Source organism: Motilimonas sp. 1_MG-2023 (assembly GCF_030547455.1).
Lineage (GTDB): Bacteria > Pseudomonadota > Gammaproteobacteria > Enterobacterales > CBDFNC01 > Motilimonas.
On record NZ_JAUOPX010000013.1, the window covers coordinates 57,672 to 115,342 of the forward strand.

At 44.1% G+C, this 57,671-nt stretch carries 51 protein-coding genes (1 of these 51 only partly in view); 21 read left to right on the forward strand and 30 right to left on the reverse strand.

From position 1 onward, the window contains the following. Positions 1 to 553: 553 nt before the first annotated feature. Both Q4519_RS09090 and Q4519_RS09095 read right to left on the reverse strand, forming a co-directional pair. A complete protein-coding gene (locus Q4519_RS09090) occupies positions 554 to 1,399 on the reverse strand; it encodes a PA4780 family RIO1-like protein kinase (protein ID WP_232800546.1) in 846 nt (281 codons plus the stop codon). Next, positions 1,396 to 2,532, reverse strand: a complete 1,137-nt coding sequence (locus tag Q4519_RS09095; protein ID WP_232800545.1) for a peptidase M42 — start codon at positions 2,530 to 2,532, stop codon at positions 1,396 to 1,398. Before Q4519_RS09095 ends, Q4519_RS09090 begins: the two co-directional genes overlap by 4 nt. A gap of 465 nt (positions 2,533 to 2,997) precedes the next feature. Here Q4519_RS09095 and Q4519_RS09100 point away from each other — a divergent pair, with 465 nt between their 5' ends. The 7 genes from Q4519_RS09100 (at position 2,998) to Q4519_RS09130 (ending at position 11,886) form a co-directional block, all read left to right on the forward strand. Continuing rightward, a complete protein-coding gene (locus tag Q4519_RS09100; protein WP_336623444.1) occupies positions 2,998 to 4,722 on the forward strand; it encodes an ABC transporter ATP-binding protein in 1,725 nt (574 codons plus the stop codon). 95 nt (positions 4,723 to 4,817) lie between these two features. Continuing rightward, positions 4,818 to 6,374: an ABC transporter substrate-binding protein gene (locus Q4519_RS09105; RefSeq protein WP_303511719.1), complete on the forward strand. Its 1,557-nt coding sequence runs from the start codon at positions 4,818 to 4,820 to the stop codon at positions 6,372 to 6,374. Between the two features lie 108 nt (positions 6,375 to 6,482). Next, complete coding sequence (locus Q4519_RS09110) at positions 6,483 to 7,457, forward strand: ABC transporter permease (RefSeq protein WP_232800542.1); 975 nt, start codon at positions 6,483 to 6,485, stop codon at positions 7,455 to 7,457. A gap of 3 nt (positions 7,458 to 7,460) precedes the next feature. Further along, complete coding sequence (locus tag Q4519_RS09115; RefSeq protein WP_232800541.1) at positions 7,461 to 8,405, forward strand: ABC transporter permease; 945 nt, start codon at positions 7,461 to 7,463, stop codon at positions 8,403 to 8,405. Between the two features lie 192 nt (positions 8,406 to 8,597). Next, positions 8,598 to 10,226 carry a methyl-accepting chemotaxis protein gene (locus tag Q4519_RS09120; protein WP_232800540.1) on the forward strand — a complete coding sequence of 543 codons (1,629 nt, stop codon included), beginning with the start codon at positions 8,598 to 8,600 and terminating at the stop codon, positions 10,224 to 10,226. A 165-nt stretch (positions 10,227 to 10,391) separates the two neighbouring features. Beyond that, entirely contained in the window at positions 10,392 to 11,153 is a 762-nt protein-coding gene (locus Q4519_RS09125) for a hypothetical protein (protein ID WP_303511723.1), read from the forward strand. A gap of 256 nt (positions 11,154 to 11,409) precedes the next feature. Beyond that, positions 11,410 to 11,886, forward strand: coding sequence for a hypothetical protein (locus Q4519_RS09130; RefSeq protein ID WP_232800538.1), 477 nt, complete (start codon positions 11,410 to 11,412; stop codon positions 11,884 to 11,886). A gap of 26 nt (positions 11,887 to 11,912) precedes the next feature. On the opposite strand, the gene Q4519_RS09135 is transcribed toward Q4519_RS09130, so the two are convergent. The 4 genes from Q4519_RS09135 to prmB all read right to left on the reverse strand — a co-directional run bounded on the left by Q4519_RS09135 (position 11,913) and on the right by prmB (position 17,657). Beyond that, the gene (locus Q4519_RS09135) at positions 11,913 to 12,344 is read right to left on the reverse strand and encodes a hotdog fold thioesterase (RefSeq protein WP_232800537.1); all 432 of its coding nucleotides are present in this window, start codon (positions 12,342 to 12,344) and stop codon (positions 11,913 to 11,915) included. Positions 12,345 to 12,416: 72 nt separating this feature from the next. Beyond that, entirely contained in the window at positions 12,417 to 15,467 is a 3,051-nt protein-coding gene (locus Q4519_RS09140; RefSeq protein ID WP_303511725.1) for an FAD-binding and (Fe-S)-binding domain-containing protein, read from the reverse strand. Positions 15,468 to 15,629: 162 nt separating this feature from the next. After that, positions 15,630 to 16,715: a chorismate synthase gene (gene aroC, locus Q4519_RS09145; protein ID WP_232800535.1), complete on the reverse strand. Its 1,086-nt coding sequence runs from the start codon at positions 16,713 to 16,715 to the stop codon at positions 15,630 to 15,632. Positions 16,716 to 16,733: 18 nt separating this feature from the next. Beyond that, positions 16,734 to 17,657 carry a 50S ribosomal protein L3 N(5)-glutamine methyltransferase gene (gene prmB / locus Q4519_RS09150; protein ID WP_282561091.1) on the reverse strand — a complete coding sequence of 308 codons (924 nt, stop codon included), beginning with the start codon at positions 17,655 to 17,657 and terminating at the stop codon, positions 16,734 to 16,736. A gap of 68 nt (positions 17,658 to 17,725) precedes the next feature. Here prmB and smrB point away from each other — a divergent pair, with 68 nt between their 5' ends. Beyond that, positions 17,726 to 18,271 carry an endonuclease SmrB gene (smrB, locus tag Q4519_RS09155; protein ID WP_303511727.1) on the forward strand — a complete coding sequence of 182 codons (546 nt, stop codon included), beginning with the start codon at positions 17,726 to 17,728 and terminating at the stop codon, positions 18,269 to 18,271. A 14-nt stretch (positions 18,272 to 18,285) separates the two neighbouring features. On the opposite strand, the gene Q4519_RS09160 is transcribed toward smrB, so the two are convergent. Together Q4519_RS09160 and sixA are read right to left on the reverse strand one after the other, a co-directional pair. Further along, positions 18,286 to 18,495 carry a DUF1107 family protein gene (locus Q4519_RS09160; protein WP_232800533.1) on the reverse strand — a complete coding sequence of 70 codons (210 nt, stop codon included), beginning with the start codon at positions 18,493 to 18,495 and terminating at the stop codon, positions 18,286 to 18,288. A gap of 225 nt (positions 18,496 to 18,720) precedes the next feature. Further along, positions 18,721 to 19,197, reverse strand: a complete 477-nt coding sequence (gene sixA / locus Q4519_RS09165) for a phosphohistidine phosphatase SixA (protein ID WP_232800532.1) — start codon at positions 19,195 to 19,197, stop codon at positions 18,721 to 18,723. A 213-nt stretch (positions 19,198 to 19,410) separates the two neighbouring features. Between sixA and Q4519_RS09170 the strand changes: the two genes are divergently transcribed. Then, positions 19,411 to 22,182 carry an insulinase family protein gene (locus Q4519_RS09170; protein WP_303511730.1) on the forward strand — a complete coding sequence of 924 codons (2,772 nt, stop codon included), beginning with the start codon at positions 19,411 to 19,413 and terminating at the stop codon, positions 22,180 to 22,182. A gap of 181 nt (positions 22,183 to 22,363) precedes the next feature. Here the strand turns inward: Q4519_RS09170 and Q4519_RS09175 are convergent, their stop codons facing one another. The 10 genes from Q4519_RS09175 to dusC all read right to left on the reverse strand — a co-directional run bounded on the left by Q4519_RS09175 (position 22,364) and on the right by dusC (position 30,327). Further along, the gene (locus Q4519_RS09175) at positions 22,364 to 22,744 is read right to left on the reverse strand and encodes a VOC family protein (RefSeq protein ID WP_232800530.1); all 381 of its coding nucleotides are present in this window, start codon (positions 22,742 to 22,744) and stop codon (positions 22,364 to 22,366) included. Between the two features lie 88 nt (positions 22,745 to 22,832). Beyond that, complete coding sequence (locus Q4519_RS09180; RefSeq protein WP_303511732.1) at positions 22,833 to 23,027, reverse strand: hypothetical protein; 195 nt, start codon at positions 23,025 to 23,027, stop codon at positions 22,833 to 22,835. Positions 23,028 to 23,390: 363 nt separating this feature from the next. Beyond that, positions 23,391 to 23,813, reverse strand: coding sequence for a VOC family protein (locus Q4519_RS09185; RefSeq protein WP_303511733.1), 423 nt, complete (start codon positions 23,811 to 23,813; stop codon positions 23,391 to 23,393). Positions 23,814 to 23,953: 140 nt separating this feature from the next. Beyond that, positions 23,954 to 24,463 carry a peptide deformylase gene (gene def, locus Q4519_RS09190; protein WP_232800527.1) on the reverse strand — a complete coding sequence of 170 codons (510 nt, stop codon included), beginning with the start codon at positions 24,461 to 24,463 and terminating at the stop codon, positions 23,954 to 23,956. A gap of 146 nt (positions 24,464 to 24,609) precedes the next feature. After that, entirely contained in the window at positions 24,610 to 25,005 is a 396-nt protein-coding gene (locus tag Q4519_RS09195) for an ACT domain-containing protein (RefSeq protein WP_303511735.1), read from the reverse strand. A 336-nt stretch (positions 25,006 to 25,341) separates the two neighbouring features. Beyond that, positions 25,342 to 25,671: a YbaB/EbfC family nucleoid-associated protein gene (locus tag Q4519_RS09200; protein ID WP_232800525.1), complete on the reverse strand. Its 330-nt coding sequence runs from the start codon at positions 25,669 to 25,671 to the stop codon at positions 25,342 to 25,344. 63 nt (positions 25,672 to 25,734) lie between these two features. Then, positions 25,735 to 28,221 carry a DNA polymerase III subunit gamma/tau gene (dnaX, locus tag Q4519_RS09205; protein ID WP_303511737.1) on the reverse strand — a complete coding sequence of 829 codons (2,487 nt, stop codon included), beginning with the start codon at positions 28,219 to 28,221 and terminating at the stop codon, positions 25,735 to 25,737. An 8-nt stretch (positions 28,222 to 28,229) separates the two neighbouring features. Beyond that, positions 28,230 to 28,775 (reverse strand): adenine phosphoribosyltransferase, encoded by a 546-nt coding sequence (gene apt, locus Q4519_RS09210; protein ID WP_303511739.1) that lies wholly within the window; start codon positions 28,773 to 28,775, stop codon positions 28,230 to 28,232. 90 nt (positions 28,776 to 28,865) lie between these two features. Beyond that, positions 28,866 to 29,225 carry a YbaN family protein gene (locus Q4519_RS09215; RefSeq protein WP_232800522.1) on the reverse strand — a complete coding sequence of 120 codons (360 nt, stop codon included), beginning with the start codon at positions 29,223 to 29,225 and terminating at the stop codon, positions 28,866 to 28,868. A gap of 154 nt (positions 29,226 to 29,379) precedes the next feature. Beyond that, positions 29,380 to 30,327: a tRNA dihydrouridine(16) synthase DusC gene (gene dusC / locus Q4519_RS09220; protein WP_303511742.1), complete on the reverse strand. Its 948-nt coding sequence runs from the start codon at positions 30,325 to 30,327 to the stop codon at positions 29,380 to 29,382. A 304-nt stretch (positions 30,328 to 30,631) separates the two neighbouring features. Here dusC and Q4519_RS09225 point away from each other — a divergent pair, with 304 nt between their 5' ends. Then, positions 30,632 to 31,021, forward strand: a complete 390-nt coding sequence (locus Q4519_RS09225; protein WP_232800520.1) for a TraR/DksA C4-type zinc finger protein — start codon at positions 30,632 to 30,634, stop codon at positions 31,019 to 31,021. A 173-nt stretch (positions 31,022 to 31,194) separates the two neighbouring features. On the opposite strand, the gene Q4519_RS09230 is transcribed toward Q4519_RS09225, so the two are convergent. Both Q4519_RS09230 and Q4519_RS09235 read right to left on the reverse strand, forming a co-directional pair. Further along, positions 31,195 to 31,890 carry a DUF2057 domain-containing protein gene (locus Q4519_RS09230; protein ID WP_303511745.1) on the reverse strand — a complete coding sequence of 232 codons (696 nt, stop codon included), beginning with the start codon at positions 31,888 to 31,890 and terminating at the stop codon, positions 31,195 to 31,197. A gap of 83 nt (positions 31,891 to 31,973) precedes the next feature. Then, on the reverse strand, positions 31,974 to 33,035 hold the full coding sequence (locus tag Q4519_RS09235) for a porin (protein WP_232800518.1): 1,062 nt from the start codon (positions 33,033 to 33,035) through the stop codon (positions 31,974 to 31,976). Between the two features lie 565 nt (positions 33,036 to 33,600). Here Q4519_RS09235 and dinG point away from each other — a divergent pair. The 6 genes from dinG (at position 33,601) to Q4519_RS09265 (ending at position 38,780) form a co-directional block, all read left to right on the forward strand. Next, a complete protein-coding gene (dinG, locus tag Q4519_RS09240; RefSeq protein ID WP_303511746.1) occupies positions 33,601 to 35,667 on the forward strand; it encodes an ATP-dependent DNA helicase DinG in 2,067 nt (688 codons plus the stop codon). Continuing rightward, a complete protein-coding gene (locus tag Q4519_RS09245) occupies positions 35,667 to 36,452 on the forward strand; it encodes a TSUP family transporter (protein ID WP_232800516.1) in 786 nt (261 codons plus the stop codon). Before dinG ends, Q4519_RS09245 begins: the two co-directional genes overlap by 1 nt. Beyond that, a complete protein-coding gene (priC, locus tag Q4519_RS09250; protein ID WP_232800515.1) occupies positions 36,446 to 37,012 on the forward strand; it encodes a primosomal replication protein PriC in 567 nt (188 codons plus the stop codon). The genes Q4519_RS09245 and priC overlap by 7 nt, the downstream gene beginning before the upstream one ends. A 3-nt stretch (positions 37,013 to 37,015) precedes the next feature. Continuing rightward, positions 37,016 to 37,603 carry a DUF2057 family protein gene (locus Q4519_RS09255; protein ID WP_232800514.1) on the forward strand — a complete coding sequence of 196 codons (588 nt, stop codon included), beginning with the start codon at positions 37,016 to 37,018 and terminating at the stop codon, positions 37,601 to 37,603. Next, on the forward strand, positions 37,600 to 37,758 hold the full coding sequence (locus Q4519_RS09260) for a YbaM family protein (RefSeq protein ID WP_232800513.1): 159 nt from the start codon (positions 37,600 to 37,602) through the stop codon (positions 37,756 to 37,758). Before Q4519_RS09255 ends, Q4519_RS09260 begins: the two co-directional genes overlap by 4 nt. 203 nt (positions 37,759 to 37,961) lie before the next feature. Continuing rightward, a complete protein-coding gene (locus Q4519_RS09265) occupies positions 37,962 to 38,780 on the forward strand; it encodes an arylamine N-acetyltransferase (protein WP_303511750.1) in 819 nt (272 codons plus the stop codon). Between the two features lie 101 nt (positions 38,781 to 38,881). Here Q4519_RS09265 and rluF read toward each other — a convergent pair whose 3' ends face one another. From rluF to Q4519_RS09285, 4 genes are all read right to left on the reverse strand, one after another. Next, positions 38,882 to 39,865: a 23S rRNA pseudouridine(2604) synthase RluF gene (rluF, locus tag Q4519_RS09270; RefSeq protein WP_303511752.1), complete on the reverse strand. Its 984-nt coding sequence runs from the start codon at positions 39,863 to 39,865 to the stop codon at positions 38,882 to 38,884. Positions 39,866 to 39,949: 84 nt separating this feature from the next. Continuing rightward, positions 39,950 to 40,861 (reverse strand): pyridoxal-phosphate dependent enzyme, encoded by a 912-nt coding sequence (locus Q4519_RS09275; protein ID WP_303511754.1) that lies wholly within the window; start codon positions 40,859 to 40,861, stop codon positions 39,950 to 39,952. An 11-nt stretch (positions 40,862 to 40,872) separates the two neighbouring features. Then, a complete protein-coding gene (locus Q4519_RS09280; protein ID WP_303511778.1) occupies positions 40,873 to 41,172 on the reverse strand; it encodes a BolA family transcriptional regulator in 300 nt (99 codons plus the stop codon). Positions 41,173 to 41,218: 46 nt separating this feature from the next. Then, complete coding sequence (locus tag Q4519_RS09285; RefSeq protein ID WP_232800509.1) at positions 41,219 to 41,677, reverse strand: isoprenylcysteine carboxylmethyltransferase family protein; 459 nt, start codon at positions 41,675 to 41,677, stop codon at positions 41,219 to 41,221. Between the two features lie 321 nt (positions 41,678 to 41,998). Between Q4519_RS09285 and purE the strand changes: the two genes are divergently transcribed. From purE to pyk, 4 genes are all read left to right on the forward strand, one after another. Then, the gene (purE, locus tag Q4519_RS09290; protein ID WP_232800508.1) at positions 41,999 to 42,484 is read left to right on the forward strand and encodes a 5-(carboxyamino)imidazole ribonucleotide mutase; all 486 of its coding nucleotides are present in this window, start codon (positions 41,999 to 42,001) and stop codon (positions 42,482 to 42,484) included. Between the two features lies 1 nt (position 42,485). Continuing rightward, complete coding sequence (locus Q4519_RS09295; protein WP_303511757.1) at positions 42,486 to 43,625, forward strand: 5-(carboxyamino)imidazole ribonucleotide synthase; 1,140 nt, start codon at positions 42,486 to 42,488, stop codon at positions 43,623 to 43,625. A gap of 455 nt (positions 43,626 to 44,080) precedes the next feature. Continuing rightward, entirely contained in the window at positions 44,081 to 44,935 is an 855-nt protein-coding gene (locus tag Q4519_RS09300) for a MurR/RpiR family transcriptional regulator (protein WP_232800506.1), read from the forward strand. A gap of 91 nt (positions 44,936 to 45,026) precedes the next feature. Then, positions 45,027 to 46,463, forward strand: coding sequence for a pyruvate kinase (pyk, locus tag Q4519_RS09305; RefSeq protein ID WP_232800505.1), 1,437 nt, complete (start codon positions 45,027 to 45,029; stop codon positions 46,461 to 46,463). Between the two features lie 95 nt (positions 46,464 to 46,558). Here pyk and Q4519_RS09310 read toward each other — a convergent pair whose 3' ends face one another. The 4 genes from Q4519_RS09310 to topA form a co-directional block, all read right to left on the reverse strand. Further along, positions 46,559 to 48,832, reverse strand: coding sequence for an acyl-CoA dehydrogenase (locus Q4519_RS09310; protein ID WP_303511760.1), 2,274 nt, complete (start codon positions 48,830 to 48,832; stop codon positions 46,559 to 46,561). Between the two features lie 238 nt (positions 48,833 to 49,070). Beyond that, the gene (gene glgC / locus Q4519_RS09315) at positions 49,071 to 50,390 is read right to left on the reverse strand and encodes a glucose-1-phosphate adenylyltransferase (protein ID WP_232800503.1); all 1,320 of its coding nucleotides are present in this window, start codon (positions 50,388 to 50,390) and stop codon (positions 49,071 to 49,073) included. A gap of 383 nt (positions 50,391 to 50,773) precedes the next feature. Next, entirely contained in the window at positions 50,774 to 51,277 is a 504-nt protein-coding gene (locus Q4519_RS09320; RefSeq protein ID WP_232800502.1) for a hypothetical protein, read from the reverse strand. A gap of 183 nt (positions 51,278 to 51,460) precedes the next feature. Beyond that, positions 51,461 to 54,106 (reverse strand): type I DNA topoisomerase, encoded by a 2,646-nt coding sequence (gene topA, locus Q4519_RS09325; RefSeq protein ID WP_303511762.1) that lies wholly within the window; start codon positions 54,104 to 54,106, stop codon positions 51,461 to 51,463. A 301-nt stretch (positions 54,107 to 54,407) separates the two neighbouring features. On the opposite strand from topA, the gene astB reads away from it, so the two are divergent. Further along, on the forward strand, positions 54,408 to 55,733 hold the full coding sequence (gene astB, locus Q4519_RS09330) for an N-succinylarginine dihydrolase (protein ID WP_303511764.1): 1,326 nt from the start codon (positions 54,408 to 54,410) through the stop codon (positions 55,731 to 55,733). A gap of 7 nt (positions 55,734 to 55,740) precedes the next feature. Here the strand turns inward: astB and Q4519_RS09335 are convergent, their stop codons facing one another. After that, positions 55,741 to 56,922, reverse strand: coding sequence for a methyltransferase (locus Q4519_RS09335; protein ID WP_303511766.1), 1,182 nt, complete (start codon positions 56,920 to 56,922; stop codon positions 55,741 to 55,743). A gap of 90 nt (positions 56,923 to 57,012) precedes the next feature. Next, a protein-coding gene (pfkA, locus tag Q4519_RS09340; RefSeq protein WP_232800498.1) for a 6-phosphofructokinase crosses the window boundary here: on the reverse strand, positions 57,013 to 57,671 show its 3' portion. It continues 304 nt past the right edge of the window; only the last 659 of its 963 coding nucleotides appear in the window; the start codon falls outside the window, past its right edge; the stop codon is at positions 57,013 to 57,015.

A 57,671-nucleotide genomic window follows, 5' to 3' on the forward strand; every position in this document is an offset into this window, starting at 1 on the left:
TGATCTGAAAACCGCGCCAATAACTAACCTAAAATGAAGCAATATGACGCAGCCTGAGGCTTTCTGCTTTAGCGGTGAGTGATGAAATAATGCAGGGCTGGAATCGCAATATAAATGCAGAGGGCTAAAGGAAATTTAGGAATCAGAAATATTAACGGTGCCAAGATTTGGCTGGTGCTATCAAAGTTTGCTTCAGCCCCTTAAATCAACAGGGATTAGACGACTTTTAACGAAAAAAGGTAAGTAACCTCAGTTTTGCTTAAGCCAATTACAAGCGGATACAATATATTTTACTGCAAAATTTCGTTTTCAAGGATGAAAATGCAAAGCGTATAGGAATATTTTTACCGCGTTTTTGTAGGAAAAACATGTTGTTTACTTATCCAGAACTCGGGTTAAGTCATTAGGAAGAAAAAGCCGCCAGCATGCGGCAATTAAGTAATTGAAAGTAATAATAAATAGCTTTAGGTATTTAGTGCAAAAATGATAGCGATTGGTTTGTTACTGAGCAAAACACCAGTTGCTGAATCACAAAAAGGCTGCAGCTATGCAGCTAATTGTCTTCTATACTGAGTTGTTTTTCTTCTGCCTCAAGCTGAGCAGCATAAATCTCGTCTAAAATCGACTCTACATTAGCCGCATGCTCAGGTGCGACAAACTCACCAGTTAACTCCGTATCGGGTGATAAATCGCCCACTTCATACAACGCCCACATTTCTTTAGCGTATTGAGTAGTCAACAGCTCAGGAGCATACTGGCCGTAATAAGCGCGCATATTATTAACATCACGCTCAAACATCCATTTCGCATTGTTATTAGCAGCAGCATTCACGGCTTGGGGTAAATCAATGATCACCGGGCCGTAGTCATCCACCAACACGTTAAACTCCGACAAGTCGCCGTGCACTATGCCAATACACAGCATTCGTTGAATATAGTTAATCATCACTTGGTGGTCTTCAATTGCCTGCTCAGCTGACATACTGACATCATTAAGCCTTGAAGCCACAGTGCCATCTTCTTCTGTCACTAGCTCCATAATAAGCACACCATCAAAACAACCGTAAGGCTGCGGTACACGCACGCCTGCCCGCTCTAACGCGTATAAGGCATCGACTTCGGCATTTTGCCAAATTTTTTCTTGTTCATTACGACCAAAATTCGAACCTTTTTCCATCGCGCGAGCTCGACGACTATTGCGAACTTTGCGCCCTTCTCGGTATTGTACCGCTTGTTTAAAGCTCCGCTTCGCTGCCTCTTTGTAAACCTTAGCGCAGCGAATTTCATCACCGCAACGAACGACGTAAACGGCCGCTTCTTTGCCACTCATCAATTGGCTTATCACCTCGTCAACAATGCCGTCTTCTACTAAAGACAAAATTTGCGCAGGTACCTTCATATAACGTTTTGACCCTCGGTTGTGATCCCTGATAATTCTAATAAAAGAGATAAAAATGCGTCACTTGAGCCCAATAATGCCGACTCTTCCATAGTGTGATAGCCCATTGTTGGGACTTGTAAAGTAGTGCCTTGAACGAAACCATTTGATGCCGCCGTGATCCGACCTAATTCAGTGCTGCCTAATGACGCAGGCTCCCTTCCCTCGGCCAAAGCAATTTTGTTTTGCGCTTCAATATAGGCATCTTTATAAGCATAGGTTATGCCGTTATTGAGACACATTTGCTCTAATTGATTCGTTAACGCTTCATTAAAGCTTGCATTAGCATCGCGGCGACGCAATACCACTTGCTGCGCTTCTAAACTTGCACGATCAGGAAACGGGCTGGTATCCACTACGATTAGCTTATCCGTCGCCCCATTAAAGCGGCGAAACCATTCTAATAAATAGCGCCAACTGCTGCCCGATTCTTCTTCCGCGGTAAAAAAGGCTGTGCCTTGGAAACCTAAACCAAATAAATGCACTAATGCCGCTGCTGTCATCACATTATCTAGTTGCCCCGTGAGTAAGCCATCTTGCATTTTTAAGCTATCGGTAAACGCCACTGGCGTGCCTGCCACTAAATGCTCTAACCCTTCCACTTCAAAAATAAGGTTATTGCGAAATTCACAAATGTAAGCATTTTTGATCATGCCTGCACCACGATATGAACCAGACCAAGGCTCATAAGCGGTTAACGGTACGTTACGAAATCGATCCACTATCTTGGTCATTAACTTTTCAGAGACTGAATTACCGAGCAAGTCAGAACGGTGACCAGTGACGAATGCCGCGTATTGAAACTCATTTGGACCCGTGCAAATTAAGCCATGACGGTCAATATGCGCCGAAAACATGGCGCTATCTGGCTGGTTACCTTGGGCGACCAGCAGGCCTTCATACCAAGTCACTTTGGCGCCACGCTCTTCCAACTCACGCTGAAGCACTCGGAAAAATGAATGTTCAGCACCAACAACACTTGGTTGGCGGATCAAAACGCGCAATAAATCGATAAAATTTTGGTGTTTATTCAATGTTAGCTTCCAAGCTTGGCTCTCATCATTTGGGCACAATAAATCCATTTTATCTTTCATGCCATGCATATTTAGTAAATCAGGTGAATAATTTAGCGCAGACTAACAAATAATCATTCATTAACTAGAACGTTACAAGTCATGTCCTTAGTTGAAAAAACCAAATAAGTAGGATTATTCAGATAGCGAGATTCAAATGAGATATACAGTTGGTTGAAAATTAAATTATAGACTTAACAACTACCCACCAAATAAAAACAAGAATATAAAACCAAAAACATAGAATAATAATTGGTTTAAATTCACTCTTCCACATGCATATAAATGTTGTTAAATTGAAAAAAACTCAAAAATACCGCTTTCTTATACACATATATTAGATTTTTATGTCGCAAATATGTGATCAAACAGCTTTACATATTATTCAGTAAGCTCTAATTTAGCCCACCATAATGCTAAATTAATTCACTATAGTTATAGCCTATATTAAAAACAAAGGACTTAGGATTGAGTCAGAGTAAGCATATGTCACTACTTGAAGTGCAGCACCTTCAAATCGAATATCCCTCACGTCATGGCGTGATGGTAGCGGTCAAAGACCTTTCTTTATCCGTTGAAGCAGGAGAAATTGTTGGCATTGTTGGCGAGTCTGGTGCGGGCAAGTCAACCATCGGCAACGCGGTGATCGATCTGCTTAGCCCACCAGGTGTCATTGCCAACGGCGATGTTTTTCTCAATGGTGAAAAAATTTCCGGTCTCACTCGCGAGCAAATGCGCGCGGTACGAGGCTCAAAAATCGGTTTTATTTTTCAAGATCCGATGACCTCGCTGAATACCTTGTTCACTATTGAACAACAAATGATCGAAACAGTGTTAGCCAATGAAAAAGTAACCCGTGAAGAAGCTTATCAGCGTTCGATTGACATGCTTAATGCCGTTGGCATTCCCAAGCCTGAACTGCGCATTAAGCAATATCCGCATCAATTTTCCGGCGGTATGCGCCAACGTGTGGTGATCGCCATTGCCTTAATTTGTAATCCACAATTAATCATTGCCGATGAGCCAACCACGGCGCTGGATGTTTCGATTCAAGATCAAATCCTGCAATTGATTAAAACCCTGTGTAAAGAGCGTCAAGTCGGCTGCATGCTAGTCACACATGATATGGGCGTAGTATCGAGTGTGACAGATAAAGTGGCCGTGATGTATCGCGGTGAGCTAGTCGAAATGGGCACCACTAGCCAAGTATTAGGCGCGCCTGAGCATGAATACACTAAAAGCCTAATTTCTGCAGTGCCGCGCAGTGATATCAAATTGGTTCGCTTTCCATTGGTTAATTACATCGAAGAAGCAGAAGAATTGCACCAGCTCGATATAGCGAATCATTGGTTGGGGCAATCTCAAGACCAAAAAGAATATCAGGGCCCTCTGCTCAAAGTGGAAAACGTCAACTTACGCTTTACCACCAAAGACTCCATTTTTGCCAGTCGCCGTGAATATGTGCAAGCCTCCAACAATGTGTCATTTGAAATTTTTGAGGGAGAAACGTTCGGCTTAGTGGGTGAAAGTGGCAGTGGTAAATCGACTATCGCGCGCGCCATCGCCGGTTTATATGCGCCGCAAAGTGGCAAAATAACTTTTGAAGGCGTTGATCTTACCGCACTAAAAAATGAGCAAGCGCGCCGACCAATTCGCCGTCAAATGCAAATGGTGTTTCAAAACCCATACACCTCCATGAACCCAAGAATGAAGGTAGCTGACATTATTGCTGAGCCGATTCGCTTTCACAAACTGGCCGAAAATAATCAACAAGTCGAGCAAATCGTGGCCGACCTACTCGATCATGTTGGATTGGGCCGTAAAGCAGGCATTAAATACCCACATGAATTTTCCGGTGGTCAGCGCCAGCGTATTTCCATCGCCAGAGCCCTAGCCACAAGACCACGATTCTTAATTTGTGATGAGCCCACGTCAGCGTTAGATGTGTCAGTGCAAGCGCAAATATTAAATTTATTGAAAGACTTACAAGATGAATTAAACCTCACTATGCTGTTTATTAGTCACGATTTACCGGTGATCAGACAAATGTGCGATCGCGTGGGTGTGATGCGACACGGCTGCTTAGTTGAGGTGGGTGACAGCGAACAAATTTTTACTTCACCACAAGATGAATACAGTAAAAACTTAATTTCGCTAATGCCATCGTTTGAGAACTTGAGTAAAGCACACTTACAAATTGCATCATCTTAACTAGACCATTAAGTAGCACAACCAAGTCGCAACATAGCGATAGAACAACAATAAACCTAAATTTAAATGCAAAACAACAACATTGGAGCGTATAAATGAAATACGGATTGACAAAAATTGCAGGAGCCCTGCTTGCGGCCGGTTTCGCTTTAAATGCACAAGCTGCAGACATCACCATTGCTTACGCATCAGACCCTATCTCAATGGATATTCATGAACAACTATCTGGGGGCATGATGCAATTCTCGCACATGAGTTTTGACCCTCTGGTACGCTGGACTCAAGATCTGCAATTTGAATCTCGCTTAGCCGAAAAATGGGAGCGTATTGACCCATTAACCATGCGCTTCCATCTGCGCAAAGGCGTTAAATTTCACTCTGGTAACGACTTCACCGCCAAAGATATTGCGTGGACCTTAGACCGCCTTAAAAGCAGTACCGACTACAAAGGCCTATTTGAAGTATTTGGTTCAGCGAAAATTGTCGATGACTACACCATCGACTTAGTCACCACTAAGCCCTACCCGCTACTGCTTCCGATGGCGACTTATATTTTTGCCATGGATTCAAAATTTTATACCGGCGTTGACGAAAACAATAAAGACAAAGCCGCGGTAATAAAATTTGGTAACACTTTCGCCTCTGGCCATTTATCTGGCACCGGACCATTTGTGGTAAAAAGCCGAGAGCAAGGCATCAAGTGGGAGTTTGAGCGCTTTGACGGCTATTGGGATAAGCAATCACCAGGCAACGTAGACAAGCTAACATTAGTGGCGATTAAAGAAGATGCGACTCGCGTAGCAGCCCTGCTATCGGGTGATGTCGACATGATTTCACCAGTGGCGCCAAACGATCACCAGCGCGTCAAAGACGCTAAAAACCTTGAGCTGGTTACCCTACCAGGTACCCGTATCATCACGTTTCAGATGAACCAAAAAAGTAACCCTGCGTTGCAAGATGTGCGAGTACGCCAGGCTATCGTCCATGCCATTAACAATAAAGGCATCGCGAAAAAAATCATGAAAGACTTTGCGACTGTCGCATCACAGCAAAGTCCTGCCGGCTACTTAGGGCATGTACCTGAGCTTGAAGTGCGCTACGACTTAAAACGCGCTAAAGCACTAATGAAAGAAGCAGGCTATGAGAAAGGCTTTAAACTCTCAATGATCGCGCCAAGTGATCGTTACATCAACGATGCCAAAATTGCTCAAGCGGCGGCGTCTATGCTAGCAAAAATCGGTATTAAGGTTGACTTGAAGACAATGCCAAAAGCGCAATATTGGCCAGAGTTTGATAAATGTGCCGCTGACATGCTAATGATAGGCTGGCACGCAGATACCGAAGACAGCGCTAACTTCACCGAGTTTTTAACCATGACCCGCGATGAAAAAACCGGCATGGGTCAATACAACTGTGGTTACTACTCAAACCCAGCTGTTGACAAACTGGTGAACGATGCCAACGTAGAAACCGACACAGAAAAACGTGCTGCCATGCTTAAGCAAGTTGAAACCACCTTGTATAACGACGCTGCGTTTGTACCCTTACATTGGCAAAACCTATCATGGGGCGCGAACAAAAAGCTCGATATGAAGCCGGTAATTAACGTGATGGAGTTTCCTTACTTAGGTGACCTTGTGGTCGCAGAATAAGCCAGCTGTGCGCTGAGTAAATTTTTCACTCGTGCCGACATTAAAACTCAAGAGGGGGCGCTGCCTCCTCTTTTCTCTTTTCCTTCTTTAGAGCTGTTAGGAAGTAATATGTTTACCTTTTTACTGAAAAGGTTAGTGCAAGCGACCATAGTGATGCTCGTCATCAGTCTAGTGGCCTTTGCTGTCAAAGATAACCTAGGCGATCCATTACGAGAGCTGACCGGGCAATCGGTTTCAGAAGCCGAGCGCCAAGCAATGCGCACCGAAATGGGCTTGAACGACCCGTTTGCGGTGCAATACAAACGTTTTTTGATTAACGCGGTACAAGGCGATTTTGGTACCTCTTATACCTTTAACCGCCCAGCCCTAGAGGTCATATTAGACCGGTTAGTGGCCACGTTGGAGCTGGTGTTTGCCGCTACCTTAATTATTATCTGCCTCTCCATTCCCCTTGGCATATATTGCGCGATTAATCCAAAAAACTGGTTTAGTAAGTTAATTATGGCCGTTTCGAGTATCGGTATTTCCATCCCAGTGTTTTTGACCGCAATTTTACTGATGTATGTATTTTCTATTGAGCTCGGCTGGTTACCCGCTTATGGTCGCGGAGAAACGGCTAATTGGCTCGGTTGGGAGTCTGGCTTTTTTACCTTAGACGGTTTATCCCATCTTATTTTACCGGCCTTTGCTTTGGCTTCTATTATGCTGCCATTGTTTATTCGCTTAGTGCGCAGTGAAATGATTGAGCAATTAAGCTCAGAATACGTCAAATTTGCCTACGCTAAAGGCTTGCCGCAGCGCCGTGTTTGGTATGTGCATGCGCTAAAAAATACCCTATTACCCCTACTCACCGTGGGCGGCGTACAAATTGGTACTATGGTGGCCTATACCATCTTAACGGAAAAAGTATTCCAATGGCCGGGCACAGGGTTCTTGTTTTTAGACTCAATTCAACGCACCGATACCCCAGTGATCACCGCTTACGTGATTGTGGTCGGGCTTATTTTTGTTATCACCAATACCATTGTTGATTTGCTTTACGGCTTGATCAACCCAACGGTTAACTTAACGGCTAAGGGATAAATTATGACAACTGCTGTCACCGCTAGCCTAAGCCGCTGGCAAAAAATCAAACAATCTGATTTTGTGTATTACTTTTTACGCGACAAAGTCGCGATGCTCAGTTTCGCCGTATTTTTAACCTGTGTGATTGTGGCACTGACTTCTCCTTGGATCGCCCCTCATGATCCCTATGCTCTTGAAAGCATCGATATCATGGACTCAGAGCTACCGCCGGTGTTATTTAGCGATGAAGGTGATGAGCGATTCTTCCTCGGCACAGATAACCAAGGCCGCGATATTCTCAGCACCATTATGTATGGGATGCGCGTTTCTCTTACCATAGGTATTTTAGCAGTTGGTTTACAACTCTTCTTAGGTATTGTTATAGGCCTGTCTGCTGGTTACTTTGGCGGCAAGATTGATAGCCTATTGATGCGCATTGCGGATGTGCAACTGTCCTTTTCCACCATGATGGTCGCGATTATCGTATCGGCGATATTTCAAGGTGCCATGGGCTCGGAAATGTACAGCCAATATGCCATTTTAATGTTGGTATTAATTATCGGCATTGCCGAATGGCCGCAATATGCCCGAACTATTCGCGCCTCGGTACTCGCAGAAAAGAAAAAAGAATATGTCGAAGCGTCTTTGATCATGGGACTTAAAGCACCGCGAATCATGTTTCGCCATATTTTGCCAAACTGTTTATCGCCCATTTTGGTTATTTCAACGGTACAAATTGCTAACGCTATTATGAGTGAAGCGGCATTATCGTTTCTCGGTTTAGGCATGCCAGTGACACAGCCGTCTTTAGGCTCGTTGATCAGCATCGGCTTTGAGTATATTTTCTCAGGCTCATGGTGGATAACAGTATTCCCGGGTATCGTCTTAGTTAGCTTGATCTTAGTCATCAATTTACTTGGTGATTGGCTAAGAGACTTCTTCAACCCTAAAGTTTATAAAGACTAAGGTGAAGCGAGCAGCCAGCTAATGGCTGCTCTTATTTATCTAAAAACACCTACCCTGTTAGTTTTTTTGCCTGCCAAATCAAACTTTCGCCAGATATTACACAATTTGCCTTTAGTAATTTAACAAACACCCGATACAACATAGATTATTGCCTATATTGTTAGTTATATATATCGAGTATCGGGGAACACTATGAATCTAAAAGTCTCACAATCGCTTTATCTTGCCTTTGGCGCCATCTTATTAATGATGGTGGGCATGAGTGTTATCGCATGGAATAAGGTCGACCATGCAACTAAGATTGCTGATAATATCGCCACCGATGATGTGCCAGGAGCAATGATTGGCTTACGCATGCTCAATTTGCTTAGTCAAATGGAGCTTACGGCATTTGAATACTTAAGTGGTGAGGCAGAAGAAGCCGCTGTCTACACGTCGTTACGTAATGAGTTTGACCCTTTGTTTGAACAACTTTCTCAACTGGAGTCAGATACCGAAGCTAACCGAACTAAAATGGCTAACATGGGTGAAATCATTAAGGATTACGAACAGGCCCTTGAGCAAGAAATCTTTGCTACTTATCAACCGAATCAAGCTTCCCCTGAACAATTAGTAGCGGCTTACACCACGTTAAATAAAATAGAAAATGAGCTGTATGAAGTATTACAAGCCTTACTTAAAACCATGGCAGAAGAGGAAGTAAAAGACGTCAATTCAGGCATGGCTGTGCAAGTGGGTACATTAGGTGATATGCAAACCGGCCAAATCATCATTACCACGATTGCGGTATTACTCGGATTAACTATTGCCTTCATACTCTCTCGCTCTATTACTACGCGTTTAGAAACCTTAGTCCAAGCCGCTGACGATATCGCCCAAGGCAATTTAGCCACCCCTTTGAAAACCAGTAATAAAAAAGATGAAATCAGCGCTTTAAACAACTCCGTATGTCAAATGCAACTCTCGCTACGTGAACTGATTACTGCGATTAGCGGTGTTTCAAGCCAAGTAAAAACCGCTAGCGATGAATTAGAGCAAAGCAGCTTACAAGTTCAATCCGCTAGTGAAGAACAAGCTAATAAAGCCGATTTAATTGCCACGGCAGCCGAAGAAATGAGTGTCACCGTTGAAGAAGTAGCCCAACAAAGCGCAGTGGCTAGCCAAGAAGCTAAGGCCGCTGGTGATCAAGCGCTTGCTGGAAGCAAAGTGATGGATGAAATGGTCAATAGTGCTCACACGACTGCAAGCCGTATTGAGAACATGTCTGACGGTATCGTAAAATTAGGCCAACGCAGTGATGAGATAGGCTCTGTCATCAAAGTAATTACCGATATTGCCGATCAAACTAATCTCTTAGCCCTAAATGCCGCCATTGAAGCCGCCCGAGCAGGCGAACTTGGCCGGGGTTTTTCTGTGGTGGCAGACGAAGTACGACATTTAGCCGAGCGCACCAGTAACGCCACCAAGGAAGTCGCTGAGATTATAAACGCCATTCAAAGTGAAACCAAAGCCGCAGTGAAAAACTCTCAAGAAAGCTGTGAGCTGGTACAACAAGGCGCGACTATCAGTGAAAGTTCTCGCCGCGCGTTAGAAGAAATCGTTAGCAAAGCCACTCAAGTGGAAGCCATGATCATGTCTATTGCTACCGCAACAGAACAACAAACCGCAGTAACCAGAGAAATTGCTAGCGATATTACCCATGTCAGTGATGGAGCCAGTAACAGTGTTCAGCTTTCTGCACGCAGTGCCCAGCAAAGCCGTCAACTAGCCGAAAATGTCCTTGAACTGGACAAAATGTTAAGTCGATTCAGCCTATCTTAATGCCTGCCATCATTAACAAGGCGTCAAGGTCATCAGACTTTGGCGTCTATCTTTAGATAGTGCTACAACACGCAGCTAGTGCACCAAATCTTGCTGCTCTTCGTTCTAAATTCTCAGTCACGACTATACTCGTAACTTGGCATTCCTTACATAGGAACTCAATGAATGAGATTGTTTTGTCGTTTCTGTTTTGTGCTCATCATGCTTTGCTTAGACCTTTCTAGCGCTTGGTCAGAGGACCTACTTGTAGGTAAATCCTGCCCTATCAGCTTTCAAGGTCAGCCTCTTGGTATCTTAGTGTTTTCCAAGGAGTGGTATCATGATGGCCGTGAACGGGCCTCCTATACGCCTTATGACAATGCCACAGGAGTCGGCATTGAAATCCACTTTTTAAGTAATCAAACTGGTGGACTCAAGCAACAAAATATCGCTCGCTGCGATCGTTATCGTTTGCTGCAAATTCGTCGTTCAAACTTGCAGTTATCAGATGATGAGCAAGAGATACAAATTGATGTCCCTCCTCAGTTTGAAGAGCCTTTTTATGATCACTCTCCGTTAGAGCATGGCTACGGTACTCATGCCAGCCCAGACGATCTTAACGATAAGCCTTGGCCAACAAGGCCGATGCGCGCTTCAACCGTGGCGATCTATGATACCCCTTATGCTTCAGATCATTATGGTAAAGAAGGCGAGCCCATTAAGGTAATGTTTGAAACCTGCGTTGTCTGTCAGCGCGATCAACAATATGATAGCTTATTGGCCTGTGGCAGTTGGGGCTATCAACGTGATTACATGGGGGGGTATGTTGGCTGGTCTGAGCCAGAATTTATTGGTCCTCAATGCCTTAACCAACCTAGCTACCACTTTAAAAGAACGCTAGATCAGCAAAAATTGATGGATTATCGCTACTGGTTGGACTGGCGCTAAGCTCTATAATGGCTTGTTTATATTTTTATAAGTTATATAAATCGATATTATCAACATGCTGCATCAATTATTTCTAACTTATGTCGATATTGGCTGAGCCTAACTTGAAAATATGCCATTACAGACACAAAATATAACTCAAACACCAGCGCTACTCCTGTGTTTGTCGATATTAAGCTTTCGCTGGACCAACACGTTACCCATTAAAAGCGCGTTAAATTTTTGGTAACCCTATTTCGTAAAGATAAAGAGTCCTATGTCCATTGTTCTTAGAGAATTAGAAGGCAGAAGTTACATCCACGTCCGTCGTAAAGTAAATAAGGTGCAAAAGCAGCGCTTTATTAACATTGATGGCTTGAGCCGAGAAGAAATAGCCCTTAAAAAGCATGAAGCCAAAAAGCTCGATGAGCAATGGCGTGATGAGCAAGGAGAGCTTCATCAAGAAAGTTTTATCAAACATTTCTACGAAGACGGCCACTTTAAACACATTAAAGTAAAAGCACCCGATCACAAAAATGGTTGGCGTATAGGCTTTATCGTCAATCCTAAAAATGAAAAAGCCACTACTTGCTCTCGCAGCATTGAACGTAATGGCTTTGATGAAGCGTTCAAACAAGTTTACGAGTGTTTATTGGCCTACTACCGTTTTTCACCAAAAAGTATGCATGCTCGCATTCTCGGTGACATTTGGCGACAAGATCTCAAACGTGAATATGCCGCTATGCAACATTGAGCGATAGCAAAATAAAAAGCTAAATATTACGCTTTCGGCTCCGCGAGAACTGCCAAGGTAAGTCGAGAGCAACAAATTAGCCTTGATTTGTCATCACTGATATTGATATTCCAAACCTGACTGCGGCCACCAATATAAACCGCAGTCGCTTGGCCAACTACAAAGCCTGAACGCACACTGCGTAAATGGTTAGCATTAATTTCTTGACCGACGCACACTCTACCGGTTGGCGCAGCTAAATTCCCAGCAACGCTGCCAAGAGTTTCGGCCAACACCACCGATGCCCCGCCATGTAATAAGCCAAAAGGTTGGTGAGTAAAACTGGTAACAGGCATGGTCGCGACGAGGTAGTCATCCCCCAACTCGGTATATTGGATCTGCAAATGCGATACTAGGGTATGCTCACTTAATGCATTTAGCCTTGCTAAATCAGTCGGTTTTTGCCAAATTTTAGCCATATGACACTCCTGCAAAAACGGCAGTAAAACCCAGTTTTACTGCCGCCTCAATTGACTGTTTTCAAGAAAAAATTAAATCAAAGACAATAGCGCTTGCACTGGGTGCTTCAACTTCTCACCTTCAAATCGTTTAACTTGACTGCGGCATGAATAGCCCGTTGCCAAACATTGGCTATGCTCGTGTTTCGCCAACTCTTGCTGCCAACTTAAGCTATAAATGCCCTTTGAATTCTCGTACTGCTTAGCATCATGACCATAAGTGCCCGCCATGCCACAACAACCAACACTGACTTCTTTTAGTTCTGCGCCAAATGCTTTGAAAACCTTTTGCCAATCACTGGTTGAATTAGGTAAGTTGGTCTTTTCAGTACAATGACCAAATAAGTAGTATGACATCTTATTTTTCGTCATCGGTTTGATATCACCTAATCTAGGCGTTAACCATTCTTGGAATAACTCTACCTTGAAGTTACCGCGTTCATCACCTAAAGCTTTGTTGTATTCATCGCGATAACAGAGCACCAATGCAGGGTCGGTGCCTATCATAGGGATGTTAAGTTGTGCTATTTGATTTAAGAATTCTGCGGCTGTTTTTGCCGTTTTGGCAAAGTCGCGTAAGAAACCTTTTATATGTTGTGGCTTGCCATTAGGTTTAAACGGTAAAATCACCGGATTAAAGCCCAGCTTTTCGGCCAATAACACCAAGTCACGCACTACATCAGCATCGTAATAACTGGTAAACGGGTCTTGTACAATCAACACCGTTTTATCGCGCTCTGCCGTCGACAACGCCGCTAACTTGTCCATATTAAATGCCATGGCACTATGGCCAGATAGCGAACGGGCGAGTGTCGGCTGACTTAATACCGGAATGTCCACCATTCCCGTGGTCTTAGTGGCTATGTTTTGTACCCAATCTTGCTTTAAGAACACATTAAACAAGCCCGGCGCTTTTGCCATCAAAGGCGTGTAAAGCTCCGAGTAGCCCACCAAATAGTCTTTTAATGAGCGTTGATAGCGACTGTAATATAAAAACATAAAACGCGATCTAAACGTTGGCACATCCACTTTAATCGGACATTGGCTCGAGCAGGCTTTACAGGCCAAGCAGCCTTCCATCGCTTCCATCACTTCGCCAGAGAAATCGTATTGACCGCGCTTTTTTGACCAAGTGTTTGCAAAACGCTTCACCAAACTGACATCGTTTTTGCCCGCAAGTAACTCTTTCTCAAGTTGGATAATATCCACATTGTTATTCACTAGCTGACGTAACCATTCGCGCATTAAGCCAGCACGGCCTTTTGGCGAATGACGACGGTCTTGCGTAATTTTACTCGATGGACACATAGGTGATGAGGCATCGTAGTTAAAACAAAGACCGTTACCGTTACAGTCTACTACTTCAGTAAAGCTATCACGTACTTGCACTGGAATTTGGCGATCGTAAAAACCGCGTTTAACGGCATCTACGCTAACCAGCGTCTCATCCGACTCATAAGGGGTACAAATTTTACCGGGGTTAACGCGGTTATCGGGATCAAAGGCCGACTTAATCTTACGCAGCTCATTGAATAAGGTATTACCAAAAAACGCCGGACCGTATTCCGAGCGAAACCCCTTACCGTGCTCGCCCCACATTAAGCCTTTGTATTTCGCAGTCAGCGCCACCACTTTATCGGAAACATCGCGCATTAATATTTCTTGTAGCGGATCGCACATATCCAGCGCAGGACGCACGTGCAATACACCAGCATCAACATGGCCGAACATGCCGTAGTTTAAGCCTTTTCCGTCAAGTAGGGCGCGAAACTCCATAATAAAATCTGCAAGGTTTTCTGGTGGCACACAAGTGTCTTCGGCAAACGCAACCGGCTTAGCACGGCCTTTAGCAGCGCCTAATAAACCTACTGCTTTTTTACGCATACCATAAATACGATTTAAACCCGCTAAATCATCGCATACTTGGTAACCAATAATACCATCTTCCTCATTCGCTATTTTGCTATCGAGTAATTGGCAAAGAGCAGCGATTTTTTCAGCTTGCTTATCTTTATCATGCTCGGCGTACTCCACCATGTTCAAGCCGTCCATTTCTTTATCAGGCACGTCTTGAATCAAATCAGATACGCTGTGCCAAACAATGTCTTGCTTGGCTAAATTCAATACCTTAGAGTCAACGGTTTCAACGCTCAAGGCGTTGGCTTTGACCAAAAATGGCGCGTTACGCAATGCTGACTCAAAGCTGTTGTACTTTACGTTGATAAGAGCACGATATTTAGGGATGGGCGTAATATTCAGTTTGGCTTCGGTAATAAAAGCCAATGATCCTTCAGAGCCACATAAAATTCGGCTTAAATCCACCGCGCCCGTTTCAGCGTCATAAACGTGCTTTAAGTCGTAACCGGTTAAAAAGCGGTTCAGCTTAGGAAAACGTTGTTCAATTTCTTGCTGCATGGTTTCACAAGTACTGAGCACTTGGCGGTATATTTTACCCACGCTGCCCTGCAGCTCAGCCAATTGCTTGGCTTGCTCGTTACTCACAGGGGCTGAATCTAATACCGTGCCATCGACTAATACCGAGGTAAGCGCCAATACATGATCACTGGTTTTACCGTATTTCAGCGAGCCTTGACCCGACGCATCGGTATTGATCATACCGCCAATAGTGGCGCGATTACTGGTTGATAAGTCTGGCGAGAAAAAGAAGCCATGTGGGCGCAATGCGTCGTTGAGCTGATCTTTAATCACTCCCGACTGAACACGTACCCAACCCTCAGCCACATTGACTTCTAACACCTTGTTCATGTGACGAGATAAGTCCACCACAATGTCTTGAGTCAGTGATTGGCCATTGGTGCCGGTGCCACCGCCACGAGGTGAAAAACGTACTTGCTGATATTCAGGCTGACTGGCCAATTGCGTTAAAATAACCAGATCTTGCTGGTGCTTTGGCAATACCACGGCCTGTGGCAAACTTTGATACACAGAGTTATCGGTGGCAACCGCTAAACGACTGGCATAAGACTTTTCAATATCACCAGCAAAAGCTGTTGCGGCTAATGCATCTAAAAAAGATAAGGCGTTTGAATCAATGTTTTCTTGATGACTTAAAATGGGGATCATTTGCTCACAGGTCCCTGTAATACACGCATAATAATAGTGAGCCGATTATACCAAAATACGCTTAAAAATCCTGTCTATCTCACAGTTTTAAATTGCTTAAAAACAAAAAATGCTGCTTTCGTTAAAAAGCAGCATTTCGTTTCAACTAGTAAAGCTATAACCCTATATTTTAGGGGTTTGCGTCACTACATCGTTATTTTGTGCACGGTGGCGCAGGTAATGATCCATTAAGGTAATGGCCATCATGGCTTCAGCAATCGGCACAGCGCGAATGCCCACACAAGGATCGTGACGTCCCTTGGTAATCATTTCCGTCGGCTCACCATCCACCGTAATAGTTTTACCCGGAATAGTGATACTGGACGTCGGCTTAAGGGCAATGTGCGCAACAATGTCCTGACCCGTTGAAATGCCGCCTAACACACCACCAGAGTGATTTGATGTGAAACCTTCTGGGGTTAATTCATCGCGGTGCTGGGTGCCTTTTTGATTGACCACGTCAAAGCCATCACCAATTTCAACACCCTTCACGGCATTGATGCTCATTAGCGCATGGGCCAAGTCGGCATCAAGGCGATCAAATACCGGTTCACCTAATCCTACAGGCACTTTTTGTGCAACCACAGTGATCTTAGCGCCAATTGAATCGCCCTCTTTTTTCAAGTCGCGCATGTATTGGTCAAGCTGCTCTAACTTACTGGCATCAGGGAAAAAGAACGGGTTTTGCTCAATTTGGTCCCAATCAATGGTCTCGGCTTTAATATCAGCCATTTGGCTCATATAGGCACGCACGGTAATGCCATGCTTTTCAAATAGGTATTTTTTCGCGATTGAGCCAGCCGCCACCCGCATTGCGGTTTCACGCGCACTGGAACGACCGCCGCCGCGATAATCGCGATGACCAAATTTCTGATGGTAAGTGTAATCAGCGTGACCGGGACGAAATAGTCCTGAAATAGCCGAGTAATCTTGCGAACGTTGGTCGGTATTTTCAATCAATAAGCCTATGCTACAACCCGTGGTTTTACCTTCAAATACACCCGATAAAATGCGCACTTGGTCTGGCTCACGGCGCTGCGTGGTGTAACGCGATGTACCCGGCTTACGTCGGTCTAAATCTGCCTGTAAATCGGCTTCTGAGATTGCTAAGCCCGGTGGTACGCCATCAACGACACAACCCAAAGCCACACCATGGCTTTCACCAAAAGTAGAAATTCTAAATAACTGTCCGAAACTGTTCCCTGCCATGCCTTTACTTCCTAAAAATTAAACGGAAAACACCTGTTGATGCTGCTTTAATTGTGCTTGTGTCAACATAAACACCCCGTGGCCACCTTGCTCAAATTCAAGCCAAGTAAACGGCACATCTGGGTATGCTTGTTCGAGGTGGATTTGTGAATTCCCGACTTCTACAAATAATACGCCATTTTCAGTTAGCATATCTGCTGCTTGCGCCAGCATACGGCGCACTAAATCTAATCCGTCAAAGCCTGCCGCTAAGCCTAGTTCAGGCTCATGGTGAAACTCATCGGGTAAACTGTCCATGTCTTCTTGGTCCACATAAGGTGGATTAGATACGATCAAGTCGTACTTGTGGCCTTTCAACTCATCAAATAAATCTGACTGCATCGGGAAAACTTGTTGCTCTAAACCGTGATCGCAAATATTGATTTGCGCCACATCAAGGGCGTCAATGGAAATATCTACCGCATCCACTTCGGCCTCAGGAAAAGCATGAGCACAAGCGATCGCAATGCACGCACTACCGGTACATAAATCTAATACTCGCGTAGGCTGCTCTGACACCCAAGGGGTAAAACCTTGTAAAATTAACTCAGCGAACGGTGAACGCGGCACTAATACCCGTTCATCAACGTAAAATTCTAGCCCTGCAAACCAAGCGCGGTTAATCAGATAGGCGGTTGGAATGCGTTTAACAATACGCTTTACCACTAAAGCCACCAGCGCTTCACGCTCACTTTTTGTCAGTTTAGCTTGGCTCACATCGGGGCCAATATTAAGAGGCAAATGTAAACTTGGCAAAATTAATTGCACCGCTTCATCCCAGGCGTTATCACTGCCATGGCCATAAAATAAGCCATTCGCACTAAATTGCGAAGCGCTCCAGCGGATCATGTCGCCGATGGTTTGCAGTTCTGCAACAGCTTCGGCTTGCAAATTCTTGTCCAAATTTCACTCCAACTCGGTTAGTATTGCCGGTTTTACACTCATTCAATTGAATTATCAGGGGCCCAGAGATGACAAACAAAGAAGATCTAGACGACTTTTCTCTGTTTAAAGATGCTGTATCCGGTGCCCGTAAGATAAAGCAGGATACCATAAAACCGGATAAACCTAGGATCAAGGAAAAAATTCAGCGCCAAGAAATAAAACATGACCGAGTACGTGATGAGTTAGAGGAGGATTATTTTTCTGATTTGTACGAACCCCACCTCGAAGAGCAAGGCCCTACACGTTATATCCGTCCCAGTGCAGATAAATATGAACTGAAAAAATTGCGCCGCGGTGATTACGCGCCGGAGATTTTTTTAGACTTACATGGCCTCACTCAACAGCAAGCCAAAGCTGAGTTAGCCGCCTTAATTCGAGAGTGTAAAAAACGCCACTATCAAACTTGCTGTGTGATGCATGGTATTGGCACTCATGTTCTAAAGCGAAAAACGCCGCTTTGGTTGGCACAACACCCTGATGTGGTGGCATTCCACCAAGCACCATTAGAGTTTGGCGGCAATGGCGCACTGTTAGTACTGATTGAAATAGAAGAAATGTACGCGCGCCGTTAAAACCAAATAAACGCTTATGCAGCGGTAGCTAAACGCAGCGCTTTAATATGCTTGTTAACCTCTGAAGCGGTTTTTTTATAATGTAATGGCGCCTGCTCTGTAAAGAGTAACTTCGCTTGGTTAAATTCAAACCGCCCCACGCCTTGAATAAAAATTTGGCCTTTAAAGTAGCTTTTCACGTATTTTGCAATTTTCACTGGGTTATACACTTTAAACTCTTTCATTACCTGCTCAGCTCTTATGTTTTAAGAAACCCGAGCAGCATAAAGAGACTGTGTGACAGTTTTATATCAAACAATTGTCATCTTGGTGACAAGATCTATACCCAAACTACTTGGAGTTGCAGGTAGGCGGCAAGTGAGTGAACCTCATGCGCATAGATAAACTATGTGATTGGGGTGAACGAGCTTAGCCCACATCGCTGTAGCTTCAAGTAGAAAGGGGATATATCAAAATTGAAATAAGCTATGGGGGGCATGTAAGAAGTGTAATTGACCTTGTAGATCATCGTCTAGTTCAATGCAAGCGATGCCGCTGGTTGCAAAAATAGGCGAGCCTTCATCAGGGCAGAGCTCACCCACTAAATAACCCACCAAAGGCAGATGAGAAACAATAAGTACTTGCTTCATGCCTTGCTCTGCTAACTGAAATAAATGATTAGCCACAGCGGTAGTATTGCCAGAAGGAGTTAAGAAAGCTAACTCTTCGAGCGACGAGGCCTGAGGTAGGTGAGGTTGAATCGCACTAAGCGTCTGCTGAGCCCGTAAATATGGACTGCATAGGATATAATCTAACTTACTTACCTGAGGCGCCAGCCAACGCGCCATTTTTACCGACTCATCATGTCCCTGTTGCGTAAGTGGACGCATTGCATCGGTTTTTGCCAGCATTTCTGCTTGGCCATGGCGCATAATATAAACAAGCATTAAAACATCACCTGAAAGAGCTATATAAGTAAGTTGTCTAGTTTACGTTGCTATCACTTTTGGTAAAAGCACTTGCATCAAATTAATGAGATTTGTTTGCGAGAGAATTTTTGCGCCATAATAATAAATACAAATGAGAACGCCTTGGTTTTATACTCTTTTTAGGTCATTGTGGTAATGGGCCTTTTCTTTTAATACATCGGAGCCACTACCTTGCTTAAAAGTCCTAATGACAAAAAAGACTATCAATTCTTAACCTTAACGAATCAGCTTAAGGTGTTATTAATTCACGATCCCAAAGCAAACTCCGCAGCAGCCTCAATGGCAGTGAATGTCGGCCATTTTCACGATCCCATCAAGCGCCAAGGCATGGCACATTTTCTTGAGCATATGTTGTTCTTAGGTACTGAAAAATACCCTCAGAGCGGCGAATATCAACGCTTTATTAATCAGCATGGTGGCAGTAATAATGCGTGGACAGGCACAGAGTTTACTAATTTCTTTTTTGATATAGACCCACAATACCTTGAAGCAGCCTTAGATCGTTTTAGCCAGTTTTTTATCGCGCCACTTTTTACCTCAGAGTTAGTAGACAAAGAGCGTCAAGCAATTGAATCAGAGTATCAACTTAAACTTAATGATGACGTGCGTCGACAATACCAAGTGCATAAAGAAACCGTTAACCCCGCCCACCCTTTTGCCAAGTTTTCGGTCGGTAATAGCCAAACCTTAGCAGACACAGAGCAGAGCTTAGCGCGAGATGACTTACTCGCTTTTTATCAACAGCAGTACTGTGCGTCGCGGATGACGTTAGTGATTTCGTCTAATCATCAGTTAGATGAGCTCGCATCATGGGCACGTCACTACTTTGGCGACATCATCGATAAAAAACTGCCGAAATGGACAATTGAAACGCCGCTCTATACCAAAACAGAACTAGGGCTTGAGATCCATGTACAGCCAGTGAAAGACCACAAGAAACTGTTTGTTGCTTTTGCACTACCTTGCATCGATCATTATTACAAAACCAAGCCCTTGACCTATCTCAGCCATATTTTAGGTAATGAGTATCCAGACAGCCTGTTTTCAGTGCTAAAACAACAAGGTCTAATCAACAGTTTAAGCGCTGGTGGCGGAGTCAGCGGTTCAAATTTTAAAGATTTTAACATTTCATTTGGCTTAACAGATAAAGGGCTGGAAGAGCGCGATGAGATAGTGAATCAACTATTTGCCTACATTGCGCAAATAAAACAACAAGGCCTCGACAGTTGGCGTTACCGTGAAAAGCAAGCCATTGTGGAGCAAGCCTATCAGTTCCAAGAAACCAGCCGCCCAATCGACGTGGTGTCTCATTTAAGCATCAATTTACATCACTACCAGCCAGAGCATGTGATCTACGGCGACTATATTATGGCCGGATTTGATGAAGCGGAACTGCGCCAGTTACTTGACTACTTTTGCCCGAACAACATGCGCATATTAGTCAGCGCAGCAGGGTTGGCCACCGATAAAGAAGCCGCTTGGTACTTTACCCCTTACGCGGTGAAAAAAATTGAGCCTGAGCGAATTGCCCACTGGCAACAAATCGGTATCAACCCATTACTCAAATTACCCCCGCCCAACCCCTTTATCGTGTTAGGGTTAAACGGCACGCAAACTGGCCCTTCCACGGAAAAGCCAATCATCCTCAGGGATCAGGCTGGGTTTCGGGTTTGGTATAAAAAGGATAATACCTTCAATGTCCCTAAAGGCAGCCTCTACATTGCGGTTGATTCAGAGCACGCGGTAAAAAGTATTCGTCATATTGCCATGACACGATTGGCGGTAGAGCTATTTTTAGACTTACTCACCGAAATCACTTATCCCGCTGAAATAGCAGGATTAGGCTATCGTATTTACTCTCATCAAGGTGGCTTTACCCTGCACTTTAGTGGCCTAACCGCAAAGCAATATTTGTTAGTGCAATTAGTGCTCAGTACTCGTAAATTCGGCAAAGTTGACTCCGACCGATTTGAGCACATTAAAAGCCAACTCATCCGCAGCTGGAAAAACCAAAAGCAAGGCAAACCTATTTCACAGCTGTTTAGTCAGCTCACTTCACTGCTGCAACCTGCCAACCCACCCGCCAGCTTAATGGCCAAGGCGATCAGTGACGTCACGGTAGACGAAATGCCCGGATTTGTTGAGCAACTATACAAACAAGTACATATTGAAGTGCTTGCTCACGGCGATTGGCAACAACAAGAAATTGAGACCTTAGCCGACTTTTTATTAAAAGAGCTGGCACCAAACAGCACGCCGGGGGCTGAAACTAAGCGCAGATTAGTCGATATATCCCGCAAAGGCAGTTTAGTGCGCGAGGTAAATTGCGATCATAATGATTCCGCCATGATAGTGTATTACCAATCAATGCACACCACACCGATGCACGTGGCCCGCTACACCTTAGCTAACCATATAATGTCAACCACCTTCTTTCATGAATTGCGCACGCGTAAGCAACTTGGCTATGTCGTGGGCAGTGGCAACTTGCCGCTCAATCGTCATCCGGGGATAATTTTTTACATTCAAAGCCCGGTCGCCGGGCCACAACATTTGTTACGCTGTATTGACGAGTTTATTGACACCTTTGCTTTAGTGTTAATGGAGCTCACCCAAGCGCAATGGGAAATAAGCAAACAGGGATTAATCAGCCAAATAACCGAAAAAGACGCTAACCTAAAAAGCCGTAGCCAACGTTACTGGGCTAGCATAGGTAATAAAGACTGGCGTTTTGACCAACGTGAACAAGTGGCCAGTGCCTTAGAAATAATGACCCGTGCAGATTTGATCCGTTTTATCACACAATTAAAATCACGAATTTCCGATAGAGTGATCATGTGCAGTTACGGCTCAGCGCACGACGGCAGCGATAAACTCACCCAAGGTAACTTTATTTGGGATCCGGGCGAATTTAAACTGATGGCACCGAAATTTATTAATTAACCCCGAAAGCGAAATTTGCCGGAAAAATACTCTGTCCATTGATAGCGGGCTAAAGCAGCGCTGGAGTTAATTGACAACCTTGCCTGTTTTGGCGTAATACAATAAGCCGAGCAATGTTCGGCTTATTTCATCGCGGTAATATCAATAAATACAAGCCATTACATCATGCGCAGCGATCACACTAAGAGACGAAATGGGTAGCACAAACCTTGTTACCTGACGGATCGCGTAAATAAGCCAAATACAACTTACGCTGTCCATTTCCTCTCACACCAGGTGGCTCTTCACAGGGCGTACCACCGCTAGCTGCGCCCGCTTTATGCCATGCATCTACCAATTCTGGACTACTTGCTTTAAAACCAATCGTCATCCCGTTACCCGACGTTGCCACCTCGCCATTAATTGGCGACGTAATCGCAAAAACGCCTGCGGGCGTCACATAAAAACAACGCCCCTTCTCGTCAAACACACCTTCTGGATGACCTAAAACTGCCATAACAGCATCATAAAATGCCTTTGATGCAGCAATATCATTTGCACCAACCATTACGTGACTGAACATACTTAATCCTTATTGATTGAAACGTAAAAACTATACCTCCCTGAAGACACTCGAGATTCGATAACTGGACGGAACTCAAAAGACGTCTTCACGATTGTGGTTTTTCTATACGATTACTTATTTTACTTAAATACAGAAATGGGACGAACCAAATTGCAATAAGTATAATGACAATGTTTTGCGTTAAATCTTTATCTGCAATTACATATGAACTGACTAACATTACCACGGCAAATAATATTGAAATGGCAATGTTTGCCTGCATTTCTTTTTTACGATTCATTTCTTCACTCCTTAAAAAGATTGAAAACGACCATAGTTGAAAAATTCATTATTAAGTGCTAAATACAGCGCTAAACCATTTTTTGCTACTTCAAAAAATTGATTTTCACCGGATTGTTCATACAGGGCAAACGCATGAATATTTTTCGAGCGTTTAGTGGTGTTTTCTTAGACGAATATCTGCCGCAAGGATGCGGCAGTTAAGCCATCAACAGCTTCTGAGGGATGATTTCACGGCGTTTCGTATAAGAAAATTCCACTTTGTTCGCTTGGTTGATTGTATTTTGTACACTCATGCGCTCGCCCTGATTATTCATACTCCTGACTAAAGGCTCATTCATTAATTCATGTATGACACCGATTTTTATTTTGTTGCGCCTGAATTATCGCAACAAAATCGAAACAAATACCCGTCAGGATCTTGCACAATAAATTGCTTCTGTATGGCAACGAGATCTGCGCATTGGTATTCTTTAGTCTCTAGTTCAAGATAAATAGAGTCGGGTGCGCTGGTCTTTACCCTCGAATATAAATCATCAATATCAGCAACATCCCATTGAAAATTGACGCCTCGACCAAATGGTTTCTCCATTTCACCAGTAAGCCATCGCCGCCCCACCCCAGCGATACCTTCAGCCATAATATCTACGCCGCCGAAGGTGAAATAAACAAATTGCTCTTCAATTCTTTCATATTTCACTTCAAAGCCAAATACTTCAGTATAGAATTTTTTAGTTACTTCAATATCTGCACAATAGAGTTCTGGGACTAACTTCAAGTTGGACATGTAAACCTCTTATCATTACGGCGGCCATATTGATTATGGCCGCCAATGAAAATGCAATGTGTACAGCGTATCAATACATGCTTATTAGATTAATAATTGCAATAAAAATACATTAACACTTGTTTTAAATCGCCTTTTAACTAGGCCCTTGTATTTTCTTTGATGTATTTCTTAACCTTTTTCAGTGCTACTTGACGCTTTAGGGGAGACAGATAGTCAATAAATAAATTACCTGATAAATGGTCAATCTCATGCTGCATGGCGATAGCCAGAAAGTCATCGCTTTCAATTGTGATTGGCTTACCTTCTCTGTCTAAAGCGGTTACCACAACCGACGTAAAACGCTCGACATCGGCATAATAGTCAGGAATCGATAAACACCCCTCTTGCCCTAGTGCTTTATCTGTTCCGCTGACCACTTCTGGATTGATCAGAATTAACGGTTCATTGCGACTATCTGAAAGATCGATAATGACAACGGCTTCTTTACGACCAACTTGAGTAGCAGCGAGTCCGATGCCATTGTCTGTCGCGTATAAGGTTTCCAACATATCATCAATCAATGTTTGTACAGATTCAATATCCTGCACTTTCTCGGCCTTAATTTTAAGCCTTGGATCAGGCGCGGTGAGAATCTCTAAAATGGCCATATTTACCTCTTTATATTAAGCCCAGTCGTGCTCAAAAGAGCTGTTAATACGTCGCGACTATTCATTTAGTTCTGCCAAACCATAAAATGTGACTGTAATATGACGCGACTCTTTGCAATAGCAATGTCTGAATGCAATGGCGCACTTTATATATTGAACTCTTGTAATGCTAGCAATGCCGCTTCGGCTTTACTGGATTGAACAAAAATATGATCGTGATAGTAAGCCGCCAGTACATTGGCACTAATACCTTTAGATGCCAATTTTGCCGAGACCGCAGCAGTTAAACCAACCGCTTCTAAGCTTGAATGTACGGTTAGGGTTATTTGGCGAAAACTCCCCTCAAATTGCAAATTAGCACGCTCTGCGCAGCTCTTTTCTAGTACCAGAGTAAGCCCCTCAGATTCAATAAAGGTTGCAACTGGGCTCAACACTAAATAGTCACAGAGATTGCCTGCAACAGTACAAAACACAAACTCCGGCTCCTTTAATTCAGGCGACATGGAGCGAAGTAATTCATCTAATTCGGTAATTCCTGACATAATAGTTCCTTGAAAATTGCTGGGAGAAGGACGAGCCGATACTAGGCTAGGATCTATTGCGCACACATTGCTTTTTAGATTTAGTTTTGAGGTTTAATGGCGTAAAAGATTAGCAACCCATTGAAATAAATAAAATTACAACTGAGTTTCAATGGCCGTTTTAGCAAGTTTTGCACCGAGTTCCCAGCATCACTTGGCCAAAATATTGTTGATATTGTTTTAATATAAGAAGTGAAAAAACCGTACCATCATTTGCTTTTCAGGTACAAAAAGCCAAGTTAGCTTGCTTTTAACAAGGCAACTTGGCTTTTTACTAAGGCTTAGTTAGCCAAAGTATTAGAACGGCATTTTCATACCTGGTGGTAGTTGCATACCGCCAGTCACGTCGGCCATTCTATCTTTGCTATTTTCTTCAACGCGGCGCACAGCATCATTGATCGCAGCAGCCATCAAATCTTCTAGCATCTCTTTGTCGTCTTCCATTAGGCTAGGATCAATTTCAATGCGGCGCACATTATGATTACCAAGCATGGTTACTTTAACCATGCCTGCGCCGGCTTCACCGACCACTTCCATTTTGGCAATTTCTTCTTGTGCTTTTTGCATCTTGTCTTGCATTTGCTGGGCTTGCTTCATCAAGCCAGACATTCCACCTTTACCAAACATATTCTTTCTCTCATTCAGGTTAATGGTTTAAATGTTGGGGCAACCCAACTTATTTCAAGGGCATTATAAGGGTTTTATACTTTCTTCATCCACTGACGCGCCAAAACGCTGAATAAAGAAGTTAATTGCCTCATCTTGTTGGATATCTACTTTTGCTTGAGCCAATCGAGCAAGATAAATGGCTTGCTCAATTTCCACCGGCGTTTGCATGGTTTCATGCTGGCCTATTACAATTTCAACCTGCTCTACATTGGGCAATACGCTTTGCAACGCCGCCGTGATCTGACCTAAATTACGGGCATTGTCTAAATGCTGACTGCTGGGCTGTAACATTAATTGCACTGCATTTGGCGTTTGAATACAGACACTGTTAATGGCGAGTTGACGTAATATGCCCACTAAGCCCATTTGTTCAATCAGCAGACACCAAGGGTCGTTATTTTGCGGTGAAAACTTACTCGCCATGTCGGGCATGGCACGGGTATATTCGGCTTCGGTTCTAGCCGATATTGCGGGCGCTGGCGCTTCAACAGGCGCGCTTTCAACCGATTGAGCTTCGCCTGTGTCCCATGGCACATCAGCGAGCGGCGCAATTTGTGAACTAGGCCTACTTGCCACTGGTGTGACTGGCGCTTGTTGCTGCGTTACTGGCTGGTACAACGGTTGCTGTGAAGCAGGCGCGCTCGCTGGCGAGGCGTCAAAACCGTCATTTGTATTTAAGTGTTGCGGTGCAGATAAACTGGGGTCGTATTCATCGGTTTGGAAATACTGCGCATAGTCGTTGTCATAGGCCTCGAGCGGCGGTAGCTCATTAAATCCCTCTGGAATATCATTGCTTGGCGCAGACGATTGCGTAGCAGTGATTGCAGGCGTCTGTGCTGACGGCCTTGAGCTTGTTGGCTGAGAGCCAGACGTTTGCGAGACAGGCGTTTGTGAGACAGGCGCAGCGGCCACCGGCTGAGGTTCAACACTCGGTTTAGCTGGCGTGGTCACTTTTTTTACCACCGGCTGTTTTTTACCTGCCTCTAACGCCAGCTTTCGGCTGCGCAGCATATTACGGGTTTCAAGGGCATTACTGACACTGGGCATGGCGGGTTGCGCTGATTCCGACTGTTGCGTTGTCTGCGCTGGTGATTGCGCCGCCATCGTCGCCGTTATGACTTCCTTGGGCTGTGCTGGGTTAGCATCATCACTAAGTGATTGCGCAGCTTTTGGTTTTTCTTGTTTGTTAGCATTATTTGCTTCGCCGTCGTGACCAACGACATGAGATGGTTGCGCGGCTTGCACTTCCGTTTCGGCCGCAACCTGAGGCGTTGATTCTATAACAGACAAGGGTCGAGCGGGTACTCCAAGCACGGGCTCGTTCGTCGTCGCAGGACTAATTTGAGCAGGCTGAGCTGCCGAGCTAGTTACACTCATAACATTAGCGACAGGGCTAGCTGGCGCAGATGGCAAGCTGGTGGCGACTTTTGCAGGATGAAAGGCAAGCATGCGCATTAACGTCATTTCAAGCCCGACTCTGGGCTCTGGTGCCAGTGGTAAGTCTTGCTTGCCTTTTAATGCAATTTGGTAATAAAGCTGCACTTGCTCTGGCGACAATTGTTCGCTGAGTAATTGAATACTCTCACTGTTGTCTAAACCATTTAGCGTCGATGGCAGCATGTGAGCAAGAGCAACTTGGTGCAAGGTGGCGGCTATTTCATTGTGCACTAAATCAAAATCTGGCCCAAGGGTCACTAATTCAGCCACTTTGTCGAGGGTATTTTGCGCGTCACCTGCGGCAACAAAGTGCAATAATTGAGTCACTTGCTGATGATCTAAGGTGCCAAGCATCGCCAATACGGGCTGATAGTTTACTGCCCCATTACCAAAGGCGATAGCCTGGTCGGTCAAACTTAAGGCGTCTCGCATGCTGCCATGAGCGGCTTTGGCTAACGCCTGCAGCGCGCCTTGCTCGTAGCTGTGTTGCTCTTGATCGAGAATGTAGGCCAGTTGCTGATTAATATCCTCACTGCTTAAACTTTTTAAATGAAACTGCAAACAGCGAGACAAAATGGTAATCGGTAGCTTTTGTGGATCTGTGGTCGCTAATAAAAACTTAACATATTCCGGCGGCTCTTCTAAGGTTTTAAGCAGCGCATTAAAACTGCTTTTCGACAGCATATGTACTTCATCAATAAGGTAAACCTTATAACGACCTTGTGCTGGCTTATATTGCACATTGTCGAGTAGCTCGCGCGTGTCTTCGACTTTGGTGCGCGACGCCGCGTCAATTTCCAATAAATCAACAAATCGACCTTGATCTATATCTTGGCAATGATGACAAACGCCGCAAGGCTCTGATGTCACCCCTTTTTCACAATTTAGACTTTTTGCAAGAATACGCGCAATACTGGTTTTACCCACACCGCGAGTACCGCTAAACAAATAAGCGTGGTGCAAACGATTTTGATCAAGTGCATTCACCAGTGCTGTTAGCACGTGTTGTTGCCCCACCACTTGTTTAAAGTTGTGTGGTCGCCATTTACGTGCCAGCACCTGATAGCTCATGGTATTAATTACTCGCCTGCAAATTGGATAAGACTAAATAGCTCTACATTTTGAGCATCTAGTTTGGCTTTGCCGTTTAACTCCGGCAGTTCAATCACCACACCAGCCCCCACCACATCGCCTTTTAGCTCGTGGATCAACTTGATTGTGGCTTCTAGGGTGCCGCCCGTTGCTAGCAAGTCATCAATCACCACCACTTTTTCGCCCGGTAAAATGGAATCTTTATGAATTTGCAGCATGTCGGTGCCGTATTCTAAGTCATACACTTGCACCACAGTGGCTCGAGGTAATTTGCCCGGCTTGCGTGCGGGTACAAAACCCGCGCCAATGGCGGCGGCCACTGGCGCCCCAAAAATGAAACCGCGCGCTTCGGTGCCCACTACTTTATCAATGCCCTTGTCTTTATAGTGCTCAGCTAATAACTCAACCGTTTTAGCAAAAGCTGCCGCGTTTTCAATCAAGCTAGTGATATCGCGAAACGTGATCCCTGCTTTTGGGTAATTTTCGATAGATTTAATGCTGTCAGTAAGCAGCTTGAGCGTGGCAGAGTCCATGATGGGTCCTATTTGAAGAGTGAATTTAACAAGCCGTAAGCTTATTCACTTGGCCTGTCCCTTTCAAGAGATAGCCAAGTAATTTGCGGCTTAAGTTTCTTTTAAACTAAGCATCCAGAAGAACAAGCATAAAAAACAAACCACTAATATTGCTTTTATCCATAACAGTGGTGCCCAGTAAATTGAAATAGCAAACGCACAACTCATCATCAGCAAGGCTTTACGTTTAGTGGTTTTGGCAATTGAGCGATCCCTTTGCCAGTTTTTGATCATTGGACCAAACCATTGATGATTTAACAACGCTTGATGAAAGCGCGGTGAGCTTTTGGCAAAACAAAATGCAGCTAATAAAATAAAAGGAGTGGTGGGTAACACAGGCAAAGGAATACCAATCAACCCAAGCACAAAAGCCAGGCTGCCTAGCACAAAGTAAAATGGCCGTTTTAGCAACTTGATATATCCTTAGTCATTCTATATTAACCTCCGTTCTGTTTACGCCTAGCCAAATAGAAAATGTTTACGGAAACAATACGTTTCCAAGAATATAGTGACAGCGTTTTTGCCGCAAAGCACACTACTTTGCTTATCAAGCATTAGGGTTATATTAACCCTCCCACTGATGTTGATGGCGGTCTAAAATCGCCAAAATTTCATCGGTTTTACGGCATGGACGAATATCAGAAAATAATGCATCTGCTTCAGGGTAGCTACACACAACATACTTCAGCCACTGTTTTATTCGGTTACTAAAGTACAAATGCTTATCGCCGCGGCATTCTAACCCTGAGTAACGAATTAATAAATCCAGTACCTCTCGCCAAGGCATAGGTTCGGCTTTTAATTTGATCACATTACATAAATTTGGCATCGCCAAGGCGCCACGCCCTAACATTAAATCATCACAGCCACTTAAAGCCAAGCAACGCTCAGCATCGTCAAGTTGCCAAATTTCACCATTAGCAATAACAGGGATCGCAATCCCTTGGTTCATGTCACTGATCGCAGTCCAATCAATGCGATCCGCACGGTAACCATCAGCTCGAGTGCGCCCGTGTACGGTTAATTCACTGGCGCCACCTTGATACGCAGCATCGGCAATTTCTAAGCGCTGTAATTTACACTCCCAGCCTAATCGTACTTTTACTGAGACAGGCTTGTCTGGCACCGCCCCTCGCATCCCCTTGACCGCTTGGTAAATCACTTCGGGCTCTTTTAATAATGCCGCGCCGCCATTAGAGCCGTTTACCGTTTTAGACGGACAACCGCAATTTAAATCAACGCCTGCCGAGCCTAATTCAACCGCACGATAGGCGTTTTCAGCCAGCCATTGCGGTGATTGTCCAAGCAGCTGTACCCGCACGTCGGTACCCGAATCCGTTTTGCCACCTTGATGCAATTCTGGACACAAGCGATAAAACACTTTTTTTGGTAGCAGCATGTCAACCACTCGAATAAATTCGGTGACACATAAATCATACTGATTAATGCCCGTTAATACCTGCCGCATTAAGGGATCAACGACCCCTTCCATCGGGGCCAACACAATACGCATAGTTTGCCTCATTTTAATAGAGCGCGAATTTTAGGGGCTTATGACAGCTTTGTCACTCACTTGCAGAAACTTACTTGTTGCTGTGATGGCAACACTTCTACTGTCCGTTGTTACGTGGTGCGCCGCTGCCCATGACACACCCCTTGCTTATCGCTTTGGCACCTTCGATCCGTTTTGGTATAGATCTAAATCAATCTAAGTTAATTTGTTGATGTAAATGATTTTAACTTTGACCTATATCAGCACCAAAAAGCCCTAAGGTCACTATGCTTTAGCACTAAATTATCATTTGCCAGAGCAAACAATGACAGAACATGAATTAGCCGATGTGACGGGGTTTCAAACCTTACTCACACAACAACTCATTGACTACAAACATCAAGTTTTAGCGATATTAAACAATGCGCAACAATCGAGCCACCAGCTAGCAGCATCGCAATTATTGAAGCTGAGTAATAGTGATTTTATTGAAGCCGTGGTGCGGTTAGACATGCCACAAATAAGCGAAAAAGTTCGCTGTATTAAGCGCATTGATGCGGCTCTTTGCCAAATTGAATTCGGTCTTTATGGTGTTTGTTCAGATTGCGAAGAGGCTATTGAGCCTGAATTATTAAGCAGCGATCCCACCGAACAACGCTGCTTAAGCTGTAAAACTAAGTTTGAAAAACGCAAAAAAGGCTTCATCGCGCTTTAGCAACGCTGCAACTGTTCCCCTTTATTTTATGCAGTTAAGGTCTGCGGGTACGGGTACAGGCTCAATCCTATTTCTCAATTCATTAAGCAAGCCGTTAATTCAAGGATGAATCAGCGAGTGACGGTCAACGGACACGCTCATTCCCACCGCTTACTGCCAACGCCGATACACAATTACATTTGCTCTAACGCCCATTGTAAAAAGGCTTTTTTCTCAGTATCCGTAAGTTGAGAAAATGTTTGTTGTGTCATTTCAAATGCTGAGCTTGTTGCCGTAGCAGATGACGACATTGAGGATGTTGTGGTTGATTCGACTTGTGAGGACTCTGCCAGAGTTGACGCCTTAGGAAGCCCAATAACGGTTTCACTCATGACCAACGCAGCAACCCCTTTGCTTTGATTATAAGCTTGTACTTCTTGCTCAAAATCACGCGTTAGTTGCACGCCTTCTTTGAACAGCTCGTCTTGCACCAATGGCACGGATTTCCCATCTTGGTCAACCAGAGTAAATACCGGATTTTTAGCGTATTTATCAACGGATTTGGCGGTATATAAATGCGGCTTTTCAACACGAATATGACTTAAACCATCTGTCGAAAACGTCAACACTATGGGTTGAGATTTAGCAATGCCACGCATATCTTCTGTATTCACCACACCACGCGGCGCAGCAAAACGCAGCACGACTTGCTGCTTCCCTTCATCGGCTAAGGTAATACTGCGATCATTTTTAAAAAATACATTACCCGATTCTTGACCATTAACCACCAAAATTTCGTACATATTCGGCACATTTAACTCGGTAGCAGAGGCTATAAATGCGCTACAGCTTATAACAATAAATGCCATCGCCTGATTTAATCGTTTCATCAAGATTAATCCCAACCCACAAAGTAGAAAAACACAAAAGCCAGCTCTAGGCTGGCTTAACGTATAATATTAGTTACCAGTGATTACCACTCGTAACGTAGACCTACAGAAGCCACGCCGCCTTCTTTCTTGGTTAGTCCCGACCCATTAAGCAGCGCGCTGCCTGTTTGGCCATGACCATTGTTGTAGCTGTAGTTAGCAAAAATTGAAGATTGTGCCGTTAGCTTGTATTGGCCTTCAATGGTCCAACGATCTTGGATCTTCTTGTCTGACGAAGGTGCATCTTTAAGATCTTGGTAACGGTAACCTGCGCGTGCTACAAACTGGCCAAAGTCATAAGCCACAACGGCATCGGTCCCTTTCGTTTTATCATTGCCACCCGCAAAGGCATCAAATTTTTCTTCTACATAAGTTGCACCTGCGTAGAAATCACCTAAGAAGTATTGCGCACCCACACCATAAGTTTGATATTCCTTCACTGAAGAAACGGCTTTTGGCTGAGCATCGGCTTTATTGAATTGGTACATAGCAACAGGTACTAACATACCCATATCGCCTAGCTCAATGTTGTAACGCGCGGCGGTGTTGAAACCGTAGTCAATTGAACTATTTGTAATGTAAGCCGCTGAAAAATCTAAATCACCAAAGCTATTACGGTATTGGAAAGTACCGTCTTGGCGAAATACCAATGCCGCACCAGAATCCACAGTGTTTACATTAGCACCCGCAACCACGTCACCGCCGGCGTAGAAAATATCACCAATGTCCGTAAACATGATAAGACCTGATGCAACGCGACCCGCTTCAACGCGACCGGCGTCAGCCATGTCTAAACCAGCCCACACGTAACGAGCATTCCAGCTAGTATCAGAAGAACCTGGCTCTTGGCTTAATTGATATTGCGCTTGGCCGATAACAGCCATGTTTTCGTTAACAACTTGACGACCATTAAAGCCTAAGCGCGCGTATACTGAACCTTCAGTTTCGCTATCGCCATTAACATCATCTTTGTTTACGAAGTTAGCTTCAACACGGCCGTACATATTAAGTACTGAGCCATCTTCTGCTTTGTAGATTTCAGCTGCGTTGGCTGCACCCGTTGCAAGAAGGGCGGGTACTAGTGCTGCAAGAATTGTTTTTTTCATTATTTCACTGCCTGTATATTTATTGAATGCCATCGAGTTAACATCCTCGATTTGATTGTCCGTTTTAAGTGCAGTGCTTCCGTTGCGGGGCGCATCATTACAAACAAATAAAAACTGGTCAACACAGGAATAGCAACATAAACACCTGATAATAGAGGTAAGCATGATATTAAAGTCCAACTTAAAAGCTTAATACCTCTTTATGCCACTCGCTTCGAAGCAATCGGTTTCCATTTCTTAAACGTTATCCAGCTAACTGATAAATAAGAAATTAAATCATCCTATCTGTTACTCTCTCACCACATCACGCTGCGGCTAGCAGATTAACAATATGATTTTTTATTTACAATAATATATTGAACTAAAAAAATTTTTAAACGCTTAAAAATTAAACACCTTAGTAAATGTAAAGTTGAACTCTATTTACAACATAAACATTAACTCCTTGCTTTATTTGCTAAATTTGCTGCCATACAACAGGGTTTTAACGATTGCTATTCGAACATCCTTGGGCAAAACCAGATAAGTTGTTACAATCACGCCTCATTTATTTATCGATTTCGCCATGCTAAAACCACAAGTAAAACAGCTCATTCGTGAGACCTATCAGGCAATCAGCCAATCTTTGCCCGACTATCAGGTACGTAAAGAGCAAAACTACTTGGTCGCCGAAATCGCAAAAACCTTGGCCGGTGAATACGACCCACAACGTCGGATTTTGGTGGCTGAGGCCGGCACAGGTATTGGTAAGTCTTTAGCCTATCTACTCGGCGGTTTAGCCGTGGCGCAAAACCAAAACAAAAAATTGGTTATTTCCACCGCGACAGTGACGTTGCAAGAACAGCTCATCAACAAAGATTTACCGTTTTTTTTGCAACATAGCAGCCTAAAATTCACTTTCACCTTAGTCAAAGGGCGTGGCCGCTATTGCTGCGAGCACAAATTACGCGAGCATGCCGACCCACAAGATGGACAACAGGCTCTTTGGGATGAAAAACCCAAAAAGTCTGATATTGATTTAATTAAGCGACTATTTAAGGCCTACCAAGAAGGTAAATGGCAAGGAGACCGTGACACTTGGCCGATGCCAATTGCTGATAATGTTTGGCAACAAATCATAGCCGACAAACACAGTTGCAGCCGCGCCTTGTCTCATCACCACCAATGCCCGTTTCACCGCGCGCGTGACGAGCTAGAAAAAGCTGACGTATTAGTCGTCAACCACGCGCTGTTATTAGCAGATACCGAACTCGGTGGTGGCATCATCTTACCCGACCCAGATAGCTGCTTTTATGTGATGGACGAAGCGCACCACTTGCCCAGTATCGCGCGCGACTTCGCCAGCGCCAATATCGCCATTAATGCCAGTATTAACTGGCTCGGCAAGCTAGAGCTCCTTAACCGAAAAGTAGCGCAACAAATCAGTGGCCAATCGACCATGGCGCCGGGCAGTGAAATGGTAAGTAGTGCGCTCAGCATTAAACAAGAGCTTGGCCATGTTGCCAGTTTTTTTAATGCAAATACCAGTCTATTTCAAAATGAGTCAACCTACCGTTTTGCCATGGGCGAATTACCCGAGCCCCTCACGGTACATGCCTGCGCCATCCGCGATGAAACTAAAACGTGTTTAAAAGCACTTAATAAGTTACTCAGTATCATCGCCGAGCAACTTAAAGACGGCGACATCAAAACAAAGGTTGCCGAGCCATTGATGGCCGACGTTGGCAGTAATGTGCAACGTTTAGAAAACTTTTTTCAACTTTGGTTTATGCTCGCCAAAGAGCCTACGGGGAAACACGCCCCCCTCGCTTGCTGGGCCAAACGGTTAGAGCAAGCCGATGCAGACATCATGCTCGCCGCCTCTCCCATTGAAGTGGGAGGATTACTGGAAAATCAACTGTGGTCACGCGCTGCGGGTGTATTTTTATGCTCAGCAACCTTAACCGCTTTAAACAGCTTTGATTTTTTTCGCCATCAAAGTGGCTTAAAAGAGCAAGATGGCACCCAGTACTTGCGACTGCGCTCTCCCTTTGATTACGACAAAATCACCTTACAAATCCCGCCCATGCAACACGAGCCCGGCAATGACGCCTATGATAAAGAATTATGTGAGTTGATTCCGGCGCTGTTAGCAGAAAAGCAAGGCAACTTAGTGTTATTTGCTTCGTACTGGCAGATGCGGCTAGTGGCTGAAAAAATTAAGGGCAAAGTTAAAGTGCCGCTGTTGTTACAAGGTGAATTGTCGCGCTCTCAAATGCTCGAACAATACAAAAGCCGTTGTGATAAAGGCGAAACGGCCATTATGTTTGGTACCGGCAGCCTATCGGAAGGGTTAGACTTACCGGGGCACTATCTAACTAACCTCATTATTACTAAACTGCCTTTTGCGGTGCCCACCTCGCCCGTAGAAGAAGCGCACGCAGAATGGATTGAAAGTAAAGGCGGTAATGCTTTTTTACAAATCACCATACCTGAAGCCAGTAAAAAACTGATCCAGTCCTGTGGACGATTAGTGAGAAAAGAGAACGACTGGGGCAAAATAACGATTTTAGATCGTCGCTTAGTTACCCGTCGCTACGGTAAAGGGTTGCTTGATGCCCTGCCGCCATTTAAGAGAGATATTCAATATTAATGTTTGAACTTAGTTTTGCTTTGCCCGTTGAACCAAGCTTGTTGCTGCTGTTATGCGGTGTTGGTCTGATTGCTGGTTTTATTGACGCGGTCGTCGGTGGTGGTGGTATGCTGACCATCCCTGCCCTATTAAGTGCTGGATTACCGCCTCATGTCGCCCTTGGCACAAACAAATTAGCTGCAACCTTTGCCTCGTCCACCGCAGCATGGACTTATTATAAAAAGCAGTTATTTAACCCCGCATTCTGGCGCAAATCCTTTTTAGCGACAGGGATCGGCGCAATCAGTGGCACCTTAGCCGTTAACTTTGTGAGTACTGAATTATTAGAGAAAGCTCTGCCTTTGGTCATACTGGCCACTGCTATCTACACCATATTTAGTCAATTCCCTAGTGAGAAAAGTCACTCACTGCCAAAAAATGACCCCAAACTAGCAAAGAAACAATGGCTCCAAGGCAGTATTTTAGGTTTCTACGATGGTATAGCCGGCCCCGGCACGGGGGCTTTTTGGACCGTATCGAGTATGGCTCTTTATAAAGTTAATATTTTATTGTCGTCTGGCTTAGCCAAGTCAATGAACTTTACTAGCAATTTCTTGTCTTTAATTACGTTCATCATGCTTGGCCACATTAATTGGATGCTAGGACTGAGCATGGGGGCGTGTTTAATGATAGGCGCATATTTAGGCGCACATTCTGCGATCCGCTTTGGCGGCAAGTTTATCCGCCCTATTTTTGTTTGTGTGGTGATTGTAATGGCAATTAAATTGGCAATTGAAGCATGGTAGATATTTCACAACTGTCAGCCCGTTTAGCACAACTGACCCAGCAGTGCCAAACTTTAGATAACCAATTAACAGCGCAGCAGCGGGAAAACTTTCATTTCAATAAAAGCTTGTTTGCCAAGCCAGAAAAAAGTTTAACGGGCTATTGCAATCAGGTCGGGCAAAGGCTCAAAGATCTTGAACAAGCATTAACCGAAGGAGTGTCAAACCAGTTGATAGCACATCGATGTGAAGCGCTAGCTGATCAGTTTGCTGGATTATTAAAGTTAGTCGCTCAAGCGCAAAAAGGTAACGGGCAGCTGTTTAGTCATCACCCCGCACCTGAAGAAAAAAAACTCTACCAAAAACTGCAAAAACAATATGAATACGAACGACGATTAGAGCAAATGTTGGCACATAGTAAACAGCAAGGAGCAAGACTCATTGGCGCAGAAAAACGCAGTGCTCAACAGGCTACCAAAACCTTAGAAGAAAGACTCGAACGCTGTAAAACAGCTACCTTTGCTGTTGAATTGGCGATTAGAGAATTCGAGAGCTCTAGCGCCTTTATTGGGAATTTTTAGATCATGACATTGCGTTTTTTCACCTACCTGATCTGTTTACTGAGCAGTACAGGCGTCTTTGCAGGTAGCCAAATTCAGATTCCTTCGATGTTTAAATTGCTCTATCACAACGGCGAAAAAACTCAGCTAACCTTTTATAATAAAGCGCCATTGCAACTATCTGCTGGCAGGCAACAATTGGTTTTACAATACCAACAAGCCTTTGATGGTGAAGCCGATAGCGCCTTTATCTCTGTGCCTATTGTTTTATATTTTTTTGCCAAGCCAGAGCAACAATTGCGCATACTGGCCAGCAAGCCGAGAACGGTAGAGGAGGCGCGCAGTTTTGCCCAAACACCTGAATTTAGTTTAGTGGACATGATTAAAGGCACAGAGATTGCCTTTGACACGATTTTAACGCCACGTTTTGGCTGGCAAAATGGCCCTAACATCGCGCTGCTTGATGAAATCAAAAAAGGCCAACAACAACCTGATCAACAACGTATTTTGAACCAACTTAAGCTTCTTTACCAAAGTGCGAATACAGAAAAACAGACACATTTTATCCAATGGCTAAAGCAAGAGAATCAAATTTCAAAGGAAGTACCATGAGCTTAACCAATGCCCCAAAACATATTCAATTAGCCGTTGATCTGATTCAGTTACTGGAAGAAAACCAAATAGATATGAACACAGCTGTGGCGGCGCTCGAAGTCGTACTGACGGATTGCAAAAATAAACAAGCTAGTAACAACAAGGCTAGCTGAAACCTTAACTAAAGTATTTCTCATCCATGGCTTCATCGTTTATTAACGAACAAAGATAGATTGCTGCTTGGGTTTTACTAAGCGAAAGCCGCTATACGCGGCCTCCCTATCATTAATTGTCTTTCTCAACATAGGTTGATTACAAGTCGAGTGAGCCGCATTATCATCAGTGTTATATCAATGTCTCGAATGAAGGAAACATAATGACACTCTCGGATATAGCTAATGATTACGTCGATGATTTAGGCTTGCGCCCCGCTACCTTAGATTTAGAATTTTTACAGCGTCTGAATCGCGCGCACCTTACTCATTACACCTTTAATAGCCTATCAGTAGTATTGGCGCAGGAAATGCCATTAGATGTGACGCATCTGCACAATAAAATTGTTACTCGCCGCCGCGGTGGCTATTGTTTTGAACATAATAAATTGGCGTTACATGTTTTATCAGAACTGGGCTTTGATGCACGTTTACTACTGGCTAAAGTAGTCTATAACCGAGATACTGACGTGCCCCGCACCCATCGCATTAGTTTAGTGACCCTTGATGGCGATGATTACTTATTAGATGTAGGGTTTGGTCCACTTGGTCCACGCCATCCCGTCAAAATATCAACCCCTGAAGTACAACAACAAGGTAATGAGCAATTTAGAATAGTAAATGTTGAGCGCGGCGAATTAGGCTTACAAGTATACAAAGACGGCGATTTTTTCACTCTTTATACCTTTAACTTACATCATTATTCGGAAGCGGAATGCACGCCAGCGCATTTTTACTCCCATAAATCGCCTGATGCTGCATTTGTGAATAATTTAGTAATAGCGAAAAAGTCGGATAACCAAACCGAATCGTTGCGCAATGGCACTTGGCAGCGTACCGATAATGGCACCGTAACAGAGCATACCATCGCTAGCAAAGAGCAACTGAATACGGTGATGAAAGAAGTATTTGATTTAGAAATCGACTTAGCGACCGCTGCATTTTTATTCAAAAAATTCGTGCAACCGAGTCTAAATCAATAGCCAGGTTAAGCGATTTATGAGCCATGTAATGTGGTAATTTTTCAAATGCTAGTTATTGCAATGGCCGATGACCGCACAGCAGGTGCGGTCACATAGATAGATTACTTTTTATGGTTTTTGCTTTTAAAACCCGCGTAAGGATTCTTGCTATCGCTCGATCCTTGAGCGCGCTTTTGCTCATTGCTGCGTTGACTATTGGCATTGCGCTGTTCGCTACTATATTGACTACCCAATGCATCTTGACGCTTAATTGAATCAACGCCGCGTGTCGAGAAATGACGCTTGTGACCAATTTTAACTGTCCCCAATTTCGCCGCTTTTTCTTGCTGAGCCTGTGACACTTTAGTCGAAGCATCTTCGGTCTTGCTGGAGCCCGCTAGCATAGCGGTAATATCTTGCATTTCGCTGTCGGTCAACTCACGCCATTCCCCTTTACGGATGTTTTCTAACGTCACATTCATAATACGAATGCGTTTTAACTTAGTGACGTTGTAACCTAAATATCCACACATACGACGAATTTGCTGGTTCAAACCTTGGGTTAGAGTAATGTGAAAAATAAATTGGCTTTTCTTTTTCACCGTACAACGTTGGGTAATAGTACCGAGGATCGGCACCCCTTGCGCCATACGACGCAAAAATTCATCGGTGATCGGCTTATCAACAGTGACCACGTATTCTTTTTCATGTTGATTACCAGCGCGTAAGATTTTATTTACAATATCGCCATCACTGGTTAAAAAAATCAACCCTTCTGATGGTTTATCCAAGCGACCAATAGGGAAAATACGCAGCGGATGATTAATGGCATCAATCACATTGCCATGAACGTGACGCTCAGTGGTACAAGTAATGCCTTCTGGCTTGTAATAGGCTAAGTAAACCGCTTTTTGTTTCGGCTTGACTGGTTTGCCGTTAACCAGCACGGTATCTTGCTCGGTTACTTTAACGCCCACACCAGCCACACTGCCGTTAACGTTAACTTTACCGGCTTCGATTAACTTATCGGCTTCGCGGCGCGAGCAGTATCCCGTTTCACTAATGTATTTATTTAGCCGTTTTGGCTCACTTGCTGGGTTACTCATCACCTGACTCCGAGAGAGAAAAAGCGAATTTTAGGGGGATAAAGCCACGACTGCAAATAAAACACTCGTTTAATACAAAGAACCTTAGATAAATAACGCGGGAAATTTACGCTGATAACGCGCCAACATGCTGATGTTACCTAATACGCCGCCTTGATGCAGGTATAGCATGGGAACCTTCGGCTCACGTTTAATCAACTCAGGCACCACATAAAGCCAGGCGAGGGGGTCATATAACAGCTCAAATTCCACTTTAGTTTGCCCTACCAGTTGTTGCCATATGGAAATAAATTCAACGTAAAGTTTACCAAAGTGATGTTTCTTAACGGGCACGATAATCTCAGGGTAGCGATCTAAATGAGGCGCGAGGGCTGAAAACTGCTGCTGCAAATAATCACGGTCGCCGACACAAGGACAAGTCACCACATTAAACGGTAAGTGTTTTTGTAAAAATAGCGCCGTGGTGCCCGTGCCTGAGGGGAGTACAAGATTGAGTTGCTTTATGCCCTGTTGGTGTGCCCACGCCATGATTTCTTGTGCCAATTGCGCAATGCCCCACTCCGCTTCTTGCATCCGGCCCCCCTCAGCGATAAGCACAGCATTAGGTTGATGTTGCTGCTGCCATTGCTGCAAATACGGCTCTACTTGTGCGCCTTTTACATGCGGCGGTAAGCAAATGATATTCGCGCCAAGGGACAGAGCATGCGCATAATTACCACTGGGGGATAATTGTAAAAACTGCGGTAAGTGTTGCACATAATAGTCAAGCTTTGCTCCTTTAAGCTTGGCCAGTGCCGCCAAACTTAATAGTGAATTAGCTTGCGCTGAACCATTACCAATCAGTGTTTTACCTGCCAGGTCTGTTTGCGCTAAAAGGTAGGCAAATTTGCGCGCCTTGTTACCTGAAAAATCAGGATGGAGCAGATCGTCGCGCTTTAACCAAATAGAGTGCCCAGCAAAATGAATTGTTTGAACAGGGCTAGGCTGCAATTGCATCGCAGATGTCATTAACGACAAGCAGGTGAACGGTTGGCTTGTTGGCCTTTTGCTTCCCACTCTTGTGGGGTAAATGTATGTAGCGCTAAGGCGTGAATGTCATTAGCCAACTCGTGCGCGAGTAATTCATTGATGGCGCGATGGCGAGCAATTAAACGTAAGCCTGTAAATGCTTCACTCACTAACACCACGCGAAAATGACTTTCAGCGCCGTGATCGGAGCGATGCTTGTGACTTTCATTTTCCACTTCAAGTACCACAGGGGTAAAGGCTTCGGTTAATTTGGCGGTAATTTGCTCTTGAATCACTATCTTTCCTTAAAGAGAATAAAGCACTATTTTAACGTGCTTACTATCATTAAAGCCAGCGCCGAACGCGTTGGCAGTATTGGGTAAACTCATCACCAAATAGTCGTGTAAGAGCCATTTCCTCGGGTTTTATCTGAAACTGGTTCATGTACAGCACAAATAAGGGTGCGGCAAAAAAACCGCTGAGGGTTTGTAAATAAAAAGCCCAAGTAAGCAAACAGGCCAATAAACCTAAGTACATAGGGTTACGACTGTATTGATAAACCCCCGTTGTGACTAACTTTGTCGCCTGCTCTGGGTGCATCGGGTTAACGGTTGTGTCTGAGCGGCGAAATAATTGCACCCCAGCCAGACCAAATATCAACCCGATGATTAACGTTACACCTCCCCCCAACATAGACACCAGTGCCGGTAAGCTAGCAATAGGTAACCAAAGTGATACTAATTTAGCGATCACCATCGCCACCAAAAATACGCCAACAGGTAATACTTTAAGAGATAAGGTCATGGCTGCGCCTTAGTAAAAATAAAAGTTATTCTATCGTCAATTTTCTTTTTATGACTAAAGTTTATTCAAAAACCTACAGATATAGGCATCTATTAGTGGAAAAATATTTTTAACAAAGCTAATGATTTGTTTTAAATGATATTTAGCCCATTTAACCAATACTAAAATCGTGGCTTATATTTGACTATTGATGAGCCATTGTAGTATTAATGGCCGCAATTTTCCCACCTGACCAATAATTAAACCTGATGCCTTTGGCTCAGGTTCAAAAATAGTTGGTTTTAGGTGGTTTTGGATGTAACAAGGTTGGAAGGAAGTAACATGAAAGTTGGCATCATCATGGGGTCTAAATCAGATTGGCCTACAATGAAAAACGCAGCAGATATGCTAGATCATTTCGGCATAGCCTATGAAACCAAAGTCGTTTCGGCACACCGTACTCCGCAGCTTCTGGCTGATTATGCTGGCGCTGCTGCTTCTCGCGGCCTAAAAGTAATTATCGCTGGCGCAGGAGGTGCTGCTCACTTACCTGGTATGGCTGCTGCATTTACTAGCTTGCCGGTACTGGGCGTACCCGTTAAGTCTAAAGCCCTTAATGGCGTAGATTCATTACTTTCAATTGCACAAATGCCCAAAGGCGTTGCTGTCGGCACCCTCGCTATTGGCGATCCTGGCGCTGCAAACGCAGGCTTATTGGCGGCCCAAATTCTCGCGACTAGCGATGCTGAGCTAATGAGCAAAATCGATACCTTTAGGAAAAACCAAACCGAGACAGTATTAGCTAACCCAGATCCATCTGAGGACTAAAATGAAAGTCTTAGTATTAGGTTCAGGCCAACTTGCACGTATGATGTGTTTGGCTGCAGAGCCACTTAACATTCGTACCCTAGCCTATGATGTGAATCAAGACTTAGTGGTTCACCCGATCACTCAATTACCGATGAATATGTCTTACGCTGATGCCATCAACGAAGTGGACGTGATCACGGCTGAGTTTGAACATATTCCTGCGCCAATTTTATCTTTAGCGCAGCAAAGCGGTAAATTAAAGCCCGGTGCCAATGCCATTCAAGCAGGCGGCGATCGCCGAGTTGAAAAAGCTTTACTAGGCCAAGCTAAAGTGAACAATGCTAAGCATCATCTTGTCAGCGATGAAGCAAGCTTTAATCAAGCAATCAAAACGCTCGGCTTACCCATCGTATTTAAAACCGCTAAAGAAGGTTACGACGGCAAAGGTCAATGGCGTTTAAAAGAAGCCAGTCAAGCCCAAGGGATCTGGCAGCAAATGGCTTCGGTTTTATCCAGCAGTGATGCCAGCCAAGCAATCGTTGCCGAGCAATTCGTTCCTTTTCAACGTGAAGTATCGATGATCGGCGCGCGTAATGCTCAAGGTGAAATAAAAACCTACCCGCTAACGGAAAATCATCACGAAAACGGTGTACTAAGTGTTTCCCTCGCCCTAGGTGAGAACGACGTATTGCAGCAACAAGCTGATCAAATGTTTACTGCCATTGCCCAAGCTCTCGATTATGTAGGCGTACTAGCCGTTGAATTTTTTGATTTAAATGGTGAACTGTTGGTTAACGAGATAGCACCACGCGTACATAACTCTGGTCATTGGACGCAACAAGGCTGCTATTCCAGTCAGTTTGAAAATCACATTCGCGCAGTGTGCGGTTTACCATTAGGTGATACTCAGCTTATTCAGCCTAGCCTGATGGTGAACCTATTAGGTGAAGCTCAGGTCAATAACCAAGTACTCGCCCTGCCGAGTGTTGGCGTCCATTGGTATAATAAAGAAAATAAGCCAGGGCGAAAAATGGGTCATATTAATGTTAGCGCAACAGATAAAGCAACATTAACCAATAAACTGTCGCAGCTAAAAGATCTGTTACCAATCAGCACCCATCAAGGCATTGAAGCCGTGTTAGGCAAGCTTACCAGCTAACTCGTCATGCTTTAAAACAGCAAGGTGTATATAAAAAACCAGCTTCGGCTGGTTTTTTTATCAATTTTCATCACTAAATACGGTGTGATATCAATTTTACCCAACTAAATTAGTTATAAAGTTACAACACTTTCGATCGTTAACAAACCAAAGATCGAAATACACTTAAACGTCTAAATACTGGGCTCAAATCTAGTAATTATGCAAAATTTGACAACAATGACCCCTTGTTTTTGTAACAAAACAACATTTTAAGTGGCAAAAATGGTTTCTATTACTGTAATCTGTAGCCTTATTACAGTATTTCTGAAATTTTTTTAGACTCGTATCATAGTTTTGCGAGATAAGAAACGTATTAAGAGCACCTTTTCAGTATAGTTGGGCAATAAACTTTAAGTACTTGTACAGCGTATCCGCTGATTCAAGTTAGTATGGTAGCAGCAGGTAACAGAGCAATGAATACACTCGAAAAGATCCAAAAAAGTCTCGATAGCTTCAGTAAATCTGAACGCAAAGTTGCTGAAGTGATCTTGGCATCGCCTCAAACCGCCATTCACTCAAGTATTGCTGCTTTAGCTAAGATGGCAGACGTCAGTGAACCAACTGTAAACCGTTTTTGTCGCCGTTTAGACACCAAAGGTTTCCCTGATTTTAAATTACATTTAGCGCAAAGCTTGGCTAATGGCACGCCTTACGTAAACCGTCATGTTGATGAAGATGATGGCCCAGATGCTTATACATCGAAAATTTTTGAATCCTCGATGGCCTGTTTAGACGCAGCAAAAAATTCTTTAGACATTGCAACGGTGAATCGAGCGGTTGACGTATTAACTCAGGCAAATAAGATTTCTTTTTTTGGTTTGGGTGCTTCCTCTTCTGTCGCCCATGATGCACTGAACAAGTTTTTTCGCTTTAACATTCCCGTGCAGTGCTTTGATGATATATTAATGCAACGCATGAGCTGTATTAATAGTGGTGAGGGCGATGTAATAGTGTTGATTTCTCATACTGGTCGCACCAAATCATTGGTAGAAATAGCCAGTTTGGCCCGTGAAAACGATGCGACGGTGATCAGCTTAACAGCGAAAGACTCTCCCCTAGCACGAGAATCAAACCTAGTGTTATCGATGGATGTCCCCGAGGACACCGATATATATATGCCAATGGCATCACGCCTAGCCCAGTTAGTACTGGTGGATGTATTAGCGACCGGCTTCACCCTGCGCCGTGGTATTAAGTTCAGAGAGAACTTGAAAAAAGTAAAAGAGAGCATTAAAGACTCTCGCTTTGAAAAACCAAGTTTTAACTAAGGGCTCTGATGAGCCCTTTTTTTTGCTTTCTATTTGTCATTTGCTACCCAGCAAGCTGGCGTAGCCTAAGTTTAAAACATGGAGTTATAACATGACCAGACGTACCAAAATTGTTACCACCCTTGGCCCAGCAACCGACAGAGATAATAATTTAGAAAAGATTATTGCCGCTGGTGCAAATGTGGTGCGAATGAACTTTTCCCATGGCAGTCCAGAAGACCATGTTAAACGCGCACAAGAAGTGCGTGATATTGCGAAAAAGTATCAAAAACAAGTGGCAATTTTGGGCGACTTGCAAGGCCCTAAAATTCGTATTTCGACCTTCAAAGACAAAAAGATTAACTTAGCAGTAGGCGACTTATTTTGTTTAGATAGCGACTTCCCTAAAGGTGAAGGCAACCAAGAAAAGGTTGGCTTGGATTATAAAGAACTGCCTAAAGACGTGGTACCAGGTGATATCTTACTCCTTGATGATGGCCGTGTGCAGTTGCAAGTAGAAAGTGTTAACGGTAACTGTGTTAACACTAAAGTAACCATTGGTGGTGCTTTATCAAATAATAAAGGCATTAATAAAAAAGGTGGTGGATTAAGCGCTGCAGCCTTGACTGAAAAAGACAAACTAGACATTAAAACCGCGGCGTTGATTGATGTTGATTACTTAGCCGTTTCGTTTCCACGTAATGGTGAAGACATGCGCTATGCCCGCCAACTGGCTAAAGAAGCGGGTTGTAACGCCAAACTGGTCGCCAAGGTTGAGCGCGCAGAAGCCGTTGCTACCGATGAAGCTCTAGAAGACATTATCATGGCCTCTGACGCTGTGATGGTTGCTCGTGGTGATTTAGGGGTTGAAATTGGTGATGCGAACCTAGTGGGTGTGCAGAAAAAAATGATCCGCATGACGCGTAAATTAAACCGTGTGGTGATCACCGCAACACAAATGATGGAGTCAATGATCAGCGCCCCCATGCCAACCCGTGCCGAAGTGATGGACGTCGCAAACGCAGTATTAGATGGCACGGATGCGGTCATGTTGTCAGGTGAAACAGCGGCGGGAGACTTTCCTGTAGAAACGGTGAAAGCCATGGCTGAGGTGTGTATTGGCGCCGAAGCGCACCCCAGTATCAATGTGTCGAATCATCGCATGAATTATACCTTTTCTTCCATTGAAGAGACGATTGCGATGTCGACCATGTATGCTGCGAACCACATGAAAGGGGTTAAAGCGATTGTCGCATTAACTGAATCAGGCTCTACGCCACGTTTAATGTCACGAATCAGCTCCGGCTTACCGATTTACGCCCTATCACGCAATCAAAAAACACTCAGTTTATGTGCTTTGTACCGCGGGGTAACGCCAATAGAATTTTGTAGCGGCGACACGGTGGCCAGTATAGAGATAAATAAACAAGCCATAGATAAATTAAAAGCCGAGGGATACTTAGATACAGGCGATCAAGTGTTATTCACCCATGGTGATCTGTACAACAAAGGCTGTACCAATACCTGCAAAATTTTAACGGTCGAATAATACTGAATTAAGCTAACCTACTGCTAGCCCACTTAATTTTTAGTTAAGTGGGCTTTTTGTATATCATATTTTCGTGGTTATATTTGCTATACAAATTACAGCTTATCAAACACATCAACCGCGACAGCTTTATCTATTAAAGCCAGAGAGGTGACTAACAATTCGAACTCGTGCGCATTAATAATCCCTAACGCTAGGCCTTGCGCAATGTTGTCCGCCATGGTCTCACCAGCGATGGTTTTATCTTTAATAGCCTTAATAAGTTTACGCTCTGCATCTAGTGCCGCCAAGCGGGCTTTAAAGCTTCGCTCGACAATGCCTGTCGCATCATTTTCGTCATCACCGATGTAACACAAATGCGTTATAGCGTCACGCAGTTCACAATCCGACATCATGGTCTGGCATATCTCTTGAGCAAGTTGATCCGATGGCAAACGATAATTAATGCCCCAAGGAAACAGCACTGTTTTTAAAACACGACTGATCCAAGGCTGACTAAAATTGTCAAAAAAGCCATCAAATGCCTGACCAATTTGATACAAATTATATTGTATGTTGTAGTGAACAAAAGGGATATCGCTACTAGGCGAGCCACGGTCATGAAACCATTTCAGGCTAGCAGAAGCCAAATATAAATGACTTAGCACATCACCTAAACGAGCCGAAATCATTTCCTTACGCTTTAAATCACCACCTAAAACCAACATAGAAACATCCGCCGTTAGGGCAAGAGCTCGGCTCATTCTCGTGAGCTGGCGATAGTATGTGGCCATTTTATTGTTAACTGGCGCGCCAATTAGTTTGCCCGCAGTTAAACCTTGCCAAGCCCCCATTAAGCTATTACCCATAGCAAAACCAATGTGCTTAATTAGCACTTGATCAAACTTGGCTAAACCAACTTGTGGATCGGGCTCCGCTGCAGCGGCTAACTCTGATAAAACATAAGGGTGACAGCGAGTGGCTCCTTGACCAAAAATCATTAAACTGCGCGTTAAGATATTCGCGCCCTCTACCGTGATCGCTATTGGAATTCCTAAGTATGCGTGGCCTAAGTAATTTTGCGGCCCCAATTGAATTGCCTTACCGGCATGTATATCCATTGCATCGCTGAGCAGTGTGCGGCCCATTTCTGTCATGTGGTACTTTGCAATGGCCGTAACAATAGCGGGTCGCTGCCCCATGTCGAGCGCTGTGGTCGTTAAGGTACGAGCGGCCTCCAGTTGATAGGTAAACGCACCAATACGCGCCATATTCCCTTGTACGCCTTCAAACTTACCAATCGGCAAGCCGAATTGGTGCCTAACAAGTGCATAAGCACCAGTCATACGCGTGGACAAATGGCCACACGCCGCGCCTAATGCGGGCAATGAAATCCCCCGTCCTGCCGACAAACACTCCACCAACATACGCCAACCTTTACCGGCATATTGCTGACCACCAATGATCCAATCCATTGGGATAAACACATTCTGACCTTGAGTCGTGCCATTTTGAAACGCCAGCCCCATCGGGTAATGACGCTGACCAATAATGACACCTGGATGGTCGGTCGGAATCAAAGCACAGGTAATTCCTAGGGCTTTGGTTTCCCCTATCAAGCCATCAGGATCATATAATTTAAACGCTAAACCAAGCACACTGGCAACGGGGGCAAGGGTGATATACCGCTTGTCCCAGGTTAAACTTATGCCTAAAACTTGCTCGCCTTGATAATCGCCGTAGCAAATAATACCTTTATCAGGAATGCTACCCGCATCGGATCCCGCATTTGGGCCGGTTAGCGCAAAACAAGGCACCTCTTCACCTTTCGCTAGCCTTGGTAGCCAGTATTTTTTTTGCTCTAAGGTGCCGTAATGACTTAACAGTTCACCCGGACCGAGAGAGTTTGGCACCATTACCGTTACCGCTACCGACAAACTTCTGCTAGCAATTTTACTGACAATGGTTGAATTGGCTAAAGCTGAAAAACCTTTACCACCAAACTCAGGGTCAATGATTAGCGCAAAGAAACCTTCTTTACGAAGATATTGCCAGACAGCTTCTGGTAGCTTGTGGTCTTGCTGTACTATTTGATAATCATCAACCATGGCAAGCAGTGTATTCACTTGGTTGTCGAGAAAGCGTTGCTCTTGTTCGGTTAATTTGGCTTGCGTGTAGCCATGTAGACGCTGCCAGTCAGGCTTACCGGCAAACAATTCACCATCCCACCATACGCTTCCTGCTTTCATTGCTTCTTGTTCGGTCGCAGAAAGGGGCGGCAAGATTTTTTTAAAATAGCCGAATATTGGCCCCGAGATAAGCACCTGACGCACAGGTGCGAAAACAAAAATAATGACTAAACAGACTAATAAGAGTAACAAGATTTCCATACAACCCCCCAAACCAATGCAAATGACAATGGCGACATTTACCTAATCGCGTTAGGTGTGTTCAATCAAGGCTAGATAACAATCTCCATACTGTAAATATACGCCAGAGATGTAAAGTGAGTGCAGATGAAAGTGGAAATGATTAATTATTACTGATATGTCAGCAAGTTATTAATAAGCCACCTAAAGTCGATTGACCTTTTTGATAGTATAGGTGGCCTATTTTAGTTTGCTTAACTTAATGTGTAAGTTGTGATGAAGCAAGCCAAGTGCTGCTTAAGTGATTATTTGAACTTGAATGTATCGCTTCAGGCTTTCCCGTCAGCATTTCAGGAGTAACAAGCAAAATACCTTTGTCTGACACGCAATACTTTTTCTGATCCTGTACAGGATCATACCCAATCACTGTCCCAGAGGGTACTTGACAGCCTTCTGCTAATATCGCGCCCCTTATTTTACAATCACGACCAACGTTGACCGATGGCAGTAAGATGCAACCGTCAAGTTGGCTTCTTTTCTCTACTCTAACGCGTGAAAATAGCAGAGAATTTTTAACTTTAGCACCAGAGATAATACAACCAGCTGACACCACTGAATCGACCGCTTCACCTCGGCATCCTTCATCATCAAACACAAACTTGGCACCCGGTAGCTGCTCTTGGCAAGTAAAAATAGGCCAGCGCTCATCATATAAATTTAACTCTGGACTCACGCTAACTAAATCCATATTGGCTTGATAATATTCATCAAGGTTGCCGACATCTTTCCAATAGTGCTGTATACCATCAGAAACCGAGTTAAACACATAGGCATACACGTTATGATGCTGTATCGCTTCAGGAATAATGTCATAACCGAAATCGTGTTTTGAATTATCGTTGTTTGCGTCCGCGATCAGCATTCGCTCTAAAACGTCAATATCAAAAATATAAATCCCCATTGAACATAAGGCGTGTTCATTATCTCCAGGAATGAGAAATGGCGAAGCCGGTTTTTCTTCAAAAGCGGTGATCCGCTGCGCCTCGTTAATTTGACAAACGCCAAAGGATTTAGCGCGCTCAACATCAGAGCAAATCGTCGCTACAGTAAGCTCTGCTCCTCGTCTGACATGCTCTGCAAGCATTAAGCTGTAGTCCATTTTATAGATATGATCCCCCCCCAAAATCAATACATGTTTACAGCCCTGTCGACGTAGCAAATCTAAATTTTGAAACACTGCATCGGCCGTACCTTTGTACCAATCATCGCCCTTTTGCTGCTGGGCAGGCACTATCCCTACATATTCGCCAAGCTCCCAGCGCATATGGCCCCAAGCTCGTTGTAAATGAAATACTAAGTCACAGGCTTTGTATTGAGTGAGAACATCCACACGACGAATGCCCGAGTTAATACAATTAGAGAGAGTAAAATCTATAATTCGGTATTTGCCGCCAAAAGGAATACCAGGTTTAGCTCGATTATGAGTAAGGTGTTTCAGGCGTTTGCCTTTACCTCCCGCAAGGACAATAGCAACGGTATCTCTCAGTTGAGCACTCGCTGCATAGGTAGCATTAAACATGACGCGCGATCTCCTAAAATGCGGTTTTATTGCATTTATATTTATTTTACATTAAGTCTATTAGGTATGAGCGACGGGTCAGATCCTGTCAAATATTTAGATGGTAATTTAACCAGTAAGCGACGGTTGTTTGACCAAAATCAAGGCGTGTATTTTTTATCTTTTTCACGCTGGCGCCAATTGAGAATTTGCACTATCAAGCCCGCTCGTGATACGAGAAAATACTGACTCACCTCAATTCTACTTAAACTTTATGTGGTCGAGTTCAAAGATGTTTATACGGCTAAATTCGTGTAAAGGGATAAAAACGTAAAGGGAATGGGAGTAGGTAATCCGATTTTTTAGTAAGTACCTGCTGCTTCACTTATCCATCAGCCAAAACGCTAACTCAGGCGGAATAACTTGAGATAACTGCTTAAAATGCCATCTTCAAATTCAACTGCCGAGTGAATGCCATTGTCATCACTGCCAACAATATCAAATTCGTAGAGATGTTTGTCAGCTTGAATGGCAACATTGACAACGCCATTGTTCAAGGTCCAGCGACCCGTTAACGTTGCGCGATCAAACAGCGCAATATCTCGAAGCGTACCATTGGCATAAAAATGCATTTCTGTGGTGTGGCCACTTGGGTTCGTTTTCACCCAAACAGTATTGACGATTTCATGCTTAATAAGAGGCCGTTTACTTTGTAACCAAAGTACATATTCCCCTTTGGTAGAGACATAGCTTTTCAATTCTTCATCAAAAGGCGAGCTGGTATTCCAAAACGGCGAAGTATGCCCTTCCACCTCACGAGAATAAAGTAAAATTTTCTTATCTAATTCAGACCATTGCTGCGCTAACATTGATGTATTCTCGCTATTAAAAATCAGTGAAGGAAGCATATTAAAGGTCCACTTATTTCTAACCTTTACCTTTAGGCTTGGTTAGCATGACCTCCTGATAGGATAGAAAATAGGCACGAAACTGCCGACTAAGATAAATAAACTGAGAGCCACAACAAAAAAAAAGCAGCCTATTTGGCTGCTTTTTCGATCTGTATCGAGTTTTTAATTCTGAGCTATCAATTAATCGTCAGTCTTTTTAGCCGCCGCCTTTTTCTTGGTCATCTCTTCAACCCACTTACCATCGATATACTTTGCCACCCAACCAGTAGGCTTTTTATCCACTTCTGTCATGACATACTGCTCTTTGGTTTTACGACTATAGCGAACTACCGCTGGCAAACCATCAGGGTCAGCTTGTGGGGCATGGGTTAAGTATTCAAATTTGGGTGACAATCTATCTTTAAATTGCACAAGCTCAGAGACTAAAGGAGCACGGGTTTCACGAGATTTAGGGAATGTACTTGCCGCTAAGAAAATACCTGACGCACCATCACGCAAAATAAAATAGGCATCGCTGTTCACACAAGGCAGTTCTGGTAAGTGCACTGGGTCTTCTTTTGGCGGCGCAACTTCACCACTTTTTAAGATCTTACGGGTGTTTTTACATTCTTCATTAGTACAACCCATGTATTTACCAAAACGGCCATTTTTCAACTGCATATCTGAGCCACACTTGTCACACTCAACAATCGGGCCGTCGTAGCCTTTTATCTTGAATTTGCCTTGCTCAACCTGATAGCCATCACATGATGGGTTATTACCACAAACATGTAATTTACGGGTCTCATCGATGAGGTAACTGTCCATTGCCGTACCGCATTTATCACAACGACGTTTAGCCATGAGCGCTTCAGTTTCAGCATCTTCACCTTCAGCAATGGCTTCTTCACCTGGGGTAAGGTTTATGGTGGTTTTACATCTTTCTTTTGGCGGTAAGTTATAACCCGAACAACCCAAGAAAACACCGGTACTGGCGGTGCGAATACCCATTTCACGGGCACAGGTTGGGCAACTAATGTCGGTGATCACCATTTCATTCGGTGGCATACCACCTTCTTCTTCTGGCTGCTCTGCGAGGGCTAATTTTTGGCTAAAGTCGCCATAAAATGAATCTAATAAATCTTTCCAGTTTTCCTCACCGTTAGCGACTTTGTCCAAATCACCTTCCATTTCAGCGGTAAAATCATAGCTCATCAATTTTTCAAAACTACCCACCAAACGGTCAGCAACGATTTCACCCATTTTTTCGGCATAAAAACGACGGCTTTCAACCTTAACGTAACCACGATCTTGGATCGTAGAAATAATACTGGCGTAAGTGGAGGGGCGACCGATGCCGCGCTTTTCTAACTCTTTAACTAAAGAGGCCTCGCTGTAACGCGCAGGTGGTTTAGTGAAGTGCTGTAATGGTTCCAGCTTCACTAAGTTGAGATTCTCACCCTTGTTAATATCCGGTAAATGCACATCTTCGCTGTTTTTTCGTACCGCTGTTTGCACCCGAGTCCAACCATCAAAACGTAAGATGCGACCCTTGGCTTTTAAGTGGTAATCACCTGCGGCAACAGTCAAGGTAGACGAATCGTATTTTGCCGGTACCATTTGACATGATACAAACTGACGCCAAATTAACTCATATAAGCGCTGTGCGTCACGGTCAAGGCCCTGAATATCATTTTGGGACACTGACACATCTGAAGGACGAATCGCTTCATGGGCTTCTTGAGCGCCTTCTTTGCTGCCATACTTGTTCGGCTGCTCCGGCAGGTATTTCTTACCGTAATTATCTTCTATATATTCACGCGCGGCATCAACGGCATCTTTACTCAAATTGGTTGAGTCGGTACGCATGTATGTGATGTAACCCGCTTCGTATAAGCGCTGGGCTAACATCATGGTTTTCTTTACACCAAAGCTTAAACGTGTACTCGCTGCTTGTTGCAGCGTTGAAGTAATAAATGGCGCTGAAGGTTTGCTGGTAGTGGGCCTGTCTTCACGGCTCAGCAGACTAAATTTACTGCCTTGTAATTCACTGACTGCCGACATGGCTTGAGTTTCGTTGGTTGGCTTAAATGCAGCCCCTTGGTATTTAGCCACTTCCATGCGTAACTCGTCACCTTTAGGGGTGGTCAGGTCAGCATGTAAATCCCAAAACTCTTCTGGGTTAAAAGCCTTAATTTCGCGCTCTTTGTCTACTACAAGGCGTACAGCAACAGATTGTACTCGGCCTGCTGATAAACCTCGCGCGACTTTTTTCCATAACAGAGGCGATGCCATGTAACCCACTACACGGTCAAGAAAGCGACGTGTTTGCTGGGCATTTACACGGTCGATGTTCAGCTCGCTTGGTTGGCTAAATGCTTCTTGAATTGCAGATTTAGTGATTTCGTTAAACACAACGCGTTGATATCTGTCGTCTTCGCCGCCGAGAACTTCGCGCAGATGCCACGCTATTGCTTCTCCTTCGCGGTCCAAATCCGTTGCGAGATAAACCATATCGGCTTTATCTGCGAGCGATTTCAACTCATTAACTACTTTCTCTTTGCCCGGTAGAATTTCATAGTGAGCTTCCCAATCTTTATTAGGGTCGATGCCCATGCGAGCAACTAACGCTGCATAATCTTTGGTTTTTTTCAGTGCAGCCTTTTCTTCAGCTGACAAACCTGCCGTAGAGGTTTTAGCTTTAGCGGTCGTTTTTTTGGCGCTGCCACTGGTTGGCAGATCTCGAATATGCCCGACGCTCGACTTAACAACAAAATCCTTCCCTAGGTATTTGTTGATCGTTTTCGCTTTGGCTGGTGATTCCACAATAACTAGCGATTTGCCCATAAATTCAGCTTAACTCTGGTAATGAAAATTAAAAAATGGCCGCAAGTACTCTACCTGTACTACGTTCGACACTTATATAGATTGCCTATAACTGCTGTAAGATCAACTGTCATTTCTATTTATAATTCAGCAGCGGATTGTAGCCACGAGACCACGCATTGCAACCCTCTAAATATGAAAATGCGTTGGAATACCGCTTTATGTCAAGAAAAAAATATTTTTTCTTTTATCAATCGGTTCGCATTTTATTCCTTTATTACACTAAATTTAGAACTAAGACGAGCCTAAAAAGCGATGCCTAATGAAGACAGTTGAAATGAATTTTGATGGCCTAATTGGGCCAACCCATAACTATGCTGGACTGGCTTTTGGCAACCTTGCCTCAACGGCAGCAGCGCAGCATACTTCAAGTCCAAAGCAAGGGGCATTACAGGGTTTAGAAAAGATGCGACTACTGCATCAACTGGGCGTACCACAAGGCATTTTACCGCCATTGCAACGGCCGTATTTCCCGACCTTAAAGCAGCTCGGTTTTAGTGGCACAAAATCAAATATAATCAAGCAAGTAGCCAATACAAACCCCACTTTACTGGCAAGCTGTTATTCCGCCTCAAGTATGTGGGTTGCCAACGCCGCCACCGTGTCTGCCAGTCAAGATTGCCAAGATGGTAAATTACACTTCACACCGGCTAATTTAATCAGCCAATTTCATCGCTCTATCGAACCTCATGACACCGCCGCAATGCTAAAAGCCGTTTTTGCCCATACCGACTATTTTGTGCACCACCCAGCCCTGCCACCTCACCCCGACTGGGCCGATGAAGGAGCGGCAAATCACACCCGATTGAGTTTGAATAATCAGCAAATGGGCCTTAACATTTTTGTCTACGGTCAAGCTAAAAGCACAACATTAACACCGCATATATTTCCTGCTCGGCAACGGTTGGAAGCCAGCCAGATAATTGCTCAATCACACGGATTAACTCCTCAGCGAACCTTATTTTTGCAACAATCTCCCCAAGCTATTGACCAAGGAGTATTTCATAACGATGTTATCTGTGTTGGCCACAAAAATTGCTTATTTTATCATCAACACGCATTCGCCGATGAAACGCTATTATTGCCCTTTTTAACCAAGCACTCAGCGCAACAAAACTGGCAACTTATCAGGGTACTAGAGTCTGAAGTTAGCATAAAAAATGCAGTCGAAAGTTATTTATTTAATAGCCAAATTGTGACGACAAAAGACAATAAAGTAGCTTTGATCGCGCCGCAAAACTGCGCAAGAAACAAACAAGTATCGGCGTATTTAATTGCTTTAACTCAATCTGATAGTGCTATTGATGAGGTCCATTTTGTCGATTTAGATCAAAGTATGAATAACGGTGGCGGGCCAGCTTGCTTACGCTTAAGAGTATGTGTAACAGAAGATGAATTAGCAGCTATTAACCCTGCTTGTCATTTTAATTTAGATCGATACGAGGCCCTGAAAGAGTGTATTGAGCGCACTTATCCAGACCGTCTTACTTCTCGCGACTTAGGCGATCCAGCACTACTTAAAACTACGCAAGCTGCACTAACCGAAGTTGGTAAAATATTAGGCGTGTCAGAACTTTACCAATTTTAAATGAAAATTAATTGGCCAAGTGCGCTTTTATTAGCAAGTTTCTAGGGGTAATTGAAAAATCGCAAAAGCGCATAACGTCAACTTGGTAACCAGCCTCTTGCAAAAACAAAGCACGATCGAGAATAAGCCAATATTCGAGTGGTTTACGAAAGCGCTGCCTCACTAACTCCATACGCGCTAAACCTTGGCGCTGTGTTTCGCCCAATGCCAGTGAATCCAGCAACAAACTAGCATCAAAGGGGATGGATTTTTCTGCACATGCCCAGCGACAAAAATCTTCATAGCTATGTGTTAGCAAAGACTTCGCAAAATTTGGCAATGGAGTATAAACCTGCTTTTCGGTCACTAAGCTCACATAATGAGAAAAGCTTAAGCGCCAAAGTAACTCAGTGTCACGCAGCCGCTGCCCCCTAGCGCCTGTGGTAACGATTTGTTGTAGCGGAAGTTTTAGATCTAATTTACTTAAGGTTAGCTGTTGCTGCTGCGCTAATTGGCTCATGCCGGTGTATTGTTCATCTCGAATCAAATGATAACAACAAGGGCATACCAGCACAGCTGGCACTTTTTGCTGTTTAGCCATGAATAACAATTGCATATGTAACTGGCCGCAAGCATGTAATGCCATCACACCGCACTGCTGATGAACGTAATTACTGACATCATCTTGAAGCACGTCAGCATGAATAAAGTTTTGTTGGCAATGGTGTTGCTCAGCCAAGCGTTGACCACTCTCACAAAGGCTCTGTTGCCACTCTATTGAACTCACTTGATGAACGGGTCCAAACAATGCTGCGCGCCCTAGGTGGCCTTTACCGGCACACCACTCTAGCCAATGGTTAGGCGACGACGGTAACTGAGCCGTAAACGCGGTTATTTGTGATAGCTTACGCCCTTTAATGCCGTTAGTAAGCCAAAAAGGTAATGCATTCGTCACGGGTGCGGGGGTGGATAACCAGTCATCCTGAAGAGCAACAAGATCAGGTAAAAAAGGGGCTATCCAATTTTCAGCTTGGTCATCATTATTAAGCAACAGGTTTAAGCTTGCCGGTGGTAACGCAAATAACGCATCCCCTAATTCACGGTATGTGTGCAGCCAAGGCGGTGTGGAATGTGCAAAAGGGACATATTGCCACAAGGCACAATAGCGTTTTAAAACCGCACTGAGCCGCTCAAAATGGTTACTAAGCAAGAAGATCCCCGAGATAAAATGACAAACACAAAAAAGCCAGTGATCAAACTCGAACACTGGCTTTTTATCAAACGCGATTTACGCTAACAATTAGAATAAACGATTTGATAAATCATACAAGTCTTGACGGAATGGGCGACGCATAGTGGTCAAACATTCAATAATGTTATGATGCACCAGCTGGCCTTTTTGAATACCCACACAGCGAGCACTCTCACCTTTTAACAAAAGCTCTACTGCATAGCTACCCATACGGCTTGCTTGTACGCGATCCCATGCGTTAGGCGCACCACCGCGCTGAATGTGGCCTAAAATAGTGGCACGTGTTTCACGGCCTGTTGTCTTCTCGATGCGCTTGGCCATTGCGTTCACGTCGGTCATTAGCTCAGTGATCGCGATAATAGCGTGTTTTTTTCCTTTGGCTTCACCGTCTTGAATTTGCTTGAGAAGCTCATCTTCATCAAAATCTACTTCAGGTACTATGATGTATTCCGAGCCGCCTGCAACCGATGCCCATAATGCTAAGTCACCACAATGGCGACCCATGATTTCAACAATTGAAATACGGTTGTGAGAAGAAGAGGTATCACGTAAACGATCTATCGCATCAACCACAGTGTCTAGTGCAGTCATAAAACCGATAGTGTAGTCCGTACCTGAAATATCGTTGTCGATGGTGCCCGGCAAACCGATACAAGGAAAGCCCATTTCACTTAGTTTCATCGCGCCCATGTATGAGCCATCGCCGC

Excerpts from the sequence above, each read along its gene's own strand:
- Q4519_RS09090 (WP_232800546.1), bottom strand. The coding sequence starts at position 1,399 with ATGAAGGTACCTGCGCAAATTTTGTCTTTAGTAGAAGACGGCATTGTT.
- Q4519_RS09095 (WP_232800545.1), bottom strand. The coding sequence starts at position 2,532 with ATGAAAGATAAAATGGATTTATTGTGCCCAAATGATGAGAGCCAAGCT.
- Q4519_RS09100 (WP_336623444.1), top strand. The coding sequence starts at position 2,998 with ATGTCACTACTTGAAGTGCAGCACCTTCAAATCGAATATCCCTCACGT.
- Q4519_RS09105 (WP_303511719.1), top strand. The coding sequence starts at position 4,818 with ATGAAATACGGATTGACAAAAATTGCAGGAGCCCTGCTTGCGGCCGGT.
- Q4519_RS09110 (WP_232800542.1), top strand. The coding sequence starts at position 6,483 with ATGTTTACCTTTTTACTGAAAAGGTTAGTGCAAGCGACCATAGTGATG.
- Q4519_RS09115 (WP_232800541.1), top strand. The coding sequence starts at position 7,461 with ATGACAACTGCTGTCACCGCTAGCCTAAGCCGCTGGCAAAAAATCAAA.
- Q4519_RS09120 (WP_232800540.1), top strand. The coding sequence starts at position 8,598 with ATGAATCTAAAAGTCTCACAATCGCTTTATCTTGCCTTTGGCGCCATC.
- Q4519_RS09125 (WP_303511723.1), top strand. The coding sequence starts at position 10,392 with ATGAGATTGTTTTGTCGTTTCTGTTTTGTGCTCATCATGCTTTGCTTA.
- Q4519_RS09130 (WP_232800538.1), top strand. The coding sequence starts at position 11,410 with ATGTCCATTGTTCTTAGAGAATTAGAAGGCAGAAGTTACATCCACGTC.
- Q4519_RS09135 (WP_232800537.1), bottom strand. The coding sequence starts at position 12,344 with ATGGCTAAAATTTGGCAAAAACCGACTGATTTAGCAAGGCTAAATGCA.
- Q4519_RS09140 (WP_303511725.1), bottom strand. The coding sequence starts at position 15,467 with ATGATCCCCATTTTAAGTCATCAAGAAAACATTGATTCAAACGCCTTA.
- aroC (WP_232800535.1), bottom strand. The coding sequence starts at position 16,715 with ATGGCAGGGAACAGTTTCGGACAGTTATTTAGAATTTCTACTTTTGGT.
- smrB (WP_303511727.1), top strand. The coding sequence starts at position 17,726 with ATGACAAACAAAGAAGATCTAGACGACTTTTCTCTGTTTAAAGATGCT.
- Q4519_RS09160 (WP_232800533.1), bottom strand. The coding sequence starts at position 18,495 with ATGAAAGAGTTTAAAGTGTATAACCCAGTGAAAATTGCAAAATACGTG.
- sixA (WP_232800532.1), bottom strand. The coding sequence starts at position 19,197 with ATGCTTGTTTATATTATGCGCCATGGCCAAGCAGAAATGCTGGCAAAA.
- Q4519_RS09175 (WP_232800530.1), bottom strand. The coding sequence starts at position 22,744 with ATGTTCAGTCACGTAATGGTTGGTGCAAATGATATTGCTGCATCAAAG.
- Q4519_RS09180 (WP_303511732.1), bottom strand. The coding sequence starts at position 23,027 with ATGAATCGTAAAAAAGAAATGCAGGCAAACATTGCCATTTCAATATTA.
- Q4519_RS09185 (WP_303511733.1), bottom strand. The coding sequence starts at position 23,813 with ATGTCCAACTTGAAGTTAGTCCCAGAACTCTATTGTGCAGATATTGAA.
- def (WP_232800527.1), bottom strand. The coding sequence starts at position 24,463 with ATGGCCATTTTAGAGATTCTCACCGCGCCTGATCCAAGGCTTAAAATT.
- Q4519_RS09195 (WP_303511735.1), bottom strand. The coding sequence starts at position 25,005 with ATGTCAGGAATTACCGAATTAGATGAATTACTTCGCTCCATGTCGCCT.
- Q4519_RS09200 (WP_232800525.1), bottom strand. The coding sequence starts at position 25,671 with ATGTTTGGTAAAGGTGGAATGTCTGGCTTGATGAAGCAAGCCCAGCAA.
- dnaX (WP_303511737.1), bottom strand. The coding sequence starts at position 28,221 with ATGAGCTATCAGGTGCTGGCACGTAAATGGCGACCACACAACTTTAAA.
- apt (WP_303511739.1), bottom strand. The coding sequence starts at position 28,775 with ATGGACTCTGCCACGCTCAAGCTGCTTACTGACAGCATTAAATCTATC.
- dusC (WP_303511742.1), bottom strand. The coding sequence starts at position 30,327 with ATGCGTATTGTGTTGGCCCCGATGGAAGGGGTCGTTGATCCCTTAATG.
- Q4519_RS09225 (WP_232800520.1), top strand. The coding sequence starts at position 30,632 with ATGACAGAACATGAATTAGCCGATGTGACGGGGTTTCAAACCTTACTC.
- Q4519_RS09230 (WP_303511745.1), bottom strand. The coding sequence starts at position 31,890 with ATGAAACGATTAAATCAGGCGATGGCATTTATTGTTATAAGCTGTAGC.
- Q4519_RS09235 (WP_232800518.1), bottom strand. The coding sequence starts at position 33,035 with ATGAAAAAAACAATTCTTGCAGCACTAGTACCCGCCCTTCTTGCAACG.
- dinG (WP_303511746.1), top strand. The coding sequence starts at position 33,601 with ATGCTAAAACCACAAGTAAAACAGCTCATTCGTGAGACCTATCAGGCA.
- Q4519_RS09245 (WP_232800516.1), top strand. The coding sequence starts at position 35,667 with ATGTTTGAACTTAGTTTTGCTTTGCCCGTTGAACCAAGCTTGTTGCTG.
- priC (WP_232800515.1), top strand. The coding sequence starts at position 36,446 with ATGGTAGATATTTCACAACTGTCAGCCCGTTTAGCACAACTGACCCAG.
- Q4519_RS09255 (WP_232800514.1), top strand. The coding sequence starts at position 37,016 with ATGACATTGCGTTTTTTCACCTACCTGATCTGTTTACTGAGCAGTACA.
- Q4519_RS09260 (WP_232800513.1), top strand. The coding sequence starts at position 37,600 with ATGAGCTTAACCAATGCCCCAAAACATATTCAATTAGCCGTTGATCTG.
- Q4519_RS09265 (WP_303511750.1), top strand. The coding sequence starts at position 37,962 with ATGACACTCTCGGATATAGCTAATGATTACGTCGATGATTTAGGCTTG.
- rluF (WP_303511752.1), bottom strand. The coding sequence starts at position 39,865 with ATGAGTAACCCAGCAAGTGAGCCAAAACGGCTAAATAAATACATTAGT.
- Q4519_RS09275 (WP_303511754.1), bottom strand. The coding sequence starts at position 40,861 with ATGCAATTGCAGCCTAGCCCTGTTCAAACAATTCATTTTGCTGGGCAC.
- Q4519_RS09285 (WP_232800509.1), bottom strand. The coding sequence starts at position 41,677 with ATGACCTTATCTCTTAAAGTATTACCTGTTGGCGTATTTTTGGTGGCG.
- purE (WP_232800508.1), top strand. The coding sequence starts at position 41,999 with ATGAAAGTTGGCATCATCATGGGGTCTAAATCAGATTGGCCTACAATG.
- Q4519_RS09295 (WP_303511757.1), top strand. The coding sequence starts at position 42,486 with ATGAAAGTCTTAGTATTAGGTTCAGGCCAACTTGCACGTATGATGTGT.
- Q4519_RS09300 (WP_232800506.1), top strand. The coding sequence starts at position 44,081 with ATGAATACACTCGAAAAGATCCAAAAAAGTCTCGATAGCTTCAGTAAA.
- pyk (WP_232800505.1), top strand. The coding sequence starts at position 45,027 with ATGACCAGACGTACCAAAATTGTTACCACCCTTGGCCCAGCAACCGAC.
- Q4519_RS09310 (WP_303511760.1), bottom strand. The coding sequence starts at position 48,832 with ATGGAAATCTTGTTACTCTTATTAGTCTGTTTAGTCATTATTTTTGTT.
- glgC (WP_232800503.1), bottom strand. The coding sequence starts at position 50,390 with ATGTTTAATGCTACCTATGCAGCGAGTGCTCAACTGAGAGATACCGTT.
- Q4519_RS09320 (WP_232800502.1), bottom strand. The coding sequence starts at position 51,277 with ATGCTTCCTTCACTGATTTTTAATAGCGAGAATACATCAATGTTAGCG.
- topA (WP_303511762.1), bottom strand. The coding sequence starts at position 54,106 with ATGGGCAAATCGCTAGTTATTGTGGAATCACCAGCCAAAGCGAAAACG.
- astB (WP_303511764.1), top strand. The coding sequence starts at position 54,408 with ATGAAGACAGTTGAAATGAATTTTGATGGCCTAATTGGGCCAACCCAT.